Source organism: Enterobacter sp. C3_dUdeg (assembly GCF_057536195.1).
The window spans coordinates 1-57,671 of sequence record NZ_BAAKFX010000018.1; the positions used below are offsets into that span (position 1 = coordinate 1).

Sequence of the window (57,671 nt, forward strand, 5' to 3'; positions counted from 1 at the left end):
TCGCTGACCCTGAGCGCGCCGGGCGCCATCGTCAACACCGCGCTGCTGTACGCGGCGAATAACCTGGCGCTGTTTGCTGACAGCATCACCAACCGGCGCGGCGACATCATGGCGGGGAACAACCTGTGGATGCAGCGGGATGCGGCGGGGAATGCGAACAGCCAGGTGGTGAACACGTCGGGGAATATTGAGACGCAGGGTGGCGATATTGGGATCAGAACGGGGCATTTGCTGAACCAAAGGGATGGTCTGAAAGCAACAACTGTGCATACCTCAATGCCAACAGAAAGCTGGATGACAGGTGAATCGGTTATAAATGTCCCTGTCACAGCCTTAGCTGAAGGGAGTTATGGTTATTACTCCCAGTTACAAAGATGGCAAACGGGCACTTGCGCTGGGGGGCAAAACGGTGGGTGTAATTATCATGAGGCGATGTTTTATTACTATGCACCGTTTAAGGATGCTTCGACGCAAAAATTTGTAACGTCAAATACTGTTACAACGGTTACCGGAGGCAATAACCCTGCTGGTCGTATCAATTCAGGAAAAAATTTAGCTCTATACGCAACGTCTCTGGATAACCAGGCTAGCAATATTCTTGCAGAAGGAAACATCATTCTTGCTGGTGGGACGCTTAATAATCAAAGTTGGCAAGAGGGTATTCAGAACGAGTATTTGGTTTATGAATATTCATCTAAATATCAAAACGTTAAGCCTAAGTACGCTACGAATGAGCTGTCTTCAGCAAAAAATATTACCTTCAATAATGATTCGGTAATCTTCGCTTTAACTGGACATGATTCATCTTTTGAACCGGGTTCGTTATACCGCGCCGTCATCCAGGCGGGCGGCAACGTCACCGCAAACTTCACCAGCAACATCAGCAACACTAATACCACCGCCAACGCAGGCGGCGTCAGCAACGTTATCTCCACCCCGTCGCTGAACACCCTCAGCAACCAGACCATCGGCAGCGGTGTGCAAAAACAGGGCCTGAACGCTACCGGAACCGTGGCGGTGAACTCGCCGCAGTGGAACGATCGGCTTCAGGGGGCGCTGCAGCAGCTTAACGGCGGCGGCGCGCTGGAAAACGGCGGCGCGTCCGGCACGCCTCTCAGCAACGTTGCCACCACGCAGAAAGGCAACGCGAACCTCGGCCAGCTGGGCACGCTGGCGAACGCAGGGGTCACCACCGCCGATCTCCGCACCGCGCAGGGCGGCGCCGTCGGGCACTATCAGGGCCAGCGCGTCGACACCAGCGCTTACCCGCTGCCGTCGGGCAACAACGGCTATTTTGTCTTCTCCGACAACCCGAAAAGCCCGTACCTGATCGGCATCAACCCGAAACTGAACGGTCTCGGACAGCTTGATCCCGCCCTGTTTGCCGATCTGAACGCGATGCTCGGGATCAAACCGTCGTCCACGGCGCCGCAGGAGACGCGGCTGGCGTTTACCGACGAGAAGCAGTTCCTCGGCTCGTCCTATATGCTCGGCCGCCTCAACCTGAACCCGGACTACGATTACCGCTTCCTCGGCGATGCGGCGTTCGATACCCGCTACGTTTCCAACGTGGTACTCAACCAGACCGGTAACCGCTACCTGAACGGCATCGGCTCCGATCTGGATCAGATGCGCTATCTGATGGACAACGCCGCGGCGGCGCAGCAGTCGCTGGGCCTGCAGTTTGGCGTCTCGCTGACCGCCGATCAGATTGCCGCGCTCGACCACAGCCTGCTGTGGTGGGAGAAAGCCACCGTCAACGGCGAAACGGTGATGGTGCCGAAACTCTACCTGTCGCCGAAGGACGTCACCGTCAACAACGGCAGCGTGATCGCGGGCAACAACGTCACCCTGAAGGGCGGCAGCATCACCAACGGCGGCAGCTCGCTGCTGGCGAAAAACAGCCTGACGCTCGACAGCCAGAACAGCATCAGCAACCTCAGCAACGGCCTGATGAAAGCGGGCGGCGACCTGAACCTGAGCGCCATCGGCGATATCAATAACATCAGCTCCACCATCAGCGGCAAAACGGTCGCGCTGGAGAGCCTGGACGGCAGCATCAACAACCTGACGCAGGTTGAGCAGATTGATATCAACGCCGGCGGGAAGTACGGCAACATCGGCCTGAAGGACACCCTGCTGGGGAACACGGCGTCCATTACCGCGCAGGATGGCCTGTCGCTTGAGGCGGGTAAAAACATCACCGTTACCGGGGCGAACCTGGCCTCCGGCGGCGATATGCTGCTGAACGCGTGGGGCGATATTGCCGTCAACGCGAATCAGATCAACGACGCATTCAGCTCCAGCCGGGAGAAAACCAGCCGTTCCTCCGTCACGTATCAGGGAAGTAACGTCAGTGCGGGCGGCAACCTGCTGGTGAATGCCGGGCATAACCTTGACGTGACCGCCAGCGACCTGAAGGCGGGCGGCAGCGCGGGGCTGAGCGCGGGCAACGATCTGAACCTGAACGCGGCACAGACAAGCGAAAGCAGCCGGAAAGGGAAAAGCGAGTCCCACAGCACCGGGCTCGACCGCACCACGATTTCCGCAGGCGATAACCTGGTCCTGAAGGCCGGGCAGGATATCAACGCCCAGGCCGCCGCGCTGGCAGCGGAGAAAAGCGTCGGGCTGCAGGCGGGTCGCGACGTGAATCTGGCTGCTGCAGAGACCACGCAGGGCGACAGCTATAAATCAGGCCGTAAAAAAGTGATTAACGAGTCGGTTCGCCAGTCGGGAACCGACATCACTGCGGGCGGGAATGTGACTGTTATCGCCGGACGGGATGTAACGGCACAGGCTGCAGATGTCTATGCCGCAGGCAATACAGCCGTGGCCGCCGGGCGGGATATCACCCTTTCCACTGCGACGGAAAGTGACTATGCGTACCGGGAGGAGAAAAAGACGTCCGGTGGGTTCCTCAGCAAGAAAACCACTCACACCATCCACGAAGAGACGCATACGCGTGAGAAAGGTACGCAGCTTTCCGGCGACAACGTTGCTCTCCGGGCTGGTAACAACCTGACGGTGCAGGGCTCATCAGTTGCCGCTGAGCGCGATGTGGCCCTGAAGGCTGGAAATGATCTGACCGTGGAGGCAGCAACCAACACCGACACGCACTACGACATGAAGAAGACGAAGAAATCCGGCGTTTTCTCCAGCGGGTCGGGATTGGGTATCACCATCGGGTCGCAGTCTTCAAAAAGCACCCGACAGGGGGCAAATACAACGCAGAGCGATGCCCGCAGCACGGTGGGCACTGCTGGCGGTAATGTCATCATCAGCGCCGGAAATGACGTCCAGTTGAGTGCGGCAGATGTGGTTGCCGGAAGAGCGAAGGATGATTCCTCCCGCAAAACCGGCCATATCGATATCACTGGCGACAGCATCGCCATCCTTCCTGGACGGGATACGACCACTGAGTCCATGAAGCAGGAGTCCAAATCGTCTGGCGTTACGGTCAGTGTGAAAGCGCCATTTGAAGATACTGTGCGTAACGTGCGCGATATCGTTCGTGGTAAGGGCAACAGTGGCAACAGCACCGTCGATAAAGTGAAGGGGCTGGGGGCGGAAGGCGGTGCGCTCGCGCTTGACGGACCAGGCCAGATGATGGCTATTTCCGCAGGAAGCACCCGCTCTTCCTCTGAGTCGCACTACGAGGGCGAGTTTAACAGCGGCAGCCATCTTGCCGCCGCAGGCAATATCCAGATGACTGCCACCGGTAAACAGGGAGGCAGCAACAGCGGCAATATCCTGATTGCCGGGAGCCAGGCTAAGGCCGGTGAAACGGTGATCCTCGATGCGAAACGCGACGTTGATATCACCACCTCCACAGACAGCGAGAAATACGGCAGCAGCACTAAAAATAGCGGCTGGAATCTTTCGAGCGACCTGAGTGCCGGAAGTGCTGTTCGCGCCATCTCGGGTGGGGGTTCCCACGGCAATCAGCTCCTGCCGGGCGGGATGAGCAAGGCGGAGAGCAACAGTAGCGGCACCCGAACCACACAAAACGCGTCGGTCATTCAGGGCTCAGATATTTACGTTAACAGTCGTGACGGCAGCGTGAATATCAACGGCAGCCTGATGACCGCCACGGACGATCTTCTGCTGTCAGCCACACATGGGGATATATCCGTTTCTGCCGGACGCGATACATCGCGCAGTGAGAGCAGCGGCAGCAGAAAATTGCTGGGAACGCTGGACGGCGATGGTTATAGCGCCACGGCAGGCTACCGTCATGAAAAAAACAGCAGTCGGGAAGATAGCAGCCTCGAAAACGGATTGCGCAGCCAGCTAAGCAGCAAAAACGGTAACGTTGTCGCGCAGGCCGGTAACGATCTCTCCCTGTCAGGTACGGATATCCGTGCCGGTAAATCGGTCTCACTCAGTGGCGAAAATGTCCTCATGGGGGTGAGCCGGGATACCCGTGACGGTGAAAACCACAGCAGCAGCGCCCAGTATGGTGTGACGGCATCTGCTGGCGGCTGGGCTGTTGAGGCTGCTAAAGCCGCAGAGACGGCGGCCCGCAGCGCAGAAAACGGCGATGATCCACGGCTGACCGCCATCAGAACAGGCCAGTCGGCGGCAACCGCGGCGCAGGGCGCTATGTCGGACTCGTCGCTCATCAAGGCTAAAGTGTCTTTAACGGCGGGGACGTCATCTCAGGATAGTCGTTACCACAGTACCGACACGCAGGGCACCACCATTAATGCCGGCGAGAATGTCTCTGTTCGTGCCGGAAATGACATTGCCGGTATGGGGGTACAGATCGCGGGTAAACACGTGGCGCTGGATGCGGGGCGGGATATTCTGCTGTCTGCCTCCCAGAACACAACCCACTCTGAGAGTAAAAACAGCGGCAGCCAGTTCAGCGTCGGTGTCGGTGTGAGCCTGATTGGTGCGCAAAACGGCATCTCGGTGGAGCTGGGAGCGTCACAGCATAAGGGTAAGGAAAACAGCCAGTCGCAGCGCAATACGAACAGCGTTGTCCATGCTGATGAACAGCTTACGGTGAGCAGCGGACGCGACACCACCCTGAAAGGTGCGGAGCTGGAGGGTAACCGTGTGGTGGTCAACACCGGGCGCGATCTCACCATCAGCAGCGTGCAGGATACGGCCAGTTATAACAGCAAGCAGTCTTCGTCAGGCGCGTCCCTCAGCCTGTGCATACCGCCGCTGTGTTATGGTGCGTCTTCCGGTAGCGTCAGTGCATCGGGTGAGAATATCACCCAGAATGGTAAGAGCGTCGCTGAACAGAGCGGGATATTCGCAGGCAAGGGCGGCTTTGCTGTCACCACCGGAAATCATACCCAGCTTGACGGCGCGGTGATTGCATCCACGGCGTCTGCAGATAAAAATAGCCTCGACACGGGTACGCTGGGTTTCAGTAATCTCCACAACGAGAGCCAGACCAGCGGCAACGGCTACACGGTGGCGCTTTCCGGCAGCGCGGGTGGCAGCGGAAACGGTGAAAACCGCAACCTGGCACCGGCCATCGGTACGGGCCTGGCAGAAGAGAGCCACACCGGCACGACCTCATCAGCGGTGAGTGGCGGTAGCATTGTCATTCGCAACCCGGCGGGACAGAAACAGGATATTGCTGACCTGAGCCGTGATACGGCTGACGCCCACCACGGCGTGGACGTGAACGGTGATGTGCAGAAGGTCAGGGATAACCTGGCGGTCCAGAGCGAAGGCGCGGCGCTGGCCACTTCTGCGCTGGATGCTTACGGCAAGTATGCGGAGCAGAAAGCGCGTGAATCCAATGCGGCGCTGGGCGCGAAGCTGGCGTCAGAAGGAAAACTGCAGGGCGATACGCCTCAGGAGCAGGAAGCGTTCCTGAAGACGCAGCCCGGATATCAGAATACCGAGTACGGTCCGGGGAGTGCCTTCTGGACGAAGGGCAGCGCAGCGGCGGGATTACTGGCAGGTGCGCTTGGCGGTAACCTGAAGGCAGGCGCAGCAGCGGGTGCAGCCCCTCTGCTGGCGACCCTGGTCAAGGAGCAGAAAGACCCGACAGCCCGTGCCGCGCTGCACGGTATTGTGGCTGCGGCGCTGACGCAGCTGAGTGGCGGGAGCACTGCGGATGGCCTGAAGGCCGGTGCTATAGGGGCCATCACGGCCTCGGCGATGACCGACCATCTGGTCAGTGCGCTGTATGGAGATAAAAAATCCAGTGACCTGACGGCAGAGGAGAAACGGCTGGTCAGTAGCCTCGTGAGTATCGCGGGTGGGCTGGCAGGCGCTGCGGTGACGGATGGCAGTGTCTCCATGGCGGCGATGGCGTCTGAAACGGCGAAGGTGGAGGTTGAGAATAACTCGCTGAGTCCTGGCCATGACGAGGAAGAGCTTGAAAAAGAGCACGGCGACCGGTTGCCAAAAGTTCATAACATTGCCAGGCCCGGGGTGTTGTTTGACGAAGATGGCAAGCCGCTTCCTGGAACTGCTGGTCTTGGCATTGGGGCAGTTCCTATTAAAAATGGTGGTGGGGTCGGTAAAGATATTATCCCACTGGGTCGAGGTTCAACCGGAAGGACCACACCAAACTCTTTAGGGGAGAAATTGTCTATGGAGCAGGCTATGTCTAATCCTGCTGCAGGTCATCAATTGCCTGTAATTATGACGGACCCAAGATGGCCAAGAGCTGATGGTTGGGTAAAAATGGCTCAAAACGTCAATGGAGTTGAAGTTCATTATGTTCGTAATACAAAAACAGGACAGGTTGATGACTTCAAATTTAAATAGGACCTTATAAATGTTAGTTCTATGTCGCTCAATTTCAGGAAAAGCATTACCTGAAAATGTAAGAATTATGGGGGAAACGGATGAAACTGACTTCTCACCTTTGCAACCAGACCAGCAATATAAGGTTTATGGGTTGATGTTCTTCGCATCCAGAATAGATTTTTTAGTTTGCCCTCCATCAGGTGGTCCGATGTGGGTTCCATCAAACCTATTTGATGTTGTAGAAGATGAAATTCCTCTCGGGTGGGGATGTGTCCTTACTGAAAGAAGTGAAGGGTATGCCGATTTATCTGAGGCTTTTGGGATTCATTCAATCTGTGGATATCTTGAGCTGATAAGGTCGTACTCACATTACGTTGGGATACTTGAACGTGATCCGGAAGAGCTAAAGGTTTTTTATTCTCAATAGCAAAAAGATCCCGCCTTTCGAGCCGGGATCTTTTTACCTGTCAGCCCTTGGTCGGTTTGATCACCAGCCGTCCTTGCTCCACGCTGACCGTGACCGGCATGTCGGTGCTGAATCCCGCCTCTACCAGCCAGTTATCATTAAGGCGCAGGCTGGGATGCGGGAATAGTACGTGGTCGTTCGGCTTATTGGGAACAGTCTACAGGTACTGTTGTAATTCGTTATCAGAAAGCATCTGATGGCAGAACGTCTTTTAGACCGGTAAACGGTAGGACATACTTTGATAATTTGAGGTGATGAATGGATGTAATATCTATTGCAGGGAAACAAGCTCAATTAACTCTTGGTGAGAATGAGTTATTAATCCTGAATTCAGCTTTGAATGAGATTTGTAATGGTATCTCTGTTCCTGAGTTTGAAACCAGAATAGGGGCTTCGAAAGAAGAGGTCTGTACATTACTTAGTTAAATAGGCTGTATTTTAGACAATATGATCGCTTAAAAAGAATCCCGGCCATCGCACCGGGATCTTCTTTTAGCCGTCAGGCTCACCTAAAATGCCCGTCCCGGTGCTTCATCACCAGCACATCGCCGGTATCGTTCAGCACTCCCGGAAACCCTTCCAGCTACCGTAACATCTTTGGCCTATTAATACTGGCGACGCTCAGCCCCTCGAGCTGCACCACGCTGGGTTTCAGTAATCTCCACAACGAGAGCCAGACCAGCGGCAACGGCTACATGGTGGCGCTTTCCGGCAGCGCGGGCGGCAGCGGCAACGGTGAAAACCGCAACCTGGCACCGGCCATCGGTACGGGCCAGGCAGAAGAGAGCCACACCGGCACGACCTCATCAGCGGTGAGTGGCGGTAGCATTGTCATTCGCAACCCGGCGGGACAGAAACAGGATATTGCTGACCTGAGCCGTGATACGGCTGACGCCCACCACGGCGTGGACGTGAACGGTGATGTGCAGAAGGTCAGGGATAACCTGGCGGTCCAGAGCGAAGGCGCGGCGCTGGCTACCTCTGCGCTGGATGCTTACGGCAAGTATGCGGAGCAGAAAGCGCGTGAATCCAATGCGGCGCTGGGCGCGAAGCTGGCGTCAGAAGGAAAACTGCAGGGCGATACGCCGCAGGAGCAGGAAGCGTTCCTGAAGACGCAGCCCGGATATCAGAATACCGAATACGGTCCGGGGAGTGCCTTCTGGACGAAGGGCAGCGCAGCGGCAGGATTACTGGCAGGTGCGCTTGGCGGTAACCTGAAGGCAGGCGCGGCAGCAGGGGCGGCCCCTCTGCTGGCGACCCTGGTCAAGGAGCAGAAAGACCCGACAGCCCGTGCCGCGCTGCACGGTATTGTGGCGGCGGCGCTGACGCAGCTGAGTGGCGGGAGCAGTACGGATGGCCTGAAGGCCGGTGCTATAGGGGCCATCACGGCCTCGGCGATGACCGACCATCTGGTCAGTGCGCTGTATGGAGATAAAAAATCCAGTGACCTGACGGCAGAGGAGAAACGGCTGGTCAGTAGCCTCGTGAGTATCGCGGGTGGGCTGGCAGGCGCTGCGGTGACGGATGGCAGCGTCTCCATGGCGGCGACGGCTTCGGAAACGGCGAAGGTGGAGGTTGAGAATAACTCGCTGAACAGCGCAATGTGCGCACAGGAGCCGTGGGCATGCAGAAATCCATTGCTGGAAGGTGGTGGGTTTGTGCCAGGAGGCGGGACTGCTGCCGCCACTGGTGCAGGTGTAGCAATCGGTGAAGCGCTGACTAATGATAAAGAACAGCCAAATACTGGCGCAAATTGGACGGATGAAGAGAAGGCAGAACTGGGGGGGCGGGATCAGGCACGCCGGGAGGCTGGGGACCGCAGGATGAGGAGAATGCTCGGAGCGCCGAGTCTCAACCAAATAAATCCGATGTAAGTAACATATCTTCCCTACCTGTTGAAGAGCAAATAGGTATATTGAGAGATGCAGCAAAAGGGAATAAAGGTAATTTTGGTTTAGGTCAGGCGACTGCCAAAGATGCTAATGCATTGGGTGAAGCATGGGTAGGGCCGGGGTATCGAGTGTCTAGTGATGGCACGGCATGGGTAAGCTCTGACGGATTGAGAGTTTATCGACCACCTTCATCTAAACCAAATAGCCCTCATGCCACGACGGGAGTTCAGGCCAATTTTGAACAAAAACTGACACCAACAGGAAGACCTATTAGCAATGGGCATTTGGATATAACTAAATGAATATTGAATTGAAAGGACTGAGATCGCTAGAACTTGAAGACAGTTTGATAAACTATTGGCCAACTGATCCTGTCAATTTCGGTTGTTGGGTAAGAGCAATGATTGGACCGAATGATGAAGATGGTGCTGAAGCTTTTGATATGTTGGTATGCACGCCAACTTGGCTTCAAAACGAGCTAGCATCAAATAAAACTTTGTCTGGTAAGGGTATGATTATCGTAGAAGAATATGATTATGATGAGATCCTTTCTTATTTAGAAGAACAGATCGTTGCCTGCAATGATAGTGATTGGTCAAAAGCTGCCATAAAATTAAGTCGGTTGAGCTTTTGGGAATATGAAGATTATCACCCCTGACATAGCAAGCCAGATCCCGGCCACTTTGCCGGGATCGTTTAATTAGCCGTTAAGTTTACCCACAATACGGCACTGGGCGCGAAGCTGGCGTCAGAAGGAAAACTGCAGGGCGATACGCCGCAGGAGCAGGAAGCGTTCCTGAAGACGCAGCCCGGATATCAGAATACCGAGTACGGCCCGGGGAGTGCCTTCTGGACGAAGGGCAGCGCAGCGGCGGGATTACTGGCAGGCGCGCTTGGCGGTAACCTGAAGGCAGGCGCGGCAGCGGGGGCGGCCCCTCTGCTGGCGACCCTGGTCAAGGAGCAGAAAGACCCGACAGCCCGTGCCGCGCTGCACGGTATTGTGGCGGCGGCGCTGACGCAGCTGAGTGGCGGGAGCAGTACGGATGGCCTGAAGGCCGGTGCTATAGGGGCCATCACGGCCTCGGCGATGACCGACCATCTGGTCAGTGCGCTGTATGGAGATAAAAAATCCAGTGACCTGACGGCAGAGGAGAAACGGCTGGTCAGTAGCCTCGTGAGTATCGCGGGTGGGCTGGCGGGCGCTGCGGTGACGGATGGCAGTTTCTCCATGGCGGCGACGGCGTCGGAAACGGCGAAGGTGGAGGTTGAGAATAACTCTCTGAAGAGCATGATGTGCGCGGAAAGTCCTTGGGACTGCCGCGATAATCCGCTGATTGAAGGTGGAGGCTCCAGAGGTGCTTACAATCCTACAGGTAGAAGTGGTAATCCCATGAATACCAAAGGTTCTAATTCACCTGCGGTAATTGGTGAGCGAGCATATTCAGCTCATGCTGTTGATCGTATGCAGGGGCGTGGCGTCCCGCCTTCAGCAGTAGAAAATACAATAAAGACAGGAAACATTTATCCGACAAAACCTGGAACTACGGGATACTACGATGCAACCAACAATCTTCGGGTAATAATTAACACTAATACAGGCGATGTTGTAACTGTAATTCCGGGAGCACCTACGAAATGAATGATCGATTTTTATATGAGCAAGTTAGATCTGTTCTATTACAAGAATGGGATCCTATAGGTATCAATGATCTCATTGAGGCCAGTGATGAATATGATGCATATGTACAACCTATTTGTGAGATGTTATACGCGGGAAAAGAAATCGAAGATATTTATCAATATTTACATTGGGTTGCTACGGATCATATGTGTTTGAATGGAGATAGTGATTTGGATCGTATAATTGCTGAAAAGTTATTTTATTTGCCAAAAACTCACTAAGATAATAGATCCCGTCCACAGGGCCGGGATCTTCTTTTAGCCGTCAGGCTCACCTAAAATACCCGTCCCGGCCCCTAATCACCACCACATCGCCGATATCGTTCAGCACTCCCGCTGCACCAAGCTGGGTTTCAGTAATCTCCACAACGGTTGCCAGACCAGCGGCAACAGCTATACGGTGGCGCTTTCCGGCTGCGCGGATGGCAGAGGAAACGGTGAAAACTGCAACCTGGCACCGGCCATCGGTACGGGCCAGGCAGAAGACATTGCTACCTCCCCCGATACCCAATGGTTTGCTCAGACCGGAACTGGTGGGGCGTATACAAACGCAGGAAGGCCGGCAAGGTGGGTTGCTTGGGAAGAACGAGATGGTGTCAGAGTTCGTGTGCTATACGAGCCCGCTAGTGGGAAAATTGTAACAGCGTTTCCGGATAGTAATCCGACTCCTCCAACTTTAAAACCTATTAAAAAATAGTGTGGGTGAAATGGATATTAACGACGAAATTAGAGAATTTGGTGAAGGATTAAAAAGTCGTCTGGATCCTTCATTAGTTGACTTTGCCCTTGGTTATCTTGGGTTTTCAGAGAATGTATTAGCATTCGAAACGCTATGTGATCATATTGCTGATCATGATGTTGTGATCAGTAAAGATGAGTACACGCAAGTGCTTAAAATAGCTACTGATCTTGGTCTGGAAATTGATAGTAGGTATACATATATAAATCCAGAAAAATAACCGATAAAACGTACAAATGCTCCCAACACCAACGTCAGGAGCATTTTTAAAAAGAGTTAGAAATGCGCAAAGGAAAGATTTCGTGCCGCAAGAAAGCGGATGTAACTAACTTTATGCAGCGATACAGACGGGCTAAAAAGTCAAATGCAAAAGTATGGATAATTTACTGAGCAGGATCTACGTTTCCTGTAAGAATTTAGACGTTAATTTCCGATTAGACAGGCGATTCTACTTTAGGTAAATTCTTCTAGTGATCCCAGTTCTAGAGCCGAGAATTGTTTACCAGCCATCAAGGTGATTAAAAGTGGAAGATCTTTGTCGCGCTATTCGACAAAAATTATGTATTGATCAGTTGATACCGAAAGTGTTGGAAGTTCTGACTGAAAATCCGTTGGCGGGTGAATATTACGATGGCGAACTAATTGCTGCCTTATCAACGATAAAAGGAGAAGATCTAAAAGATCAGAAAAGTACTTTTATCCAAATAAGGAAGCTCATAAACCAGCTAGCACATTCAAGCGTTAACAATAAGTTAAGAAAAGATATATTAAGAATAAATCAAATAATCATATAACGAATCCCGGCCACTGTGCCTGGATCGCTTAATCAGCCGTTAAGTTTACCCGCAATGCGGCGCTGGGCGCGAAGCTGGCGACCCTTGTCAAGGAGCAGAAAGACCTGACAGCCCGTGCCGCGCTGCACGGTATTGTGGCGGCGGCGCTGACGCAGCTGAGTGGCGGGAGCACTGCGGATGGCCTGAAGGCTGGTGCCATTGGAGCCATTACGGCCTCGGCGATGACGGACCATCTGGTTAGCGCGCTGTATGGAGATAAAAAATCCAGTGACCTGACAGCAGAGGAGAAACGGCTGGTCAGTAGCCTCGTGAGTATAGCGGGTGGTCTGGCGGGCGCTGCGGTGACGGATGGCAGTGTCTCCATGGCGGCGACGGCGTCGGAAACGGCGAAGGTGGAGGTTGAGAATAACTCGCTGAGTAAGGACAAACCAAATATCTTCGATATTAATCCAATGCTGAAAATTGGAATTGAGGATGCAGACGGAGAGTTGCTGAAAGGTGGCGGTGGAATAGCAAAAGGTGGGGGGCGTGCAGTTAGTTCCCTGGAAGGAGCGAAGCTAAAAGAATACTATCGACAGGCTGAGAAATATGGGCAAGCTGGGGTTAAGGAACTGGAGAATGGAAATTATCGCTTTTATGGTGATATGACGCCTTCCAGAACAACTGGAGAAATGGCTGGAGCTCGACTGGTAAGAGAGTGGGATCCAAAAACAGGTCAAACCCGAACTTGGTATGAAACACTTGATCATGCTGGCAATATTCGTAGTGTGGCTCCGAAACCCGTTACTAATGATAAGAACCACCATATTTTTGATGCTGATGGGAATTATCAAGGAAGGAGATAAATATGAACGAACTTCCAACGCGTTACGAAATTTCTAGCGTAATTAATAAGTTGAAAGTGGGTGTGGTAGACAGAACCTACGTTGCTCAATGGGCTTTTTCAATTATTGATGCGGATGATATTAGAATCACTGATCAAGTTGCCTGGAAAGTGATTCAAAGCTTAGGTGCTGTCGATCTTCCTTCCTCAGATCGAGATTACTTGTATGGTATCGATGATTTTAATGATTGGTTGCGATTATTGGAATCATGATATTAGAGATCCCGGCCGCCAATCCGGGATCTTACTTTTATCGGTCAGGAAAAAGAGACAAGGGGGGTGAATGCCCATTACCTGCAACGACTAACGCTATCATCGATACCCTTTCTGATACCGGAGATTTTTCAATAGGCTCCGCAGACTATGCTGCTGATGGTGCATTGGCTCTGACAGCCTGGCGATAGGTGACAGTTACTGCAATAAAGCTCTAAACGCCCTGGAAGGTAAGCATCAGGGTGTTGCGAATACCATAAAAAACCTGATGAAAACTGAAGCCTGGTCAGCTATTGGGGGAGATGGCAAATCAGGCTCTGGACGGGAATTAGCTCGCAGTGGAAGGTATGGGTGCGCTGGCAGCATTGGCTCTACGCAGGATTGTCAAAGCAAAAAAGGCTGCATCCCGCAGCCTTTTCTCTCCCATTCACCCTTTCGGGAACACCCACACATACTTCTCAGGCAGCGAAAGATGGCAGTGCTGCGGATCCCGAACCTCATGCCCATACGCACGAATGACAAAATCATCTCCCACCGTGCGGAACAGGTACTCCCAGCGGTCGCCGAGATACATGCTGGTGAGCAGCGGCAGCTCAAGCTGATTTTCCCCTGGCCCCTCGACCACCGCCACGCGTTCGACGCGGATCACCGCCGTCGCTTCTTCACCGCTCTGCACCCCTTCACCGGCCTGGCCCCACAGCACCCAACCTTTTCCTTCGATACGCGCTTTGCCGTCGCGCACTTCGGTGACTTTGCCGTGCAGGCGGTTGTTGCTGCCCATAAACTCGGCGGTAAAAAGCGTTTTCGGCGAGCCGTACATCTCCTGCGGCGTGCCCTGTTGCTCAATTTTGCCGTTGTTAAGCAGCAGGATGCGGTCGGAAATCGACATCGCTTCGTTCTGGTCGTGCGTCACCATCAGCGCGGATAGCCCGAGCTTGATAATCAGCTCGCGCAGGAACACGCGGGCCTCTTCGCGCAGCTTGGCGTCGAGGTTAGAGAGCGGTTCGTCCAGCAAAATCACCGGCGGGTTGTACACCAGCGCCCGGCCAATCGCCACGCGCTGCTGCTGTCCGCCGGAGAGCTGGTGCGGGTGACGTTTGCCAAGATGGCCCAGACCAAGCTGGTCCAGCACGTCCTGCACGCGCTGCTGGATCTCTTTGGCCGGGACTTTGCGCAGCTTGAGCGGATAGGCCACGTTCTCAAACACGGTCTTGTGCGGCCACAGGGCATAGGACTGGAACACCAGCCCAAGGTTACGCTCTTCCGCCGGGACCTCGCTGCGCGGCGTGCCGTCGTAAACTTTATTATTGCCAATGACAATGGACCCCTGCGTCGGTTTTTCCAGACCCGCAACGGCGCGCAGGAGGGTGGTTTTACCGCTGCCGGAGGGGCCTAACAGGGAGACCACTTCGCCGCGCTTCAGGTTCATGGAGACACCTTTTAAAACAGGATTGTCGCCGTAGGTTAAGTGCAGATCGTCAACCGCTAATTCAATCATGTATTTTCACTCCGAAACGAAGGGCAATGCCCAGACCTACCACGACCAGCAGGATGTTAATGAAAGAGAGCGCCGCCACGATATCGATGGCACCCGCGGCCCAGAGGGAAACCAGCATCGAGCCGATGGTCTCCGTGCCGGGTGAAAGCAGGTACACACCCGTTGAATATTCGCGCTCAAAGATCAGGAACATCAGCAGCCACGAACCGATAAGACCGTAGCGGGAGAGCGGGATGGTGACGTGGCGGGTGATCTGCCCGCGCGTCGCCCCGGTGCTGCGCGCCGCTTCCTCAAGCTCTGGCCCTACCTGCAGCAGCGTGGAAGAGATCAGCCTCAGCCCGTAAGCCATCCACACCACGGTATAGGCCAGCCAGACGCTGAAAATGGTGCTGCGCAGCGAACGCAGCCAGACGATGACGTTTTCACGCATCCAGTCGGTCCAGGCGAACCCGGAAAGCCAGCCGGATTTCAGCGAGTTATCCAGCCACATCGGCAGGAACAGGAACACCCACAGGAACGCCAGACCCGCCAGCAGGCCAGGCACGGCGCGCGGCACCAGCACGCTGTAGTCCAGAAAACGCGTGGTGTTGTCCGGCTTGCGGTGCATGGCAATGCCGACAAACAGGTAGCACACCACGGCCAGCGCGCCGCCAATCACGCCAATCGCCATGGAGTTGACGATGGCGCGCAGCAGGTTGGGCTGCGCCCAGATGGTGCGGAAGGTGTTCAGAGAAAGCTCGTCCCACAGCGAAACGCCCACGCCCCAGTTGGAGATAAACGCGCGCAATACCACGCCGAGCAGCGGAACGCCGATGGTGACGGTGAGCCAGAAGGCAATCACTCCGCCAGCCACCCAGCGCCATTTACCCAGCGGCAGCGCGCGGGCCTGCGAAGCCTTGCCCTTCATGGTGACGAAGCGGTTGGCGGTGCGCATCAGGCGACGCTGGAGCATCACCAGCGGGATGGTGATGCAGATCAGCACCACGGCAACCGCCGCCATCAGGTTATAGGATGGGGTGCCCATCTTGTTCGTCAGCTTATAGAGATAGGTCGCCAGCACCATGTTGCCTTCCGGGTCGCCGAGGACCAGCATCAGGCCGAACACTTCCAGCCCGAGGAAGAACAGCAGCACGGTGGCGTACAGAATGGACGGGCGCACCATCGGCAGGCTGACGGAGGTCATCACCTGCCAGGGCGACGCGCCCGCGGTGCGTGCGGCTTCTTCCACATCGGAGCCCACGCTGCGCAGCGCAGACGAGATATACAGATAGGCGTGCGGGACGTGCGTCAGGCCGGCGATGACCACAATGCTCGACATGTCGTAGATATTCCACGGCACAAAGCCAATCAGCGCCTGAGCCCACTGGGAGAGAAAGCCCACCGGACCGGCGGCCACCACGTAGCCGAAGCCCAGCACCATCGGTGAAACGAAAATCGGGACCAGGATCAGCGGCTCAATCAGCCGGCGGCCGGGCAGGTCGGTACGCACCATCAGAAACGCCAGCACGCCGCCCAGCGGAATGGAGATAAAGACCAGCCCGAAAGCAAGAATAAAGCCGCTTTTCAGGGCCTTATAAAAATCAGGGTCGGTGAAAATAAATTCAAATGATTCAAAGCTCCACTCTTTTGACGGCGAAAAGAACGGGGCGGACAGGAAGCTCTGTATCACGATAAACGACAGCGGCGTATAGATAACCAGGGCGGTTATCAGCACGACGATGCCTCGCGGCAGGCTTTGCCACTTTCTGCGTAATGTATTCATGGGGTATCCCTGGTGTTGCGGCCCAGAAAAACGAACTCAGTCGATAAGGGAGCGCGGCGGCCTGCGCCGCGCTCAGACGCTTATTTACCGGCGGCGGTACGCCACTCTTTGATGTACTCCAGGCGTTTTTTCGGCTGCAGGTATTCCAGCAGCGTTTCATCAACCGGAATTGGCTTCAGCGCGTTGCCGAGGATTTTGGTCAGGCCGTCGATATCGTTTTTCCCTTCGATATCGTTACGAATGGAGGGAATATCCGCCTGATTGGCCAGAATGTTTTGCCCTTGTTCAGACAGCACATAGTCCAGCCACAGCTTCGCGGCGTTGCTGTTTTGCGATTGCTGGCTGATGAACGACACGCGCGACAGCACCAGGGTGTAATCTTTTGGATAGGAAATGCCGAGCGAAGGATCGTTCTTCGCGCGCGCTTCCGCGTAGGAACCGAGGATGTTGAAGCCGATCAGGTTTTCACCGGAGGAGACGCGCTCCATCATGGTGCCGGTAGACGACTGCACTGATAAGCCACCTTTGGCGACGTCGGCCAGGGTTTTGAAGTAATTAGGATCGGCGTTGTGATCCTGAACCGAGAGCATAAAGCCCAGACCCGATTTTTCGATGTCGTAGGTGGTGACTTTGCCCTTGAATTTGTCCGTCTGGCTGGCAATCAGTTTCGCCAGCGCGGCGTGAGAATCCGGCACGTCGCCAGCCGGGATCAGGCGCTTGTTGTAGATAAAGACCACCGGCTCATAGGTAGTGCCATAAGCCTTATCCTTCCAGACCGCCCATTTCGGCAGCTGGCTTTGCTCCGGCGATTTATACTCCATGGCGTAGTCGGTGGCGAGCTTCAGGCCGGTGTCCATAGAGGAGCTCCAGACCACGTCGCCGCTCACGCCACCGGAGGCCTGTTCGCTGATGAAGCGGTTGTACAGCTCGGTGCTGTTCATGTCGTTGTATTCGACTTTAATGCCCGGGTAGGTTTTTTCGAAGCCCTGGATCAGCGGTCCGGCGGCCTTGATGTCGGTGGTGGAGTAAATAACAACCTTGCCCTCTTTCGTTGCGGCATCAACAACTTTTTGATATTCAGCAGGATAGCCCTGCGGCAGGGCAGAGAGTGCAGAAGCAGAGAACAGTACAGTAGCGGTAAGCAGAGAAATTCGGAACGTGTTCGACATTATAGTTAACCTTTTAGTTACATTTGAGGAACTAATTGTCAACATAGCGTATCGGGCTCCACCCACAAGAGGGTGAAGCGGGCAATGATTCCGAAGTGTGATTGTCGCCGTCGTTTCAGCAATTAACACCATAAAATCCGCGAACGTTAGCCTGTGAACGGTTCTGGATTACGGTTTATCGGGCGCTTTGCGGTATAACCTTCGCGGATGACCAATATTGCCATACAGCATTTCGACGCTGATTAACCCGCTCTCCACGCAGTATTCAAGGTAGCGACGCCCCGTGGTTTTGCTGATCCCCACGTTTTCCACCACCTCTTCAACCGACATCGCGTTGTCGGGATGCTCGGCGAACAGGTTTTTAATCCGTTCCAGCGTCTGGGGTTCAATGCCCTTCGTCGACGGCGTAATGGAGGCTTCCGCGGCGGGAAGATTAAACAGGCGATCCAGCGCATGCTGGTCGACCACCTTCACCTGCTGCACGGTGTGGATGAAACGCATAAACCGCTCCAGCGAGGCGTGCAGGCGCTGGAAAAAGACGGGCTTAATCAGGTAGTCAAACGCGCCGCTGCGCATGGCGTGGCTGCAGGTCTGCATATCGCTGGCGGCGGTGATGAAAATCACCGAGCATTCGTAGCTTTTCAGTAGCGGATTATCAATTAACTCCACGCCTTTACCGTCCGGGAGATAGTTGTCCAGCAGGATAAGTCGCGGCTGGTGCTGACGAATCAGGCTGCATGCCTGCTCAATCGACGCGGCGATGCCCACCACGCGCAGATGGAAATTCTGCTCGATATACTCGCGATGCAGCTCCGCCAGGTGCGGCTCATCTTCAACTATCACAACGTCAAGTGGTCGGGTCATGCTGTTGCCCATTCGGAATAAACACAGAAAAAATAGTGCCCTGCGGCGTGTTGTCGGCAATCTCAATGCTGCCGCCGGCCTTGTCGATATATCCTGCCACCAGGAACAGGCCAATACCGTGCTCGGTACCCACAATGTCGTTTTCGCTGTCCGGCTTGCTGCTGAATCCCTGGCGGAAAATGTGCGGCTTCAACGCATCGTCCACCCCGCAGCCCCGGTCAGCCACCTCGATCAGCAGCTCCTGGTTACGGTCAGAAATGTAGAGTTCTACCGGCGCGTGGACCGGCGCGTTGAGTGTCGCCTCCACGGCGTTGTCCAGCAGATTACCAATAATGGACATCAGCTCCGTTTCACTCAGCGCGGCAGGCATGCGGGTGAGCTGGCAGGCGGGGTCAAACAGCAGCTCGATGCCTTTTTCGCGCGCGCTGACGTATTTTCCGAGCAGCAGCCCGCACAGCGCCGGGGAGACAAAATGGGCTGAGACAAAGTCCAGCACGCGCTGCGCGCCTTCTGACTGCACCTGGATGTAACGGATGGCCTCGTCATAATGTTTCATCTGCAGTAGCCCGACGAGAGTGGCGGTCCAGTTCAGCTGTTCGTGGCGCATAATGCGCAGGTTATCCGCATAGCGTTTGATCTGACTGAGCTGGCTGCTGAGCGTGTTGATGTCATTTTTGTCGCGAAAGCTGTATACCCAACCGCTTTCAACGCCCGGTTCGACCTCAATGGCTACCCGGTTGACGATCACCTCGCGCTGGTTCAGCACCGCAATCTGGTCGTGGCTGCCAGCGCTCACCGAGGCGTAGCGCTGGGATAAAAACCCCGGCGCCGTCTGCAGAATGTCTTCCAGCGGTTTACCGATAAGTTCTTTCTCACTTTGCCGAATATCCAGCATTTCGCGTGCCGCGCGGTTAATTAAAATCAGCTGCTTCTCGCCATTAACGGCAAATACCCCTTCGTACATGGCTTCTAATAGCGCGCGCTGCTGCAAAACCAGCTGAGCGATATCTTTCGGCTCCAGCCGGAACATCTGTTTTTTTAAATTGCGGGTAAACAGCCAGGAGAAAATAAACAGCAGCAGCAGAAGCGCAGCGCCGTATAGCCCGGACTGCCAGAGAATGCGGGCGTTAATATTGGCAATATACGACGTCAGATAGCCGACCGAGACAATACCAATCACCTGATGCTGCGCGTTGAAGATGGGCGCTTTGCTGCGTAGCGACACGCCAATTCCGCCCTGACGCACGGAAATAATGGTTTTGCCCTTTAACACCTCGGCATTATCCCCGCCGATCATCGGTAAATTAATACGCTCCGGGGATTCCGAATGATAAAGGTGCTGCTCCTCGGTATCGCCAATCACAATGTAGCTGGCATCGCTTTCGGCGCGCAGCGGCTGAATTAACCGGGCTATTCCCGGAATATCTCTGGCCGCTACCATTGCCGCCAGACCCGGCATCAGCGCGATCTGGCTGGCCTGAACCCGGGCGCGCTGGCCGAGATCGTGATGGAGCTGTCGGTCAATAAAATGGAACAGGATTGTTCCCAGCAGAACTAACAGCAGGCAGGAGAAGCACACCAGCGCTAAAAACAGCTTTACCTGAAAAGAGAGTCTGCGTTTCATTCAACCTGCGGAAGTTATGTAAAAGTGACATTTGCCGAGCCTGACATGGGCCAATAGCGGACGCAATCTGGCGAGAAAAGAGTTGTGACCTGGCTTTTCGTTTTCGGCGTTATAGCCATCAGGATCCCGTAAGGCTATGCTTCATTCAGCACGATAATAATTACAGAGGCAATGTCATGGACAAAGAACTACTGGATGCGGGTTACCGGGCCTATACCGGCGAGAAAATTGACGTTTACTTCAATACCGGGATCTGCAAACACTCAGGTAACTGCGTGCGTGGGAGCGCAAAGCTGTTTAATCTGAAACGTAAGCCGTGGATCATTCCCGATGAAGTGGACGTTGAAACGGTTGTACGCGTGATTGATACCTGCCCGAGCGGTGCGCTGAAGTATCGCCAAAAATAAGCGAGGAACCATGGATATTCTGGAAGGCCATAACAAGTTTTACGTCAATGATGCGAACGGCAACCAGGTTGCGGAGATTGTCTTTGTACCGACCGGCGAGCACCTGAGCATTATCGAGCACACCGATGTGGATGAGAGCCTGAAAGGGCAGGGCGTCGGTAAACAGCTGGTGGCGAAAGTGGTGGAGAAGATGCGCGGTGAGAACCGTAAAATTATCCCGCTGTGCCCGTTCGCGAAGCATGAGTTTGATAAAACGCGGGAATATGACGATATTCGGGCGTAAATAACACCGGCGATGGCCGGTGTTTTTTTATCTTACCTGCTCAAACAGCAATACCATCGCGATCAGCACCATTATCCCTCCTGACGCCATGCTCACCCTACGCGCCGCCTGTGGCCGGGTCGCCAGTACCGCTTTCGAACCATACCCCACCAGCAGATAGACCAGCGTACAGGTAATAAGGTGCATCACGCCAAGCGCGGACATTTGCATCGCTAGCGACCAGCTTCCGGTCGGGTCGGTAAACTGCGGAAGCAGCGCCAGGAAAAGTAAAAAAACTTTCGGGTTAAGGCCGCTAATGCAGAGTCCTTTCACCGCCCACTGTCTCCAGTTTCCCGCATGGTGGGTGGCCTTTTCCGGTGCGGCCGGGTGACGCAACAGCCCGATGCCAAGCCAGAGGAGATACACGGCCCCCGCAACGGTCAGCCCGGTTAACGCCAGCGGATGCTGAGCAATCACTACGCCCACGCCAGCCACCACAATCAGCGTAGCTAACAGATGCCCGGACATTAACCCCATCACCGCCGGTACCACGCGTCGCCCGTTAATCCCGGCGCTAATGGCGTAGGCCCAGTCGGCGCCCGGCGTCATGATGAGCAGAAAAGAAACCACCCAAAAGCCGGCCACAATACTCATTTCCATCGTTCTGAAAACTCCCGCAGTGCGTCAAACGTTGAGAAAAAGAATATCGCTAACCCTGCGAAATAGGCTTTCAATGTTATGCTCATAACACCGTGAAAATGAGAAAATCTTCCACATGGATAGCATCGATCGAAAAATTCTTGCTGAGCTACAGTCTGATGGCCGCTTATCCCTTACCGAGCTGGCGGAAAGAGTGAATCTGAGCCTCTCGCCGTGCCATCGTCGCGTGCGGGCGCTGGAGCAAAGCGGGGCCATAACGGGATACCGTGCCAGCCTCGACCCCGCCAAAATGGGATTCAACTTCCTGGCGATAGTGTTTGCGACGCTGAAGGAGGGTGACAGAAAGGCGGTTAGCGCGTTTGAAGCGGCGGTGGAGGAAATCCCGCAGATCGTGCTGGCTCAGCGTCTGTTTGGCGATCCCGATTATCTGATGCACGTCGTGACCCGCGACCTGTCCGCTTTCCAGAAACTCTACGACGAGAAGCTCTCCGCCATGCCCGGCGTGCAGCACCTTCGCTCTACGCTTGTGATGAAAACGGTCGTGCAGGACAGACCTTTTCCGCTGTAATCAGCAGGGCGAGACTGAGAGGCATGCCCGGCAGAACGCCGGGCATGCAGGGCGTTTAGCCGACAAACATCACCGACACGCACAGCACGCCGACGATCAGCGTCAGCAGGTTGCCAATGGAGCGGTACTGTTTCAGTGAGGGGATCAGATACATCGACAGCGTCGGCATGATAAACAGGATCATGGCGATAAGCGGGCCGCTGATGGCGTAAATCATCGAAATGGCGTTCGGGTTAATGCAGCAGACGGCAAAGGTGATTAACGACACCCCCATAATGGAAATCGCGCGGTTAAAGGCGCGGCTCTTTTTCACGCCCACCTGATTGAGCGACGACTTCACGATCTCCGTCGCCCCTTCAATCACCCCAAAATAGGTGCCGAGGAACGATTTCGACATCGCAATAATCGCCACGATAATCCCGGAAATGCCCAGCCACGCCGGAGAAGAAGGCATCATCGACAGCGCGGACAGGATCGTTACCCCTTGCTCTTTGGCGGCCACAATGTACGACGGCGGAATTGAGAGCAGGCAGCTGAAGACAAAAAACAGCACGCTCAGGCAGATGATCAGGTACGCCACCTTCATGATTTTCTTGCATTTATCCATGGCGCCGTTAGCAAATTTCTCGCGACGGTCAACGGCAAACGTTGAGATAATCGGGGTATGGCTGAAAGCAAACACCATCACCGGAATCGAAATCCATACCTGATGCAGCGTATGACGATCGACGGCCATCTGGCTGGTCAGCAGCGAAGGTTGCCAGCTTCCGGTCAGATAGAACGAGACAAACAGAAAATAGGCAATCAGCGGAAACACCAGGAAGCCCATCACTTTTATCGTGATATGGCGCCCCATCAGGAAGATCAGATTCAGAACCAGCACCACTCCCAGGCTGACCAGCACGCGAACGGCGGTATCCACCGTCAGGTGTTTCGCCAGCTGCTCCGTGAGCGAGTTGGTGATGGCCACCGCATAAATCTGCACCACCACAAAGAAGGCGATGAAATAGAGCGTGGTGATCAGGTTGCCAATCTTCCTGCCGTAATAGTGCGAGACGGCGCCGGTGATCCCTTCGTTGCCTTTTGTTTTCGACGACAGGATAAATTGCACCAGCGCCCGGTGCGGCCAGTAGGTTAAGGGATAGGCCACGAGGGCGGTAATAAACAGGACGATAGCGCCTGCGGAGCCCAGCTGAATGGGCAAGAACAGCGTTCCTGCGCCCACGGCCGTGCCATAGAGAGCGAAACTCCAGAGAGTCTCATCTTTTGACCAAATTTTCGACATTAGAGCAACGTATCAACTATCAAACCATCGGAATGGCGTGCAATTTACCATAGTTATGCCTGAAGAGCGCAGTTGCTTCGACGGAGTTTGGCCGGAACGGGCGTCCGGCCAAAGGCGGTTTAGCCTGCCAGGGCTCGCCGTTGCTGGCGACGCTTAAGAAATTTCTCGCGCAGGCAATCGTATGCCCAGTTATAGAACATGGTGTAGGGCAGGAAGAACAGGAAGAAACCTATTTCCAGCGTGAATGCCTGAAGCAGGGTAACGCCCAGCACGGCGGCGACAATCGACACACCAATCACAATAAACCCGCATTCGAACCCCAGCGCATGCAGCGCACGTACTTTTGCGGTACGTTTGACGCGCTGAACGGGCCAGAAACGGTCGAAGCCGAAGTTATAAAGAATGTTCCAGAGCATGGCGGTAGTGGCCAGGATAATGGTCAACCCCCCCATCTCCACCACGGAACGCTGCATGAGCCACGCCGCCGTAGGGGCGAGGATCGCCGTCGCAATCCCTTCGAAACAGACAGCATGAAAGATCCGCTCCAGCAGTTTACGTTGGAGTGCATCCTGATGTTGCATAGTCATAGACCTCATTAATTCGCCAGTATGGGCGTTGATGCAGCCTATTTTCATCGCTAAAGCTGATATATTAAAGATAGTATCCATCGCTAAAGTAGATAGGTTATGCGCTATTCACCCGAAGCCCTTAAGGCGTTTGTCGAGACCGTTGCGGCGGGCTCTTTTTCCGCTGCCGCGCGAAGGCTGCGTAAAAGCCAGTCGACGATCAGCACGTCAATTGCCAATCTTGAAGCCGATCTGGGTTTTGAGCTGTTTGACCGCTCGGCGCGCCAGCCGGTGTTAACGGTCCAGGGAGAACAGGTGCTGGGCTATGTGCAGGCGATCCTGGCCGCCAGCACGCGGCTGGATGAGCTGGCGGTATCGCTAACGGCGCAAACGGAGGCGCGTCTGACGTTTGTCCTTTCCGATACCCTCAACCCGGACGTGCTGGAAGAGATGATGAAGCAGTTTGACGCGCATTTTCCCCATACGGAATTCGAATGTCTGATTGGCGAGGAAGAGGACGTGATCGATCTGCTGCAAAAGGAGCGAGCGCAGATTGGCCTGACGGAAGCGCGCGACAGTTACCCTACGGATATTGGCGTCACCCGCCTGCCGATGCAGACCCGCATGGCGATCTACGTCGCGACCACGCATCCGCTGGCCGGACAACATGACGTTCAGCATGACGAGCTGCACGGCTGGCGAGAGCTGCGGCTCAGCACCTATCTTGAGCGCGAGGCTGAGATCGCGCGCGGGCCCGTCTGGTCAGCACCGAATTACCTGTTACTCTTGAGTATGGCGGTACAGGGATTTGGCTGGTGCGTGCTGCCGTGCGCTCTGGTGGATGAATTTGCCGCCGCGAAATCCCTGGTACAGCTCAGTGTTCCCGGCTGGCCGCGGGCGATCGGCATCGATCTGCTGTGGAATAAACGATCCCCTCCCGGCGTTGCCGGCAGCTGGCTGCGGCAGTATCTGCAGGATGCGCGCTGATCCTTGTGATTAAACTCACTATTTTTAAACAATTAAGATAATTGCCAGTAACAATCCTCTACTATCGTCATGTCATTTAACACAGAGGTCGTGATGAAAGATGTCGTAATAGTGGGTGCGTTGCGTACAGCTATCGGCTGTTTTCAGGGAGCGCTCGCGCGTCACTCGGCGGTTGACCTGGGCAGCGTGGTGGTAAAAGCGCTGGTGGAACGCAGCGGGATCGCAGCACATGAAGTTGATGAGGTGATCCTGGGACAGGTTCTCACGGCCGGTGCCGGGCAAAACCCTGCGCGTCAGGCGGCGCTGAAGGGCGGGCTGCCCAATACCGTTTCGGCCATCACCATCAACGACGTCTGTGGTTCAGGATTAAAAGCGCTGCATCTCGCGACGCAAGCCATTCAGTGTGGTGAAGCGGACGTGATCATAGCGGGCGGGCAGGAGAATATGAGCCGCGCGCCGCACGTGTTGACCGACAGCCGGACCGGCGCACAGCTTGGCAACAGTCAGCTGCTCGACAGCCTGGTGCATGACGGGCTTTGGGATGCGTTCAATGACTATCATATGGGCGTGACGGCGGAAAACCTGGCGCGCGAGTACGGCATCAGCCGTGAGGTGCAGGATGCCTATGCGCTAAGCTCGCAGCAAAAAGCGCGTGCGGCAATTGATTCCGGTCGCTTTCGCGACGAGATTGTTCCGGTCAGCACGCAGCGTCAGAGCGGCGAGCGTATCCTCGTGGATACCGATGAACAGCCGCGCACTGACGCCAGCGCAGAAGGCCTGGCGAGGCTGAACCCCGCGTTTGAAATGCAGGGCTCGGTGACGGCGGGAAATGCCTCTTCCATTAACGACGGCGCTGCCGCCGTCATGATGATGAGCGAAAGCAAAGCCCTTGAACTCGATCTTCCGGTCCTGGCCCGCATTAAAGCATTCGCCAGCGTAGGGGTTGATCCTGCGTTAATGGGGATCGCACCGGTCTACGCGACCCGCCGCTGCCTGGAGCGTGCGGGGTGGCAGCTTTCGGATGTGGATCTGATCGAGGTGAACGAAGCCTATGCCGCGCAGGCGATCTCCGTCGGAAAAATGCTGGAGTGGGATCCTCTGCGGGTCAACGTTAACGGCGGCGCGATCGCGCTGGGCCATCCTATCGGTGCGTCCGGCTGCCGGATCCTGGTTTCGCTGGTCCACGAAATGAAAAAGCGCAATGCCCGCAAAGGGATTGCCACACTCTGTATAGGCGGCGGGCAAGGGGTGGCGCTGGCCATCGAACGCTAACCTCTTCTCATTAAAAATGACCTCCTCCGGGAGGTTTTTTTTCGCGTCCTTTTTCTCCCGGCGGCTTAATTGTGATCCGAACATCATTTTCGCTATAAACAAAAATAAAAATGAAACGTTGTTTTAAATATAATTGAAAAGCCCGCTTTATGCCGATAGTATGTGCTCATTATGAAAAACGGAACGCTGTTTCGTTTATTTCCGCCTTCGGGCATGACCACATCTGGAGGTTACCGTGGACGTCAGAGAAAGCATCCACAGTGCGCACGCCAAAACGCTGGATACTCAGGGGCTGCGCAATGCATTTTTAGTCGAGCAGGTATTCGAGGCCGACAGGTACACCATGGTTTACAGCCATATCGACCGCATCATTGTGGGCGGGATTCTGCCGGTCACGAAAAGCGTCTCCGTGGGCGGTGAGGTCGGTAAGCAGCTGGGCGTGAGCTACTTCCTCGAGCGTCGCGAGCTGGGGGTGATTAACATCGGCGGGCCGGGCACCATCACCGTAGACGGAAAATGCTATGAGATTGGCCATCGCGAGGCATTGTATGTGGGTAAAGGGGCGAAATACGTGGTCTTTGCCAGCATCGACGGCAGCAGGCCTGCGAAGTTTTACTACAACTGCGCGCCGGCTCACTCCACCTACCCAACCAAAAAAGTGACCACCGCAGACGTCGCACCCGTGACGCTGGGCGACAACCTCACCAGCAACCGCCGCACCATCAATAAATACTTCGTGCCGGACGTGCTGGAGACCTGCCAGCTCAGCATGGGATTGACCGAGCTCGCGCCAGGCAACCTGTGGAACACCATGCCGTGCCATACCCACGAGCGCCGGATGGAAGTCTACTTCTACTTCAACATGGATGAGGACGCCTGCGTATTCCACATGATGGGACAGCCGCAGGAAACGCGCCATATCGTGATGCACAACGAGCAGGCGGTGATTTCACCGAGCTGGTCCATTCACTCCGGCGTAGGGACGAAAGCCTACACCTTTATCTGGGGAATGGTGGGGGAAAACCAGGTCTTTGATGATATGGACCACGTTGCGGTCAGCGATCTGCGCTAGTCGCGGGCGGTGAAGCATAAACCTGCCTGTGAGTGACAGGCTCTGAAAGAGTAAGGAATAAACATGATTCTGGATGCATTCTCTCTGCAGGGGAAAGTGGCTGTGGTTTCCGGGTGTGACACCGGGCTGGGTCAGGGAATGGCGTTAGGCCTGGCGGAAGCGGGCTGCGATATCGTCGGAATTAATATCGTTGAACCGACTGAGACCATCGAACGCGTGACGGCCCTGGGCCGCCGTTTCCTGAGCCTGACCGCTGACCTGCGTAAAATCGATGCCATTCCTGAACTGCTGGACCGCGCAGTGGCTGAATTCGGTCATATCGACATTTTGGTGAACAACGCCGGGCTGATCCGCCGCGAAGACGCGATCAGCTTCAGCGAGCGCGACTGGGATGACGTGATGGATTTGAACATCAAGAGCGTATTTTTCATGTCCCAGGCGGCGGCGAAGCATTTTATTGCGCAGGGGAAAGGCGGCAAAATCATCAATATTGCCTCTATGCTCTCGTTCCAGGGCGGCATCCGCGTGCCGTCTTACACCGCGTCCAAAAGCGCCGTGATGGGCGTGACCCGCCTGCTAGCAAACGAATGGGCGAAACATAACATCAACGTGAATGCGATTGCGCCGGGCTACATGGCGACGAACAACACGCAGCAGCTGCGTGCGGACGAGCAGCGTAGCGCGGAAATCCTCGACCGCATTCCGGCGGGACGCTGGGGTCTGCCGAGCGATCTGATGGGGCCGGTTGTCTTTCTGGCCTCCTCCGCATCGGATTACATCAACGGCTACACCGTGGCTGTAGACGGCGGCTGGCTGGCGCGTTAATTCCACCCGTATTAAGAACCTCTGCCCGTGGGCGGAGGTTTTTTTTGCGCAATAATTGGCTTAGTCCATATCGCTAAAGATGAAAAATCCATACTAAAAAATCACAAATGACGGCAATCACACTTTTATTGCTTAAATATTAACTGATTAGTAAAAATACGTGATTATTCGCCACGAGTTGAAATTGTAATGTCCATCACAGAACCGTATGCCGTAGCGGAATAATCCATAACTTCGCGATTTCCTGCCTGACACTTTTCCTCGCTTTCTCGTAATTTCAGTTAACGAATTTTGCTGTTGAGGCAGGAAAAATATGACATCGATAAATGACTCTACCCTAATGCCCGCTGCGCTGCGTGATACTCGCCGCATGAACCAGTTTGTCTCCATTGCCGCCGCCGTGGCGGGCCTGTTATTTGGACTGGATATCGGCGTCATTGCCGGCGCATTACCGTTTATTACCGATCACTTTACCCTCAGCAGTCGCCTGCAGGAGTGGGTGGTGAGCAGCATGATGCTCGGCGCGGCCATCGGCGCGCTGTTCAACGGCTGGCTGTCGTTCCGCCTGGGGCGCAAATACAGCCTGATGGTCGGGGCGATTCTGTTCGTTGCCGGCTCCATTGGCTCGGCGTTTGCCGCTAACGTTGAAATCCTCCTGCTCTCCCGCGTGCTGCTGGGCGTGGCGGTGGGGATTGCCTCCTACACCGCGCCGCTTTATCTCTCCGAAATGGCGAGCGAAAACGTGCGCGGCAAGATGATCAGCATGTATCAGCTGATGGTCACGCTGGGTATTGTGCTGGCGTTCCTGTCTGACACCTACTTCAGCTACAGCGGCAACTGGCGCGCGATGTTGGGCGTGCTGGCCTTACCGGCGCTGGTGCTGATCGTCCTGGTGATTTTCCTGCCAAACAGCCCGCGCTGGCTGGCGCAAAAAGGGCGTCACGTGGAGGCAGAAGAGGTTCTGCGCATGCTGCGCGATACCTCGGAAAAAGCGCGCGAAGAGCTGAACGAAATCCGCGAAAGCCTGAAGCTAAAGCAGGGCGGCTGGGCGCTGTTTAAGATCAACCGCAACGTGCGCCGCGCGGTCTTCCTCGGCATGTTGCTGCAGGCAATGCAGCAGTTCACCGGCATGAACATCATCATGTATTACGCGCCGCGCATTTTCAAAATGGCCGGATTCACCACCACGGAACAGCAGATGATTGCAACCCTGGTGGTCGGGCTGACCTTCATGTTCGCCACCTTTATTGCGGTATTCACCGTGGACAAAGCCGGGCGTAAACCGGCGCTGAAAATTGGCTTCAGCGTGATGGCGCTCGGTACGCTGATTCTGGGCTACTGCCTGATGCAATTTGATAACGGCACGGCCTCAAGCGGGCTTTCCTGGCTTTCTGTCGGTATGACCATGATGTGTATCGCAGGTTACGCGATGAGCGCCGCGCCGGTGGTGTGGATCCTGTGCTCCGAAATTCAGCCGCTCAAATGCCGTGACTTTGGCATCACCTGTTCCACTACCACCAACTGGGTGTCGAACATGATCATCGGTGCGACGTTCCTGACGCTGCTGGACGCGATTGGCGCAGCGGGAACGTTCTGGCTCTACACGGTGCTGAACGTAGCGTTTATTGGCGTTACGTTCTGGCTGATCCCGGAAACCAAAGGCGTGACGCTGGAACATATCGAGCGCAAGCTGATGGCAGGAGAGAAACTGCGGAACATCGGCGTGTGATTGTTTTGCCTGTTCGAAGGCTTCACTCTATGCCGTAACTGGAAAAGAAAAAGGTGGCTTAGCCACAATAATAATGTGACTAAGATCACTACTAACTCTGGTAGGGAGTAGACACAGAGAGGGAACAGGCATTAGGATTTTTCTTAGATTGTTGAATTGTCGGGCCACCGCTATCTTTTTGAGCAAAGACGCGTTGCAGCCGGAAAAAGAAGAATCACTATGTCAGAAATGGATTTAAGAAAAAGCACGGACCTCGACTTTCCCCGTTTTGCCGCCCCGGCTGTAAGCGCAAAAGAGATAGATCTTCTGGGATTGTTTGAGGTCCTTCTGGCGGCGAAAAAACGTATCGCCGCCATTATCTTTACTTTCGCGCTGGTGGGGCTGGCCGTTTCATTTTTACTGCCGCAGAAATGGACCAGTAAAGCGGTGATCACCCCGGCAGAACAGCTGCAGTGGAACCCACTGCGCCAGATGATGGTGGCGTTACAGGTGCTTGATGTGCACGTGAAGATTACCCGTCCGCAAATTTTTGACCTGTTTATTAAAAAGTTCCAGTCACAGTCATTGCTCGAAGAGTATATGACAACCTCTCCTTACGTAACATCGAAGCTGCAAGGCACCACGGTGGATCCGCTTGAGCTGCATCGCGCGATAGTCAACATTTCAGATCGAATGAAAGCGGTGAATAACGCTCAGGGAAAAGAGGCGGATAAAACGCCTTATGTTTCCTGGACATTGAGCTTCACTGCACCGACAGCTGACGATGCGCAAGCCGTCCTGGCGGGGTACATTGATTATATCGCGGCTATTGTAGAAAAAGAGACGGTGCAGAATATCCGCAACCTGATCGCCCTAAAAACGAACGTCGTTGAGCAGCAGCTGGAACTGGATCGAGTTCGTCTGACCAATATTCACAATACCAACCTGCAGCGACTGAATTATTCGCTGGAAGTGGCAAATGCCGCAGGCATCAAGAGGCCGGTTTACAGCAACGGGCAGGCCGTAAAAGATGACCCGGATTACTCTGTTGCGCTCGGTGCTGACGGTATCGCGCAAAAGCTGCAGATTGAGAAAAATTTGAAGGACGTGACCGAGCTGAATGCGGATTTCCAGAACAGGGAATACTACCTTGCACAGCTGAAAAAGCTCTCCTTCGCCGATGTTAAACTTGAGCCATTCAGGTACCAGCTTTCTCCCTCCATGCCGGTGAAAAAGGATGGCCCGGGCAAGGCTCTGATTGTTGTTCTGGCGGCGCTTCTGGGGGGGGGTGTTTGCCTGCGGTAGCGTTTTACTGCGCGAGGCGATGCTCACCCGTACTTCGCCGCCAGAGCCGGTGGGGAAATAAGCTCTGCAGTTTAAAAAGGCGCTGAATACAGCGCCTTTTTTTATGTACTTCGGTTGTGTTAAAAAAGAAACAAAGAAAAGGAGGGATGATGAAAACGATCGGCCTGTTAGGTGGAATGAGCTGGGAATCGACAATCCCTTACTACCGCCTGATTAATGAAGGGGTAAAGCAGCGTCTGGGGGGGCTGCACTCCGCAAGCCTGCTGCTGCACAGCGTTGATTTCCATGAAATTGAAGCCTGCCAGTCGAGCGGGGAGTGGGATAAAGCCGGAGAGATCCTGGCCCAGGCGGCGCTGGGACTGGAGCGTGCCGGCGCCGAGGGTATCGTGCTTTGTACCAATACCATGCACAAAGTGGCGTCGCATATTGAGGACCGCTGCTCGCTGCCGTTTCTGCATATCGCGGACGCGACCGGTCGTGCGATTGCCGCATCCGGTATGCGCCGCGTAGCGCTTTTGGGCACACGCTACACCATGGAACAGGATTTTTATCGCGGGCGTTTGCACAGTGAATTTGGGATCGAGAGCCTTATCCCGGATGAAGACGATCGGGCGCGCATCAATCAGATTATCTTTGACGAGCTCTGCCTTGGCACCTTCAGCGAATCTTCCCGGGCGTATTACGTCAGCGTGATTGAAAAGCTGGCGCAGCAGGGGGCAGAAGGGGTGATCTTCGGCTGCACCGAGATCGGCCTGCTGGTGCCGGCCGATCGAAGCCCCGTCCCGGTATTTGATACCACCGCCATTCACGCGGCAGATGCCGTGGCGTTTATGCTGTCATAACGAGTTTTGCAGGTCAGGTAAACGAAGCGCCACCTGACGCGCGTGCTCCATTAAGTGTTCGGTGAAAGCGTCCACCAGCGCGGAAGCCGGACGGTGCAGCGGGCGGATCAGGCTCACGGTGAACGGGACGGACACGCTAAAGCGGCGGATGACGATCCCGCTTCCGGCATAATCCAGCGCCGTGAGCGGATTCACCACCGCGACGCCGACGCCCGCCCGCACCATCGCGCAAATCGAAGCCGCACTGTGCGTTTCCACCACCATTCGCCGTTTGACCTGATGCTCGGCAAACAGCGTATCCAGCAGCTGTCTGTAACTGTCTGTCTGCGAAAGGCTAATGTAGTTTTCCCCGTGGAAATCCTCCGGCGTGAGCACTGCCTTACCGGCAAACCGATGTCCGGCGGGCAGAACGCACACTTCATCTAACGAGATCAGCTCCGTGCGTGCCGTTCCCGCTGGCGTGGAAAGGGTTTCGGTTAGCCCTAAATCATGGCGCTGGGCCGAAAGCCACTCTTCAAGCAGAGGAGATTCCTGAGGCACAATAGTGAGGCTGACCTCCGGGTATCGGGCCAGAAAGGGCTGCAGCAGCATCGGCAAAAAGGATTGCGAAAAGACGGGCAGGCAGACGATCGACAGCTCGCCCTGGCGAAACTCGCGCAGGCTTTCCGCAGCACTCACTATTCTGTCCAGTCCGTACCAGGAGCGCTGAACTTCCTCGAACAGGCGTAACCCCTGCACCGTCGGGTGAAGCCTGCCCCGGGTACGCTCGAACAGCTTCAGCCCCAGCACTTTCTCGAAGCGGGCCAGCTCGCGGCTCACCGTCGGCTGCGAGGTATGCAGCATCTGTGCGGCTTCGGTGAGGTTGCCGGTGGTCATCACGGCGTGAAAAATCTCGATGTGGCGTAAATTGACGGCGGGCATAGGGCACCTGAAAGCAGATAACTGTCCATATCATTTTTGCATAGACTCGCGATAAAACGATATTTTTTATTCTGCTCGTGCTGTGGCGTAATCTTCAAAACGCATATACCCGGAGAAGACCATGCCACGCCCGCTGAACCAGACTGAGACCGATTTGAACGCCGACAACCTGCTGCGCCTGCCTGCCGAGTTTGGCTGCCCGGTGTGGGTCTACGACGCGCAGATCGTTCGCGAGAAGATCGCCGCCCTGCATCAGTTTGACGTGGTGCGTTTTGCCCAGAAGGCGTGCTCCAATATTCATATTCTGCGCCTGATGCGTGAGCAGGGCGTGAAGGTCGACTCCGTTTCGCTTGGCGAAATCGAGCGCGCGCTGGCGGCCGGATTCGATCCGAAAGCCGACGGCGACGCGATCGTCTTCACCGCAGACGTGATCGACGATGCGACGCTTGCGCGCGTCCACGAACTGCAGATCCCGGTGAATGCCGGTTCTGTAGATATGCTGGAGCAGCTGGGTCAGGTTTCTCCCGGCCATCGCGTCTGGCTGCGCGTGAATCCAGGCTTTGGTCATGGTCACAGCCAAAAAACCAATACCGGCGGTGAAAACAGCAAGCACGGGATCTGGTATGCCGATATGCCTGCCGCGCTGGAGGTATTACAGCGCTATGGCCTGAAGCTGGTGGGGATTCATATGCACATTGGCTCTGGCGTCGATTACGGCCACCTGGAGCAGGTGTGCGGTGCGATGGTGCGCCAGGTTGTCGACTTCGGTCAGGATCTGGAGGCGATCTCCGCCGGTGGCGGTCTCTCCATTCCTTATCGCGAAGGCGAAGAGGCGATCGATACCGATCACTATTACGGTCTGTGGAGCGCCGCGCGTGACCAAATCGCCGCGCATCTTGGTCACGCGGTGAAGCTGGAAATTGAGCCGGGTCGTTTCCTGGTGGCGGAAGCCGGCGTGCTGGTTTCGCAGGTGCGCAGCGTCAAAGAGATGGGGTCTCGCCACTTCGTCTTGATTGATGCAGGCTTTAACGATCTGATGCGTCCGTCCATGTACGGCAGCTATCACCACATTACCGCCCTGGCTGCCGACGGCCGTGATTTAACGCAGGCGCCGCGCGTTGAGACGGTCGTTGCGGGCCCGCTGTGCGAATCGGGTGACGTATTTACCCAGCAGGAAGGTGGCAAAGTGGAGACTCGCGCGCTGCCAGAGGTCAAACCGGGTGATTATCTTGTGCTGCATGATACCGGTGCCTACGGGGCGTCGATGTCATCTAACTACAACAGCCGCCCGCTGCTGCCGGAAGTGCTGTTTGATAACGGCAAGGCACGGCTGATCCGTCGTCGTCAGACCATTCAGGAACTGCTGGCTTTAGAACTCATCTGATGAAAGTACGGCCCCGTTGTGACCGAATCGCGTAACACCAGCGTGCCGGTAAACGGCGGGATAGCATCGACCGGCTGGTTTTTTGCCAGCCGGATCGCCTGATCGATGGCCGTGACAATCATATTGTCGATGGGCAGATAAACCGATGAGAGTGCAGGCTCCAGCCATTTCGCGCTTGGGGCATCGTCAAAGCCGAACAGTGAAATATCATGCGGAATTTTAAGCCCCGCCTGGTGTAACGCTTTGGATGCACCCAGGGCCATATCGTCGTTACAGGCAAACAGGGCGCTAAACGGCACTCCGTCGGCAATCAACTCCTTGCACAGCTCGTATCCCCGCGTCATTCCCGCATCGCCGTACTTTATCCGACGCTCGTCCAGACGAATGCCGTGCTTTTCCAGCGCTTTACGGTAGCCCATCAGCCGCGCTTTCCCGGTTGGGGTATGGATCGGAACGGTGATACAGGCGATCTCCCGATGGCCCTGGGCGATCAGGTAATCCACGGCCTTAAATGCGGCATCCTGCTGTTCGAAAAACACGCAGCGATCCGGCGCCTGGCTCACTTCACGGTTAATGACCACCAGCGGCGTTTTCACGGTGTTCATCAGTTTGACGATCGCTTTTTCGCTCATGTAGCGCGTGTAAAGCACGATGGCATCGCACTGGCGATCGGCCAGCATCTGCACCGCCTGTTCTTCCTGTTCCGGCGCGTCGTGACCGTCGGTGACGATCAGCTGTTTCCCGTGAGTTTCCGTCTGCCGCGACGCCTGCTGGAGAAGACGACCAAAGTAAAAGCCGTCGAAGGTCGAGACGACCAGGCCAATGCTGTTGCTGGTCTGGTTAGCCAGCGAACGCGCGAGGAAGTTCGGGCGATATCCCAGCTCTTCCATCGCAGCAAAGACCTGCTGACGCGTACTCTCTTTAACCTGACCTGTGCCGTTCAGCACGCGCGAGACGGTAGCCTTCGACACGCCCGCACGCAGTGAGACATCCAGCATTGTTGCCATTCTACATTCCTGCTTCCACGTAATGATTTGCAGTTTAACACAGACCTCACGGCGTATAAGCGATGCGGGAAGCGCAAAACTTCTGCCACGATCACGCTTTTTGGTCACGATTCGTCTGGCCTGCGTGAAGTAAAACTAAATAGTCTGACTCTGGTAAAATAATTGCCGAACCGAGCTGGGGCGACAGGCCAGCAAATACATGAGAAAACGCAGGTGAAACGTGAAAAAGATAGCCATCCTCCCGCTTTACCAGGCACCGCACTATGCGGAGCAGGTCACCGACTGGCTCTGGCAGGCCTTTGGCGAAGGGCTTTCTCGGGAATTTTTCCACAGCATTGTTGAGCACAGCCAGACGCCGGGAGCATTACCGCTGACCTTTATCGCCGTAGAAGACGAACAGCTTGTTGGTACGGTAGGGCTCTGGCGCTGCGATTTGATCACCCGTCAGGATCTCTTTCCGTGGCTGGCGGCGCTCTACGTTGACGACGCGGCGCGAGGCAAGGGGCTGGCAGGAAAGCTACAGCAGCACGTTATTACCTGGGCCGCGCAGGCGGGATATGAAGAACTGCACCTCTGGTCTGCCTGCCGCGACTTCTACGAACGTTACGGCTGGCAGTATATCGGTGATGGGCTGGAATACCCCAACACGCGGGTTCACCTCTATCGCTATTCGCTCTGCGCTTCCGCAGGTGAAGCAACGGAGTGACGGCGAACCAGCGTCGGGCTAAACAGATGCGTAATATCCGGCGGCTGGCGCTGTTCAGCCAGCGCTAGCGCCAGCTCGGCGGCCTGCGTTGCCATGGTGATAATCGGGTAGCGCACGGTGGTCAGACGCGGGCGCACGTAGCGAGAGACCAGCACGTCATCGAAGCCAATCAGCGAAATTTCTGCCGGTACCTCAATCCCGTTGTCATTCAGCACCCCCATTGCCCCTGCGGCCATCGAGTCGTTATAGCTGGCAACCGCCGTGAAATTTCGTCCGCGACCGAGCAGCTCGGTCATGGCCTGTTCACCGCCGCTCTCATCCGGTTCACCGTAGGCCACCAGACGGTCATTACACGGCAGGCCGTTTTCGCGCAGAGCGTCGTAGTAGCCCTGCAGGCGGTCTTCCGCATCAGAAATCGGGTGATTGGAACAGAGATAGCCAATCCGGGTATGGCCCTGTTGAATCAGATGACGGGTCGCAAGCCAGGCACCGTAGCGGTCGTCGAGGGCCACACAGCGTTTTTCAAACCCGGGAATAATGCGGTTGATGATCACCATTCCGGGCATCTGCTTCATCAGGTGAATCAGTTCGGCATCCGGGATCATTTTGGCGTGAACCACCAGCGCCGCGCAGCGGTGGCGGATCAGCTGCTCGATGGCCTGGCGTTCTTTTTGCTCATTATGATAGCCGTTGCCGATCAGCAAAAAATTGCCTGTCTGATAAGAGACCTGTTCAACCGCTTTCACCATGGCGCCGAAAAAGGGGTCGGAAACATCACCCACTACCAGCCCAATGGTTTCGGTGGACTGCTGGGCGAGCGCGCGGGCATTAGCATTGGGATGATAATTCAGGGATTCCATGGCGGTTTGTACCGCCTGGCGCGATGCGTCACTGGCTTTTGGGGAGTCGTTAATCACACGAGAGACGGTTGCCACCGACACACCTGCCAGACGGGCCACATCCTTTATTGTCGCCATTCATTACCTTCTTATTGGGGGTAAGCGTTTACACACCAAATAGTGTTGCGGAAAAGCGGCGCGCATTCAAGGGGAGCGGATTTCCGCGCTCCACAAACGTGACGCAGGACAACCCTGGTAGTGTAATCGTTACACGCGCATTCATGTCTGAAGAATGTCAATCTGAACCTTTGGTTACACTTTGCGTCAGGCTGTTGCGATTGGCCGATGGCGAGGTGGTCAAAGAGGTTGATACAGTCAAAGTCCCAGAGGTATTGATAGGTGGAATCAACTCCGGTTGATTAACACGCTTTACACCAACCTGCGTTTTTACGCAGGTTTTTTTTGCCTGATAGTTCAATCTGTAACAGCAACAGAGAATATTCACACCTGGTTGCACTTAGGCTCATTCCCTTGCGTTTTCCTGCTGGCGAAGCGCAGGACGAACGGCCACAATCAAGATCCCAGAGGTATTGATTGGTGAGAATTCTTAGTACGGTTTCGTACTCATCTCTTGCACCAACCTGCGCGGATGCGCAGGTTTTTTTTCGCCTCCACTTTTGCTGTCGCTCCCGTATCACTTCTCGTGTAATCTGCCACCATTTACTATCAACCCTCCACACTGGCTGGCAAAGGGAGTTGAGATGCTATTTGGGTTCTTCCGTACACTGTTCCGTATTCTTTTTCGCATCCGCGTCACTGGCGATGCCCGGGCGCTTCGCGGTGAACGCGTTCTTATCACACCAAATCATGTTTCCTTTATAGACGGCATTCTGCTGGCGCTATTTTTACCCGTGCGCCCGGTGTTTGCGGTCTATACCTCTATCAGCCAGCAGTGGTACATGCGCTGGCTCACGCCGCTGATTGATTTTGTGCCGCTCGACCCGACAAAGCCGATGATGATTAAGCATCTGGTGCGTCTGGTTGAGCAGGGGCGTCCGGTGGTTATTTTCCCGGAAGGGCGTATTTCAGTGACCGGTTCGCTGATGAAAATCTACGACGGGGCGGGGTTTGTTGCCGCGAAATCAAAAGCGACCGTGGTGCCGCTGCGCATTGAAGGCGCAGAACTGACCCATTTCAGCCGCCTGAAGGGGCTGGTGAAGCAGCGTCTGTTCCCAAAAATCACGCTGCATATTCTGCCGCCCACGTCGTTACCGATGCCGGACGCGCCGCGTGCCCGCGATCGCCGTAAAATCGCCGGGGAAATGCTGCACCAGATTATGATGGAAGCGCGCATGGCCGTGCGCCCGCGCGAAACGCTGTACGAGTCCCTGCTTTCCGCGCAGCACCGCTATGGCGCGAAGAAAAACTGCATCGAAGACATCAACTTTACCCCGGATACCTATCGCAAGCTGCTGACCAAAACCCTGTTTGTGGGCCGCATTCTGGAGAAGTACAGCAAAAAGGGCGAAAAGATTGGCCTGATGCTGCCTAACGCGGGCATCAGCGCGGCGGTGATTTTTGGTGCGGTTTCCCGGGGGCGCATCCCGGCAATGATGAACTACACGGCGGGGGTGAAAGGACTGACCAGCGCCATCACCGCTGCCCAGATTAATACCGTCTTTACCTCTCGTCAGTTCCTGGACAAAGGCAAGCTCTGGCATCTTCCCGAGCAGCTCACCCAGGTGCGCTGGGTCTTCCTGGAGGATCTGAAAGCGGACGTAACCACCGGCGACAAGCTGTGGATTTTTGCTCACCTGATGATGCCGCGTCTGGCGCAGGTCAAACAGCAGCCGGAAGATGACGCGATTATCCTCTTCACGTCGGGTTCGGAGGGCAACCCGAAAGGCGTCGTCCACAGCCACAAGAGCATTCTGGCGAACGTTGAGCAGATCAAAAGCATTGCTGACTTTACCGCGAATGATCGTTTTATGTCGGCGCTGCCGCTGTTCCACTCCTTTGGCCTGACGGTGGGGCTGTTTACGCCGCTGCTGACCGGCGCAGAAGTGTTCCTCTACCCAAGTCCGCTGCATTATCGCATTGTGCCGGAGCTGGTGTATGACCGTAACTGCACCGTCCTGTTCGGCACTTCAATCTTCCTCGGCAACTACGCGCGCTTCGCCAATCCGTATGACTTCTATCGCGTGCGGTATGTGGTGGCCGGTGCGGAAAAACTGCAGGAGAGCACGCGTCAGATCTGGCAGGACAAGTTTGGCCTGCGCATTCTCGAAGGCTATGGCGTTACCGAGTGTGCTCCCGTGGTCTCGATTAACGTACCGATGGCGGCGAAGCCGGGTACGGTGGGCCGAATTCTGCCGGGGATGGACGCGCGTCTGCTGGCCGTGCCGGGCATTGAAGACGGTGGCCGTCTGCAGCTGAAAGGGCCAAACGTGATGAACGGTTATCTGCGCGTGGAAAACCCAGGCGTGCTTGAGGTGCCGACGGCTGAAAATGTCAACGGCGAGGTTGAAACAGGCTGGTACGACACCGGTGATATTGTCCGTTTTGATGAACAAGGCTTTGTACAGATTCAGGGACGTGCGAAGCGCTTCGCCAAAATCGCCGGTGAAATGGTCTCGCTGGAAATGGTTGAGCAACTGGCGACGGCCGTGTCCGCGGATAAGATGCATGCGACGGTGGTGAAGAGCGATGCTAGCAAAGGCGAGGCGCTGGTGCTGTTTACGACCGACGCTGAGCTTAAGCGCGACAGGTTACTGAGCTATGCGCGTGAACACGGTATTCCTGAACTGGCAGTGCCGCGCGATATTCGCTACCTGAAGCAGCTCCCGGTGCTGGGTAGCGGGAAGCCCGATTTCGTGACCCTGAAAGGCATGGTTGAAGAGGCGGAACAGCAAAATGCGTGAGTCAGTACACACTAACACATCGCTCAGGTCGAAAGGCATGATGGCCGTTATCGCCGCACAGTTTCTCTCTGCGTTCGGTGATAACGCGCTGCTGTTTGCCACGCTGGCGCTGCTGAAGACCGAGTTTTACCCCGACTGGAGCCAGCCGATCCTGCAGATGGTGTTTGTGGGCGCTTACATTATCTTTGCTCCGTTCGTCGGGCAGGTGGCGGACAGTTTCCCGAAAGGCCGGGTGATGATGTTTGCCAACGGCCTCAAGCTGCTGGGTGCCGCCAGCATTTGCTTTGGCTTCAACCCGTTTATTGGCTACACGCTGGTGGGCATCGGCGCTGCCGCCTACTCTCCGGCGAAGTATGGCATTCTCGGAGAGCTGACCACGGGCGATAAGCTGGTGAAAGCCAACGGCCTGATGGAGTCGTCAACCATTGCCGCAATCCTGCTCGGATCCGTCGCGGGCGGCGTACTGGCCGACTGGCATGTCCTGGCGGCACTGGGCATCTGCGCGGTGGTGTATGGCGGGGCGGTTGTGGCGAACCTGTTTATTCCCAAACTGCCGGTGGCTCGCCCGGGGCAATCCTGGCGCTTTAAACCAATGACCGGCAGTTTCTTTACCGCCTGTCGCGTGCTGTGGCGTAACGGAGAAACGCGTTTTTCCCTGATGGGAACCAGCATGTTCTGGGGCGCGGGCGTCACGCTGCGCTTCCTGCTGGTGCTGTGGGTGCCGGTAGCTCTGGGGATTACCGACAACGCGACGCCGACCTATCTTAACGCGATGGTGGCTATCGGCATTGTGGTGGGGGCAGGTGCGGCGGCGAAGCTGGTGACGCTCGAGACGGTAGCACGCTGCATGCCCGCAGGGATCCTGATTGGCGTCGTGGTACTTATTTTCTCGCTGCAACATGCATTATTGCCTGCGTATGTCCTCCTCATCCTGATTGGTATTCTGGGCGGTTTCTTCGTGGTGCCGCTGAACGCGTTACTGCAGGAACGTGGCAAGCAGACCGTCGGGGCGGGGAACGCCATCGCGGTACAAAACCTAGGTGAAAACCTGGCAATGTTATTAATGCTGGGGCTCTACTCGCTGGCGGTAAAAGTGGGTGTGCCGGTGGTGGGGATTGGCGTCGGGTTTGGTGGGCTGTTCGCGCTGGCGATTGTGGGATTGTGGGTTTGGCAGCGTCGGCGCTGATAAGTGCGGCCTGATGCCCTCACCCCGGCCCTCTCCCACAGGGAGAGGGAGCAAACCCTAAAAACGGCAACCTGCGTTGCCGTTTTGCTTTTATTACGGCGCAGGATACGTATAAACCTGATGCACCGCTTCAATCTCCGCTAACACCTCTTCACTCAGGTTCAGATGGAAGCTCTCAATATTGGTTTTCAACTGTTCCATCGTGGTTGCGCCCAGCAGGGTGCTGGCAACAAACGGCTGACGACGCACGAAGGCCAGAGCCATCTGTGCAGGGTCAAGACCGTGACGCTTTGCGATATCCACATAGGCTGCAACGGCTTTCTGCGTCTGCTCGCCGCTGTAGCGGGTAAAGCGGCTAAAGAGGGTATTTCTCGCCCCGGCCGGTTTCGCGCCGTTCAGGTATTTCCCCGTCAGCGTGCCAAAGCCGAGACAGGAATAGGCGAGCAGTTCCACTTCTTCATATTGCGTCACTTCGGCCAAACCAACCTCATAGCTACGGTTAAGCAGGCTGTACGGGTTCTGGATGGTGACGATACGCGGCAGATCGTGTTTATCTGCCAGGTGCAGATAGCGCATTACGCCAAAGGCCGTTTCGTTAGAGACGCCAATGTAGCGGATTTTTCCCGCGCGCTGGCACTCGGTCAGCGCTTCCAGCGTTTCCAGCAGCGTTACGGCGGGGGCGCTCTCATTCCAGCTGTAGCCGAGCTTACCAAAGCAGTTGGTTGGCCGCTGCGGCCAGTGCACCTGATACAGGTCGAGATAGTCGGTTTGCAGGCGCTTCAGGCTGGCGTCCAGTGCGGCGCGGATATTTTTGCGATCGAGGATCTGATTCGGGCGGATCCCGGTATCGTTGTTGCGCGCGGGGCCACTGACTTTTGAGGCAATCACCAGCTTTTCACGGTTGCCGCGTTTTGCCAGCCAGTTACCGACGTAGGTTTCGGTAAGTCCCTGCGTTTCAGGACGTGGCGGAACAGGGTACATCTCCGCGACATCAATCAGGTTAATCCCCTGGCTGACGGCGTAATCGAGTTGTGCATGGGCATCGGCTTCGCTGTTTTGTTCACCAAATGTCATCGTGCCCAACCCCAGTTGGCTTATTTCCAGAGCGCTGTGGGGGATACGGTGATAATGCATAGCCGGCTTCCTCAGTAGACTTATAGACCGCGTCAGGGCGTGCCCGACAAAGGAATATAAACATGGCAGAGGGGAAGCAAAAGGGGAAGAAAAAAATCAAAAAGGCCAGCAAGCTACTGACCTTTATCTGTTTATCGCTCGATAATTTGCGATACTTCGTCGCGATTGATCTGCATTTTATTGCCTTCCTGGTCGCGGTAGCTGACCAGACCGGTATCATCGTCGACTTCGGGTTTGCCGTCGGTCAGGATCATTCGACCATCTTTTGTCGCCATGACGTAATCGCTGCTACAGCCCGATACGGCAAACGCTAAACCGACTGCTGAAACTAACACTGCCCATTTTTTCATCGTTATCGTCCTCATCTGGCGCGTATCAAATCATAATCTAGTATTAACCCGATATGGCGACTTGAGGAAGCGGTAAAATCTTAAAAAGCAGTCGATTATGTTTGAGAGCTCGCAAAATAAGTAAAAAACTATGTTTTTAACAGGAAATGACGGGCAAGGAGTGCGCCGGTGAAATTCTTTTTGAGATAAAAACCGCGCGGTAACGTCAGTATCGGCTCACCCTTCGCGCCGATTGCCTCGGTAAGCGCTTTGCTGTTGGCCGCTTTCGGGCGCAATTGTAAAACTTCTCCGTGTCGGGCGGTGATGCGCTCTACCTGCCCAAGCACAATCATGTCCATCAGCTCCTCCCAGTCCAGACGCAGCTGTTGCTCCTCATCGTCGTTCGGGCTCCAGAGCAGCGGCGCGCCAACGCGACGGTCAGCCAGGGGGATCTGACGTTCACCTTCGACCGGTACCCACAACACGCGCTTCAGCTTGTGGCGAACGTGGCTGGTTTCCCACGTTACGCCGGTGTTGCCGGTTAATGGCGCAACGCAGACGAAGGTGGTCTCAAGTGGCTTGCCCTGGCTGTCTATAGGGATGGTTTTTAACTCCACGCCAAGCGCTGCAAAATCCTGCTCGGGTTTGCTTCCTGCGCTGGCACCCAGCCACAGCTCAAGCAGCATGCCGATCCAGCCTTTATCCCGTTTCAGATCCTTCGGGATCTGAAGCCCTGCCATTGCCGCCAGCTCGCCAAGCGAAAAGCCTGCAAGACGCCGTGCCTGCTGTAGCAACTGACCTTCGCTGGATGGCGGTGAGAGCAAGGGTGTAAGCGGATGCATGAAGGTAACCTTTTGATTAAAAAATAAACTAAGAAATTGTCCCCTGTGGATAGAGTTTAACTATTTCTGTGCCAATATTCCATGTCTATGATTTATATGTTTTTTTATTGGTTTGAAATCGTTTTGCCAGACTCAGAAAACCGGTTGTTCAAATCTGGTCACTGACAATGAACAGGATCTTACACCATGTTATCCACAGAAAAATGGGATAACTGGGCATAACCCTGACTACTGTTTCAATTTACAGCCTTGACGTGCGATGAAAATCGAATTTTCAAACAAATTGTGACTAACTTATTGGCACAATCTGTGGATAAAACCGACGCTGTTCGATCTTTCATCAGCACGACGATCCCTGATGTGACGATCGTCACGATATTCTGTTTTGTGCTCATGGAAATACATTTAACTATTTGAAAATAATTGCATTATCTAATTAAGGTGAAAAAGGGGAGACTGCATCGTTTGAGGTTGTTCATCGGTAATCAGACACTTCTTCACAACTATATCCACAGAAAAGGTGAATAAAATTCCCTTCACCACCGCTCATCTGTTTATAACTCAGCACTTATTTGTGAGTTATTCAAATGTTATTAGGTTGCAGCCCTGTAAGAGAGTGGTTTACCGCCTCCCTGTAGTGTGAAACAATCATTCATATATAAGGTTTAGTTTGGGGTAGTCCGGTGATTGATGACGATGGCTACCGCCCGAACGTAGGAATAGTAATTTGTAATCGTCAGGGCCAGGTAATGTGGGCCCGGCGATATGGTCAGCACTCCTGGCAGTTCCCTCAAGGCGGGATCAATCCGGGAGAGTCCCCAGAACAAGCGATGTACCGGGAGCTTTTTGAAGAGGTCGGTTTAAGCCGAAAAGATGTTCGCATCCTGGCTTCGACCCGCAACTGGTTGCGTTACAAGTTACCGAAACGTTTGGTGCGTTGGGACACAAAGCCGGTTTGTATCGGCCAGAAACAGAAGTGGTTTCTGTTGCAGTTGGTGGGCAACGATTCAGACATCAATATGCAAACCAGCAGTACGCCGGAGTTCGATGGCTGGCGCTGGGTGAGCTATTGGTATCCTGTTCGTCAGGTCGTGTCGTTTAAACGCGATGTTTACCGTAGGGTGATGAAAGAGTTTGCAAGTGTGGTAATGCAGCTTCAGGAGATCCCGCCTAAGCCGCAGAGCGCACCTGCCTGGCGACGTAAAAGAGGTTAAGCTACGCAAATCATGCTCACCCGCTTGCGAGAAATAGTCGAGAAGGTGGCCAGTGCTCCGCGTCTGAACGAGGCGCTGAATATTCTGGTCACTGACATCTGTCTTGCGATGGAGACCGAGGTCTGTTCGGTGTATCTGGCCGACCACGATCGGCGCTGCTATTACCTGATGGCGACCCGTGGTTTAAAAAAACCACGTGGACGCACCGTCACGCTCGCATTTGATGAAGGTATCGTGGGCCTGGTTGGGCGGCTGGCTGAACCCATCAACCTTGCTGACGCGCAAAAACACCCCAGCTTTAAATACATCCCTTCCGTAAAAGAAGAGCGCTTCCGCGCTTTTCTTGGCGTGCCGATTATCCAGCGTCGCCAGCTGCTCGGCGTGCTGGTTGTCCAGCAGCGCGAGCTACGTCAGTACGATGAAAGCGAAGAGTCTTTCCTCGTCACGCTGGCCACTCAGATGGCGGCGATCCTCTCCCAGTCCCAGCTTGCCGCGCTCTTTGGTCAGTATCGCCATACGCGCATTCGTGCCCTTCCGGCATCACCAGGCGTAGCGATTGCGGAAGGCTGGATGGACGCCACGCTGCCGCTGATGGAGCAGGTTTACGAAGCCTCAACGCTTGATGAAGCGCTTGAGCGAGAGCGTCTTACCGCCGCGCTGGAAGAGGCGGCGAATGAATTTCGTCGTTACAGCAAGCGCTTTGCCGCAGGCGCACAGAAAGAGACGGCGGCCATCTTCGACCTCTATTCGCACCTGCTCTCCGACGCGCGTCTGCGTCGTGAGCTGTTTGCGGAAGTGGATAAAGGCTCGGTCGCAGAGTGGGCGGTTAAGAAGGTCATCGAAAAATTTGCCGACCAATTTGCGGCACTGACCGACGGTTACCTGAAAGAACGGGCTGGCGATCTCCGCGCCCTGGGACAGCGTCTGCTGTTCCATCTCGATGACACCATTCAGGGGCCGAATGCCTGGCCAAAACGGTTTGTTCTGGTCGCCGATGAGCTCTCGGCAACGACGCTGGCTGAACTGCCTCAGGACAGGCTGGCCGGTGTGGTGGTGCGCGATGGCGCAGCCAACTCGCATGCCGCCATTATGGTGCGCGCGCTGGGTATTCCAACCGTTATGGGCGCGGATATCCAGCCGTCGGTACTGCACCGCCGTACGCTGGTAGTGGACGGCTATCGCGGTGAGCTGCTGGTCGATCCTGAGCCGGTTCTGCTCCAGGAATACCAGCGTCTTATCAGCGAAGAGAATGAATTAAGCAAGCTGGCGGAAGATGACGTTAACCTGCCCGCACAGCTTAAGAGCGGTGAGCGGATCAAAGTCATGCTCAACGCCGGTTTAAGCCCTGAGCATGAAGAAAAGCTTGGCAGCCGCATCGACGGTATTGGCCTGTACCGTACTGAAATCCCGTTCATGCTGCAGAGCGGTTTCCCCTCCGAAGAGGAGCAGGTGGCGCAGTATCAGGGGATGCTGCAGATGTTTAACGACAAACCTGTCACCCTGCGAACCCTGGATGTCGGCGCGGATAAACAGCTGCCCTATATGCCGATCAGCGAAGAAAACCCGTGCCTGGGCTGGCGTGGGATCCGCATTACGCTCGATCAGCCGGAGATCTTCCTGATCCAGGTGCGTGCGATGCTGCGCGCCAACGCGGCGACGGGCAATCTCAGCATCTTACTCCCGATGGTCACCAGCATTGATGAGATCGACGAGTCCCGGCGACTGATCGAACGTGCAGGCCGTGAAGTGGAAGAGATGATCGGCTATGCGATCCCGAAACCGCGGATCGGGGTGATGCTTGAAGTGCCGTCTATGGTCTTTATGCTGCCGCAGCTGGCAAACCGTGTTGATTTTATCTCTGTCGGCACGAACGACCTGACGCAATATATTCTGGCCGTCGACCGTAACAACACCCGCGTCGCCAGTATCTACGACAGCCTGCATCCTGCGATCATTCGCGCGTTAGCGATGATTGCCCGTGAAGCGGAACAGTACGGCATTGATTTACGCCTGTGCGGTGAAATGGCCGGGGATTCAATGTGCGTTGCGATCCTGATTGGTCTGGGATACCGCCATCTGTCGATGAACGGTCGCGCTGTTGCTCGCGTGAAGTACCTGCTGCGACATATCGACATCAATGATGCCCGCGAGCTGGCTGAACGCAGCCTTGACGCGCAGCTGGCCGCTGAGGTTCGTCATCAGGTCGCGGCGTTTATGGAACGACGCGGTATGGGCGGCCTGATCCGCGGCGGCCGCTAATCATCTTTCGCCCTCTCCCTGTGGGGGAGGGCTCCAGCGCGCATAAAACCCTATACACATCTTTTACATCTCTGGCGCATCCTCCGCGCCCGCCTTGTGCTATGATTCGCAACTTTGGAGCCTCTGCTTACGGCAGAATCGCATTTCTACCGCTGTCCACTTTCAGCGGAATAACAACATCTTGTGGTGACAGATGAACAGTGGTTATCTGCATTTTCCGGAATTTGATCCGGTCATTTTCTCAGTAGGACCTGTTTCGCTTCACTGGTACGGTCTGATGTACCTGGTGGGCTTCATTTTTGCCATGTGGCTCGCTGGCCGTCGCGCCAGTCGTCCGGGCAGCGGCTGGACGAAAAACGAAGTTGAAAACCTGCTCTATGCGGGCTTCCTCGGCGTGTTCCTCGGTGGCCGTATTGGGTATGTGCTGTTCTATAACTTCCCGGTATTCCTGAACGATCCGCTCTATCTGTTCCGCGTGTGGGACGGCGGCATGTCCTTCCACGGCGGCCTGATTGGGGTGATCCTGGTGATGGTGATTTTTGCCAAACGCACCAAACGCAACTTCTTCCAGGTTTCAGATTTTATCGCACCGCTGATCCCGTTTGGGCTGGGCGCTGGCCGTCTGGGTAACTTTATCAACGGTGAGCTGTGGGGCCGCGTCGACCCGAGCGTGCCGTACACGATGCTCTTCCCGGGCTCTCGCGCAGAAGATATCGCGTTGCTGCCATCACACCCGGAGTGGCAGTCCATTTTCGATACCTACGGCGTTCTGCCGCGCCATATGTCTCAGCTTTATGAGCTGGCGCTGGAAGGCGTGGTGCTGTTTATCATCCTCAACCTGTTTATCCGCAAACCGCGCCCGATGGGTGCTGTCTCCGGCCTGTTCCTGATTGGCTACGGCGCATTCCGTATTATCGTCGAGTTCTTCCGTCAGCCAGACGCACAGTTTACCGGCGAATGGGTACAGTACATCAGCATGGGGCAGATCCTCTCCATTCCGATGATTGTCGCGGGTGCCATTATGATGATTTGGGCGTATCGTCGTCGTCCACAGCAACAAATTTCCTGAGGAACCATGAAACAGTATCTTGAATTGATGAAAAAAGTGCTCGACGAGGGCACGCCGAAAAACGACCGCACCGGCACCGGTACGCTCTCCATTTTTGGCCACCAGATGCGCTTCAACCTGCAAGAAGGCTTCCCACTGGTGACGACAAAGCGCTGCCATCTGCGCTCGATCATTCATGAACTGCTCTGGTTCCTGCAAGGCGATACCAACGTTGCGTATCTGCACGAAAATAACGTCTCAATCTGGGACGAATGGGCAGATGAAAATGGCAACCTGGGCCCGGTTTACGGCAAGCAGTGGCGCGCCTGGCCAACGCCTGATGGCCGCCATATTGACCAGATCACCACCGTGATGAACCAGCTGAAAAACGATCCGGACTCGCGCCGAATCATCGTTTCCGCCTGGAACGTCGGCGAACTGGATAAAATGGCGCTGGCACCTTGCCACGCGTTCTTCCAGTTCTATGTCGCTGACGGCAAGCTCTCCTGCCAGCTCTACCAGCGCTCCTGTGACGTGTTCCTCGGCCTGCCGTTTAACATTGCCAGCTATGCGCTGTTGGTCCACATGATGGCGCAGCAGTGCGACCTGGAAGTGGGTGATTTTGTCTGGACCGGTGGGGACACCCATCTTTACAGCAACCATATGGAACAGACGCATCTCCAGCTGACTCGCGAACCGCGTGCTCTGCCGAAGCTGATTATCAAACGCAAACCGGCATCAATCTTCGACTATCGCTTTGATGATTTCGAGATTGAGGGCTATGACCCGCATCCGGGCATCAAAGCGCCTGTCGCTATCTGATGCGATAAAGCGTGACACAACCGGTGCTGTTTAGCGCCGGTTTTTTTTCGCCTTTATCCCGTTTCCCGAAGCGCTATCCAGAAAGCGTGCAACGCGCTGCAACACTCCTGATTCTCCGGATAACGCCTCGTAAAACGAGGATCCGTCGCTCGTCATGTTCACCGCGCTTCGCCACACTCCCGATATGAAAAAAGAGAACGGTTTTACGCTTATCGAAACGCTGGTCGCGATTTCGCTTGTCGTTATCCTCAGCGCCTCAGGTCTTTACGGCTGGGACAGCTGGCAGCGGCAGCAGCGGCTGTGGCAAACCGCCAGTCAGGTACGAGATTACCTGCTGTTTCTGCGCAATCATGCCAACCGCTACAACCGCGACCATCAAATTATCCATCAGCGGGTGGGAGGCATGGATTGTCTGCTGAGCTCTGCCGTGCAAGGCTGTGAGAAGGGCAATCCCTTTGTGCTGATACCAACAGTAACGGCAGCTGGGATAACAGCGCATCAGAAAATGACAGCACCGGTTTTCGACTGGAGTCTGGTGCGCTTGAAACCCAGCGTGGAGCGACCTCATGTGAAGGAAAAGGATGGGAAAAGCTCACGGACCCGGACAGGCTTACTATCGCGCATTTTGTGGTGAGGACAGTGGAACATGCCAGTTTTGCGCCAGAGGTGAATATCGAACTGGCGGCGATTCGTAAAGGCGAGCAGGGGGAGCCCTGGCAGGCGTTGTATACGGTCACGGGGTACAACCTGTGAATCGTCAACGCGGCATGTCTTCGCTGGCGATGGTTCTGCTTTTACTGGTGCTCGGTACCCTGATCCTCACCGGTCTCAATCAGCAGCTCACAACCTTTAGCGCGCTCGTCGGCGGGGAGAAGCGTTCGCTTCAGCAGCAGGCGGCGGTGCAGTCCGCGCTTGAATGGGGACGGGTTCAGAGCTGGTCGTCAGAGCCACAGGTTCAGTGCAAGAAGACTCCTGCGTGGCGAGCGTGTTTGCGCCAGCTGAGTGGGGCGCGTGTGCTGCTGATTGCCGGAGACAGCGACCTGCTGCTCTGGCGCTCAGGAGAGATTGTCGACGGGAACGTTCGCTTTTCGCCTCACGGCTGGAGTGATTTTTGTCCCCTTAAGGAGAGCGCGTTATGCCAGCTGCCGTGAACAGAGAAAAAGGGTTTAGCATGGTTGAGGTACTGCTGGCGATGATGCTGCTGGTGATCGTCGTGACGGCTTTGTCCGGTTATCATCGGGCGCTGGCGGCTCGGTTTACCCTGTTTAACCAGTATCGACAGCTCTGGCATCATGCCTGGAATCAGTCTCAGCTCTCAACAAATGTTCTCCCGGCTGGCTGGCTGGCCAGTCGGGGGCAGACAACGCACGCAGGATGTGTCAGCATCACGGTCACACTTATTTCTCCTCTGGGGCGGCGCGGTGAGATAACGCGCCTGCATTGCCCGGTTAGCCAGTAGTCGGGAGCGTCTATGTTAAGGGTCTACCACTCAAATCGTCTGGATGTGCTGGAAGCGCTGATGGAATTTATCGTTGAGCGCGAGCGGCTTGACGATCCTTTTGAGCCTGAAATGGTGCTGGTGCAGAGCACCGGTATGGCACAGTGGCTGCAAATGTCGCTTTCCCGTAAATTTGGCATAGCCGCAAATATTGATTTCCCGCTGCCCGCGAGCTTTATCTGGGAGATGTTTGTGCGCGTGTTGCCGGACATTCCGGAGCAGAGCGCCTTCAACAAGCAAGGCATGAGCTGGAAGCTCATGGCGCTGCTGCCGGAAATGCTGCAGCACGATGAATTCGCCATGCTGCGCCACTACCTCAATGATGATACCGATAAGCGCAAGCTGTTCCAGCTGGCGTCGCGCACCGCCGATCTCTACGACCAATACCTTGTTTACCGTTCTGACTGGTTAATTCGTTGGGAAGCGGGCGAGTTGGTTGAAGGGCTACCGGAGGCGCAAATATGGCAGGCACCGCTGTGGAAAGCGCTGGTAGAGCATACGGAGAAACTTGGGCAGCCTAAGTGGCACCGTGCCAACCTGTACGATCGGTTTATCTCCATACTCGATAATGCGTCGGAGCGCCCGGCCCGACTGCCGTCACGCGTTTTTATCTGCGGGATATCCGCATTACCGCCTGTTTATCTGAAGGCGTTGAACGCGCTGGGTAAACATATTGATATTCATATTTTGTTCACCAACCCTTGCCGACAGTATTGGGGGGATATCCTCGACGAACGTTGGCTTGCGCGGCTGGTGACTCGCCAACGAAAGCGCCTTTTTGAAGAACGTTCCGTCCCGCTGTTTAAAGACGGCTCGACTGCCGGGCAGCTTTTTGATGAAGACGGTATCCAGAACCTGCCCAATCCACTGCTTGCCTCGTGGGGGAAGCTGGGGCGTGACTACATTCACATGCTTTCAGACATCACTTCATCAGGCGAAGGTGACGTGGATGCCTTTGTCGATATTGCCCCGGATAGCCTGCTGCATCATATTCAGCTGGATATCCTCGATCTGGAAAACCGTGCCGTGATGGGCGTGACGGCGAAAGAATTCGAACGCAGCGACAGCAAGCGCAAGCTGGATGCTGACGATCGCAGCGTCACGATCCATGTTTGCCATAGCCCTCAGCGTGAGGTCGAAGTGCTTCACGACCAGCTGCTGGCGATGCTGCAGGACGATCCCGAACTCACCCCGCGCGATATCGTGGTGATGGTGGCGGATATCGACAGCTACAGTCCCTTCATTCAGGCCGTTTTTGGCAGTGCGACGGGCGAGCGATATCTGCCTTACGCTATCTCTGACCGTCGTGCCCGTCAGTCGCATCCGGCATTGCAGGCCTTTATCACTCTGCTTTCACTGCCGGATAGCCGCTTTATCTCCGAAGATGTCCTGGCGTTACTGGATGTTCCCGTGCTGGCTGCACGCTTCAACATCAATGAAGAGGGGCTGCGCTACCTTCGCCAGTGGGTGAATGAATCTGGCGTACGCTGGGGGATCGATGACGATAACGTTCAGGAGTTCGAACTTCCTCCAACCGGGCAGCACACGTGGCGTTTTGGCCTGACGCGTATGCTGCTGGGCTACGCCATGGAGAGCAGCCAGGGCGAGTGGAATGAGGTGCTGCCTTACGATGAGTCCAGCGGGTTAATTGCTGAACTGGTGGGGCATTTAGCGTCACTCCTGATGCAGCTTAACCGCTGGCGACACGAACTGATGCAGCCGCGTCCGCTTGAAGCGTGGCTCCCGGTTTGCAGGGCATTGCTTAATGATTTCTTCCTGCCAGACAGTGACACAGAAGCGGCAATGGCACTGATTGAAACGCAGTGGCAGGCGATCGTCGATGAAGGCGTGAATTCCCATTATCAGGATGCAATCCCACTGTCGCTGTTGAGGGATGAGCTAACGCAGCGGCTTGACCAGGAGCGAATCAGCCAGCGTTTCCTGGCTGGCCCCATCAATATCTGCACCCTGATGCCAATGCGTTCTATCCCGTTTAAAGTGGTCTGTCTGCTTGGCATGAACGACGGCGTTTATCCGCGCGCGCTGGCGCCGCTGGGGTTCGATTTGATGAGCGCAAATCCAAAGCGGGGAGACCGTAGCCGCCGCGATGATGACCGCTACCTCTTCCTTGAGGCGCTCATTTCCGCCCAGAGTAAGCTCTATATCAGCTATATCGGCCGTTCCATTCAGGACAACAGCGAGCGTTTTCCCTCCGTTCTGGTGCAGGAGCTGGTGGACTATATCGGCCAGAGTCACTATCTGACGGGGGATGAAGAGCGCAACTGCGATGAAAGCGAGAAGAGGGTGAAAGCCCATATCACCTGTTTCCACAGCCGCATGCCGTTTGACCCGGTGAACTACACGCCCAGCGAGCGCCAGAGCTATGCCCAGGAGTGGCTACCGGCGGCGAAAAAGGAGGGGAGTGCGCATACCGATTTCATTCAGGAGCTTGACCCGCGCCCTGTCGACACCCTGACCTTCGAACAGCTTCAGCGGTTTTGGGCGCATCCGGTGCGCGCCTTCTTCCAGCAGCGATTGCAGGTCAACTTCCGTTCTGAAGAGAGTGAAATTCCTGATGCAGAGCCTTTTACGCTGGAAGGGCTGGAGCGCTACCAGTTAAACCTGCAGCTATTGAATGCGCTGGTTGACGAGGAAGATGCGGACAAACTTTACCGCCGCTACCGTGCTGCAGGACAGTTGCCCTATGGGGCGTTCGGAGAAATTGTGTGGGAGGCGCAGTGTCAGGAGATGACCGCCCTGGCAGAGCGCGTAAGAGAGTGCCGACAGCCAGGGAAAAGCATTGAAATCGATCTCAACTGCAATGGTGTACAGCTTACGGGCTGGTTAACCCAGGTTCAGCCGGACGGGCTGCTGCGCTGGCGGCCCTCTATGCTTAGCGTTTCACAGGGTTTGCAACTCTGGCTGGAACATCTTGTCTACAGTGCGGATGGTCATAAAGGTGAAAGTCGGATTTTCGTGCGCAAAGAGGGTGAATGGCGCTTCCCGCCGATGGAGTCTGAGCAGGCGTTACGGTATCTGTCGTTGTACATTGAGGGCTACCGTCAGGGAATGAACAAACCGCTCCAGGTACTGCCGGAAAGTGGCGGGGCCTGGATAAAAGCCTGTTATGACGCACAGAATGATGCGATGTTAACGGATGAGGCGTCACTGCAGAAAGCGCGCAGTAAATTTATGCAGGCCTACGAAGGTAACATGATGGTGCGGGGCGAAGGTGAAGATGTCTGGTATCAGCGCTTATGGCGAACGCTTGAGCCAGAGTACTTTGAGGCCATCACGGAAGAGGCGCAGCGCTACCTGCTGCCGTTGTTTAAATTTAATCAGTCCTGAGCGCTGTATAAAAATTGCGCAGTATGGGGTGTTCATTTATGATGCACTTCTTATCACGGACTGATGTACCCAATAAAGAGATGTTGGCGTGTCCAGCACGCAATGTGTTAATGATGTAGCCGTGATAAAGAGGTAGCACCTTGTTTAAAGCGTTTGTTTTGTTTTTCGCCCTCTGGGTACCTGTCACTCAGGCAGACTCCGGTTGGCAACCCGTTCAGGAAACTATTCGTAAAAGCGAAAAAGATACCCGTCAATATCAGGCTATTCGTCTTGATAACGGCATGACCGTGCTGCTGGTTTCCGATCCGCAGGCGGTGAAGTCCCTCTCGGCATTAGTGGTGCCGGTTGGATCGCTGGAAGATCCTGACGCGCATCCTGGGCTTGCACACTATCTGGAACATATGACGCTGATGGGGTCAAAAAAATACCCGCAGCCGGATAGCCTGTCCGAATTTTTGAAAATGCATGGCGGCAGCCACAATGCCAGTACGGCACCGTACCGCACGGCCTTTTATCTTGAAGTCGAAAATGATGCGCTGGAAGGCGCGGTCGATCGCCTTGCTGATTCCATCGCCGCCCCCCTGCTGGATAAAAAATATGCCGACCGTGAACGCAATGCCGTCAATGCTGAGTTGACCCTTGCCCGCACGCGAGACGGTATGCGCATGGCCCAGGTCAGCGCCGAAACCATCAACCCTGCGCACCCGGGTTCGCGCTTCTCCGGCGGTAACCTTGAGACGTTAAGCGACAAACCGAACAGCCCGGTGCTTGATGCCCTGCACGCGTTTCGCGATAAATACTACTCCGCCAACCTGATGAAAGCGGTCATCTATAGCAATAAACCGTTGCCAGAACTGGCAGGCATGGCGGCTAAAACGTTTGGCCGGGTGCCGAATAAAAATATCGACCTGCCGCAGATAGACGTACCGGTGGTCACGGACGCGCAAAAGGGCATCGTGATCCACTACGTGCCTGCGCTGCCGCGCAAAGTGCTGCGCGTGGAATTCCGCATCGATAACAACACCGCACAGTTTCGCAGTAAAACCGATGAGCTGGTGACCTATCTGATAGGTAACCGTAGCCCGGGTACGCTTTCTGACTGGCTGCAAAAACAGGGGCTGGTGGAAGGTATTCGCGCCGACTCCGATCCGGTTGTGAACGGCAATAGCGGCGTGCTGGCGATCTCCGCCACCCTGACCGACAAGGGCCTGGCAAACCGTGACGAAGTGGTGGCGGCGATCTTCAGCTACCTCTCTTTACTGCGTGAGAAAGGCGTCGATAAGCGCTACTTTGATGAGCTCGCCCACGTGCTGGATCTCGATTTCCGTTACCCGTCCATTACCCGCGATATGGATTACGTTGAGTGGCTGGCGGATACCATGATCCGCGTGCCGGTGGAACACACCCTCGATGCGGTCAATATTGCCGACCGCTATGATGCCGATGCGGTAAAAGCCCGCCTGGCGATGATGACGCCGGAGAATGCCCGCATCTGGTACATCAGCCCGAACGAACCGCATAACAAGACGGCGTATTTTGTCGATGCTCCTTATCAGGTGGACAAAATCAGCGCGCAGACCTTCGCCGACTGGCAGAAGAAGGCCGGGGAGATTGCGTTAAAGCTGCCGGAGCTGAACCCCTATATTCCGGATGACTTCTCGCTGACCAAAACGACTAAAGATTACCCGCACCCGGCGCTCATCGTTGATGAACCGACGCTGCGCGTGGTGTACACCCCCAGCCGCTACTTCGCAAGCGAGCCAAAGGCCGATGTCAGCGTGGTGCTGCGTAACCCGAAAGCGATGAACAGCGCCAAAAATCAGGTGATGTTCGCGCTCAATGACTATCTCGCCGGGATTGCGCTCGATCAGCTCAGCAACCAGGCGGCCGTGGGCGGGATCAGCTTCTCCACCAACGCCAACAATGGTTTGATGCTCAATGCAAACGGCTATACCCAGCGTTTGCCTCAGCTGTTCCAGGCACTGCTGGAGGGCTATTTCAGCTATACGCCGACGGAAGAGCAGCTTGAACAGGCTAAATCGTGGTATGCGCAGATGATGGATTCTGCGGAGAAGGGCAAAGCTTACGATATGGCGCTTATGCCGGCGCAAATGCTGTCGCAAGTTCCTTATTTCCAGCGAGAGGATCGCCGCGCGCTGTTGCCTTCGATCACCTTAAAAGACGTGCTGGCTTACCGTGACGCGCTGAAAACCAACACGCGTCCGGAGTTCCTGATCGTCGGCAACATGAGTGAGGATCAGGCCAAAACCCTGGCAGAGAATGTACGCACTCAGCTCGGTTCGAAAGGCGACGAGTGGTGCCGCAACCAGGACGTGCTGGTTGAGAAAAAACAGAATGTGATTTTTGAAAAGGCGGGTAACAGCACGGATTCCGCGCTGGCCGCGGTATTTGTGCCAACGGGCTACGATGAATTCGCCAGCTCAGCGCAGAGTGCCGTTCTGGGGCAAATTATTCAGCCGTGGTTCTACAACCAGTTACGCACAGAGGAGCAGCTTGGCTACGCGGTGTTTGCCTTCTCCATGAACGTAGGCCGACAGTGGGGGCTGGGTTTCCTGCTGCAAAGCAGCGATAAACAGCCGGCGTATCTCTGGCAGCGTTACAAGGCCTTCTTCCCGCAGGTGGAAGCAAAACTGCGCGCCATGAAGCCGGAAGAGTTTGCGCAAATCCAGCAGGCCGTCATCGCACAGGTGATGCAGCCGCCGCAGACGCTGGGTGAAGAAGCCTCGCAGCTGAGCAAAGATTTCGATCGCGGTAATCTGAAATTTGATTCGCGTGATAAAGTAGTGGCCGAGATAAAACAGCTGACGCCGCAGAAGGTTGCAGACTTCTTCCATCAGGCGGTCATTAAGCCGCAGGGAATCACCATCCTGTCTCAGGTTTCCGGTAGCCAGAACGGGAAAACGGAGTACGTGAACCCGAAAGGCTGGAAAGTCTGGAAGAGCGTCAGCGCGCTGCAGCAATCTATGCCCTGGAGTAAGAAAGAATGACCGATACCGCTGAGTCCCTTGATCCCTTACGTTTACCTCTGCAGGGTGAACGATTGATTGAAGCCTCAGCGGGAACGGGAAAAACCTTCACCATTGCCGCGCTGTACCTGCGTCTGCTGCTGGGGCTTGGCGGCAACGCCGCTTTTCCACGTCCTTTGAGCGTGGAGGAACTGCTGGTGGTGACCTTCACCGAGGCTGCCACCGCTGAGCTGCGGGGCCGTATTCGCAGCAATATCCACGAGCTGCGCATCGCCTGTCTGCGTCAGAGCACGGATAACCCTCTCTACGCGAGCCTTCTGGAAGAAATTGCCGATAAGCAACAGGCAGCCCAGTGGCTATTGCTCGCTGAACGGCAGATGGATGAAGCGTCCGTCTTCACCATTCACGGTTTTTGCCAGCGTATGCTGAGCCTGAATGCGTTTGAATCCGGGATGCTGTTTGAACAGCAGCTCATTGAAGATGAATCCGTGCTTCGCTATCAGGCCTGCGCGGATTTCTGGCGTCGCCACTGCTACCCGTTACAGCGCGATATCGCCGAAGCGGTACATGCGCTGTGGAAGGGCCCGGAGGCGCTGCTGCGCGCTATCGATCGTTATCTGCAGGGTGAAGCACCGGTCATCAAATCCCCGCCGCCTGCGGATGAAACCCTGGCCTCACGCCATGAAAAAATCATCGCGAGAATTACGGATATTAAGCAAAAATGGATTGAGTCCGTTGGCGAGATTGACGCAATCATCGAAAATTCCGGGATTGACCGACGCAAGTTTAACCGTGGCAATCAGGGGAAATGGATCGACAAGATCAGCGCCTGGGCGCAGGAGGAGACGCGAGGCTACCAGCTCCCGGATGCGCTGGAGAAATTCTCCCAACGTTTCCTGGCTGAGCGGACCAAAGCCGACGGCATTGTGCCTGAGCATCCTCTGTTTGTGGCGATTGAAACCCTGCTGGCTGAGCCCTTAACGCTCAACGATCTGATGATTACCCGCGCCATGACGGAAATTCGCGACGCCGTCGCGCGTGAGAAACGCCGCCGGGGTGAGCTGGGGTTTGACGATATGCTGAGCCGACTCGATGGGGCGCTGTGCAGTGAAAATGGCGAAGCGCTTGCCGCCGCGATCCGCACCCGCTTCCCGGTGGCG

The 57,671-nt window shown here is 55.4% G+C and carries 49 protein-coding genes and 3 pseudogenes (1 of these 52 running past the window's edge); 36 read left to right on the forward strand and 16 right to left on the reverse strand.

Going from position 1 to position 57,671, the window contains the following annotated elements; translation table 11 throughout:
• The 3 genes and pseudogenes from AC27FC_RS22485 to AC27FC_RS22495 all read left to right on the forward strand — a co-directional run.
• Window positions 1-3,921 (forward strand): annotated as a pseudogene (locus tag AC27FC_RS22485) (hemagglutinin repeat-containing protein); the annotation flags it as partial.
• A gap of 48 nt (window positions 3,922-3,969) precedes the next feature.
• A pseudogene (locus AC27FC_RS22490) lies at window positions 3,970-6,741 on the forward strand (hemagglutinin repeat-containing protein); the annotation flags it as partial.
• 10 nt (window positions 6,742-6,751) lie between these two features.
• A complete protein-coding gene (locus tag AC27FC_RS22495) occupies window positions 6,752-7,150 on the forward strand; it encodes a hypothetical protein (RefSeq protein WP_126327813.1) in 399 nt (132 codons plus the stop codon).
• Between the two features lie 40 nt (window positions 7,151-7,190).
• On the opposite strand, the gene AC27FC_RS22500 is transcribed toward AC27FC_RS22495, so the two are convergent.
• A complete protein-coding gene (locus tag AC27FC_RS22500; protein ID WP_176690134.1) occupies window positions 7,191-7,298 on the reverse strand; it encodes a SymE family type I addiction module toxin in 108 nt (35 codons plus the stop codon).
• Window positions 7,299-7,447: 149 nt separating this feature from the next.
• Between AC27FC_RS22500 and AC27FC_RS22505 the strand changes: the two genes are divergently transcribed.
• The 7 genes from AC27FC_RS22505 (at window position 7,448) to AC27FC_RS22535 (ending at window position 12,294) form a co-directional block, all read left to right on the forward strand.
• The gene (locus AC27FC_RS22505) at window positions 7,448-7,615 is read left to right on the forward strand and encodes a hypothetical protein (protein ID WP_165356709.1); all 168 of its coding nucleotides are present in this window, start codon (window positions 7,448-7,450) and stop codon (window positions 7,613-7,615) included.
• Between the two features lie 269 nt (window positions 7,616-7,884).
• A complete protein-coding gene (locus AC27FC_RS22510; RefSeq protein ID WP_233095365.1) occupies window positions 7,885-9,063 on the forward strand; it encodes a VENN motif pre-toxin domain-containing protein in 1,179 nt (392 codons plus the stop codon).
• 316 nt (window positions 9,064-9,379) lie between these two features.
• Window positions 9,380-9,739: an immunity 8 family protein gene (locus AC27FC_RS22515; protein ID WP_094935375.1), complete on the forward strand. Its 360-nt coding sequence runs from the start codon at window positions 9,380-9,382 to the stop codon at window positions 9,737-9,739.
• A gap of 429 nt (window positions 9,740-10,168) precedes the next feature.
• Entirely contained in the window at window positions 10,169-10,720 is a 552-nt protein-coding gene (locus tag AC27FC_RS22520; RefSeq protein WP_198922204.1) for a VENN motif pre-toxin domain-containing protein, read from the forward strand.
• Window positions 10,717-10,983, forward strand: coding sequence for a hypothetical protein (locus AC27FC_RS22525; protein WP_094935933.1), 267 nt, complete (start codon window positions 10,717-10,719; stop codon window positions 10,981-10,983). The genes AC27FC_RS22520 and AC27FC_RS22525 overlap by 4 nt, the downstream gene beginning before the upstream one ends.
• A 485-nt stretch (window positions 10,984-11,468) precedes the next feature.
• A complete protein-coding gene (locus tag AC27FC_RS22530) occupies window positions 11,469-11,720 on the forward strand; it encodes a MafI family immunity protein (protein ID WP_096150344.1) in 252 nt (83 codons plus the stop codon).
• A 304-nt stretch (window positions 11,721-12,024) separates the two neighbouring features.
• On the forward strand, window positions 12,025-12,294 hold the full coding sequence (locus tag AC27FC_RS22535) for a contact-dependent growth inhibition system immunity protein (protein ID WP_290098969.1): 270 nt from the start codon (window positions 12,025-12,027) through the stop codon (window positions 12,292-12,294).
• 32 nt (window positions 12,295-12,326) lie between these two features.
• Here AC27FC_RS22535 and AC27FC_RS22540 read toward each other — a convergent pair whose 3' ends face one another.
• Window positions 12,327-12,527, reverse strand: coding sequence for a hypothetical protein (locus tag AC27FC_RS22540; RefSeq protein WP_039263302.1), 201 nt, complete (start codon window positions 12,525-12,527; stop codon window positions 12,327-12,329).
• Between AC27FC_RS22540 and AC27FC_RS22545 the strand changes: the two genes are divergently transcribed.
• Together AC27FC_RS22545 and AC27FC_RS22550 are read left to right on the forward strand one after the other, a co-directional pair.
• A complete protein-coding gene (locus AC27FC_RS22545) occupies window positions 12,516-13,139 on the forward strand; it encodes a VENN motif pre-toxin domain-containing protein (RefSeq protein WP_224435135.1) in 624 nt (207 codons plus the stop codon). The genes AC27FC_RS22540 and AC27FC_RS22545 overlap by 12 nt on opposite strands.
• A 2-nt stretch (window positions 13,140-13,141) precedes the next feature.
• Window positions 13,142-13,390 (forward strand): hypothetical protein, encoded by a 249-nt coding sequence (locus AC27FC_RS22550; RefSeq protein ID WP_058841043.1) that lies wholly within the window; start codon window positions 13,142-13,144, stop codon window positions 13,388-13,390.
• Between the two features lie 427 nt (window positions 13,391-13,817).
• Here the strand turns inward: AC27FC_RS22550 and AC27FC_RS22555 are convergent, their stop codons facing one another.
• The 5 genes from AC27FC_RS22555 to AC27FC_RS22575 form a co-directional block, all read right to left on the reverse strand.
• On the reverse strand, window positions 13,818-14,888 hold the full coding sequence (locus tag AC27FC_RS22555; RefSeq protein ID WP_094934848.1) for an ABC transporter ATP-binding protein: 1,071 nt from the start codon (window positions 14,886-14,888) through the stop codon (window positions 13,818-13,820).
• On the reverse strand, window positions 14,881-16,650 hold the full coding sequence (locus AC27FC_RS22560) for an ABC transporter permease (protein ID WP_023309073.1): 1,770 nt from the start codon (window positions 16,648-16,650) through the stop codon (window positions 14,881-14,883). Before AC27FC_RS22560 ends, AC27FC_RS22555 begins: the two co-directional genes overlap by 8 nt.
• An 80-nt stretch (window positions 16,651-16,730) precedes the next feature.
• On the reverse strand, window positions 16,731-17,819 hold the full coding sequence (locus tag AC27FC_RS22565; protein WP_023309072.1) for an ABC transporter substrate-binding protein: 1,089 nt from the start codon (window positions 17,817-17,819) through the stop codon (window positions 16,731-16,733).
• Between the two features lie 168 nt (window positions 17,820-17,987).
• Window positions 17,988-18,683, reverse strand: a complete 696-nt coding sequence (locus AC27FC_RS22570) for a response regulator (RefSeq protein ID WP_143346521.1) — start codon at window positions 18,681-18,683, stop codon at window positions 17,988-17,990.
• Window positions 18,667-20,307 carry an ATP-binding protein gene (locus AC27FC_RS22575; protein ID WP_048975230.1) on the reverse strand — a complete coding sequence of 547 codons (1,641 nt, stop codon included), beginning with the start codon at window positions 20,305-20,307 and terminating at the stop codon, window positions 18,667-18,669. The genes AC27FC_RS22570 and AC27FC_RS22575 overlap by 17 nt, the downstream gene beginning before the upstream one ends.
• A 176-nt stretch (window positions 20,308-20,483) precedes the next feature.
• Between AC27FC_RS22575 and yjdI the strand changes: the two genes are divergently transcribed.
• Both yjdI and AC27FC_RS22585 read left to right on the forward strand, forming a co-directional pair.
• Window positions 20,484-20,714, forward strand: a complete 231-nt coding sequence (gene yjdI, locus AC27FC_RS22580; protein ID WP_008499689.1) for a 4Fe-4S mono-cluster protein YjdI — start codon at window positions 20,484-20,486, stop codon at window positions 20,712-20,714.
• 10 nt (window positions 20,715-20,724) lie between these two features.
• A complete protein-coding gene (locus tag AC27FC_RS22585; RefSeq protein WP_008499687.1) occupies window positions 20,725-20,997 on the forward strand; it encodes a GNAT family N-acetyltransferase in 273 nt (90 codons plus the stop codon).
• A gap of 27 nt (window positions 20,998-21,024) precedes the next feature.
• Here AC27FC_RS22585 and AC27FC_RS22590 read toward each other — a convergent pair whose 3' ends face one another.
• On the reverse strand, window positions 21,025-21,636 hold the full coding sequence (locus tag AC27FC_RS22590) for a LysE family translocator (RefSeq protein WP_039263308.1): 612 nt from the start codon (window positions 21,634-21,636) through the stop codon (window positions 21,025-21,027).
• A gap of 115 nt (window positions 21,637-21,751) precedes the next feature.
• Between AC27FC_RS22590 and AC27FC_RS22595 the strand changes: the two genes are divergently transcribed.
• Complete coding sequence (locus tag AC27FC_RS22595) at window positions 21,752-22,204, forward strand: Lrp/AsnC family transcriptional regulator (RefSeq protein WP_029742214.1); 453 nt, start codon at window positions 21,752-21,754, stop codon at window positions 22,202-22,204.
• 55 nt (window positions 22,205-22,259) lie between these two features.
• Here the strand turns inward: AC27FC_RS22595 and AC27FC_RS22600 are convergent, their stop codons facing one another.
• Both AC27FC_RS22600 and AC27FC_RS22605 read right to left on the reverse strand, forming a co-directional pair.
• Entirely contained in the window at window positions 22,260-23,489 is a 1,230-nt protein-coding gene (locus AC27FC_RS22600) for an amino acid permease (RefSeq protein WP_094934846.1), read from the reverse strand.
• Between the two features lie 119 nt (window positions 23,490-23,608).
• Window positions 23,609-24,070 (reverse strand): multidrug/biocide efflux PACE transporter, encoded by a 462-nt coding sequence (locus AC27FC_RS22605; protein ID WP_487160411.1) that lies wholly within the window; start codon window positions 24,068-24,070, stop codon window positions 23,609-23,611.
• A 105-nt stretch (window positions 24,071-24,175) separates the two neighbouring features.
• On the opposite strand from AC27FC_RS22605, the gene AC27FC_RS22610 reads away from it, so the two are divergent.
• The 7 genes and pseudogenes from AC27FC_RS22610 to AC27FC_RS22640 all read left to right on the forward strand — a co-directional run bounded on the left by AC27FC_RS22610 (window position 24,176) and on the right by AC27FC_RS22640 (window position 32,066).
• Window positions 24,176-25,042, forward strand: a complete 867-nt coding sequence (locus AC27FC_RS22610; RefSeq protein ID WP_033146457.1) for a LysR family transcriptional regulator — start codon at window positions 24,176-24,178, stop codon at window positions 25,040-25,042.
• A 93-nt stretch (window positions 25,043-25,135) separates the two neighbouring features.
• Complete coding sequence (locus AC27FC_RS22615) at window positions 25,136-26,314, forward strand: acetyl-CoA C-acetyltransferase (protein ID WP_038417283.1); 1,179 nt, start codon at window positions 25,136-25,138, stop codon at window positions 26,312-26,314.
• 235 nt (window positions 26,315-26,549) lie between these two features.
• The gene (gene kduI, locus AC27FC_RS22620) at window positions 26,550-27,386 is read left to right on the forward strand and encodes a 5-dehydro-4-deoxy-D-glucuronate isomerase (protein ID WP_094934845.1); all 837 of its coding nucleotides are present in this window, start codon (window positions 26,550-26,552) and stop codon (window positions 27,384-27,386) included.
• Between the two features lie 63 nt (window positions 27,387-27,449).
• On the forward strand, window positions 27,450-28,211 hold the full coding sequence (gene kduD / locus AC27FC_RS22625; RefSeq protein WP_196354986.1) for a 2-dehydro-3-deoxy-D-gluconate 5-dehydrogenase KduD: 762 nt from the start codon (window positions 27,450-27,452) through the stop codon (window positions 28,209-28,211).
• A gap of 313 nt (window positions 28,212-28,524) precedes the next feature.
• Entirely contained in the window at window positions 28,525-29,940 is a 1,416-nt protein-coding gene (gene araE, locus AC27FC_RS22630) for an arabinose-proton symporter AraE (protein ID WP_032660200.1), read from the forward strand.
• Between the two features lie 219 nt (window positions 29,941-30,159).
• A pseudogene (gene wzz(fepE) / locus AC27FC_RS22635) lies at window positions 30,160-31,285 on the forward strand (LPS O-antigen length regulator Wzz(fepE)).
• An 88-nt stretch (window positions 31,286-31,373) separates the two neighbouring features.
• Window positions 31,374-32,066, forward strand: coding sequence for an aspartate/glutamate racemase (locus AC27FC_RS22640; protein ID WP_096150338.1), 693 nt, complete (start codon window positions 31,374-31,376; stop codon window positions 32,064-32,066).
• Here the strand turns inward: AC27FC_RS22640 and AC27FC_RS22645 are convergent.
• On the reverse strand, window positions 32,061-32,987 hold the full coding sequence (locus AC27FC_RS22645; RefSeq protein WP_196354987.1) for a LysR family transcriptional regulator: 927 nt from the start codon (window positions 32,985-32,987) through the stop codon (window positions 32,061-32,063). The two genes, AC27FC_RS22640 and AC27FC_RS22645, sit on opposite strands and share 6 nt — an antisense overlap.
• A gap of 121 nt (window positions 32,988-33,108) precedes the next feature.
• Between AC27FC_RS22645 and lysA the strand changes: the two genes are divergently transcribed.
• The gene (gene lysA / locus AC27FC_RS22650; RefSeq protein ID WP_047060034.1) at window positions 33,109-34,371 is read left to right on the forward strand and encodes a diaminopimelate decarboxylase; all 1,263 of its coding nucleotides are present in this window, start codon (window positions 33,109-33,111) and stop codon (window positions 34,369-34,371) included.
• Here lysA and AC27FC_RS22655 read toward each other — a convergent pair.
• A complete protein-coding gene (locus AC27FC_RS22655) occupies window positions 34,341-35,378 on the reverse strand; it encodes a LacI family DNA-binding transcriptional regulator (RefSeq protein ID WP_045888659.1) in 1,038 nt (345 codons plus the stop codon). The two genes, lysA and AC27FC_RS22655, sit on opposite strands and share 31 nt — an antisense overlap.
• Before the next feature lie 229 nt (window positions 35,379-35,607).
• On the opposite strand from AC27FC_RS22655, the gene AC27FC_RS22660 reads away from it, so the two are divergent.
• Complete coding sequence (locus AC27FC_RS22660) at window positions 35,608-36,084, forward strand: GNAT family N-acetyltransferase (RefSeq protein ID WP_069303922.1); 477 nt, start codon at window positions 35,608-35,610, stop codon at window positions 36,082-36,084.
• Here the strand turns inward: AC27FC_RS22660 and galR are convergent.
• Entirely contained in the window at window positions 36,045-37,061 is a 1,017-nt protein-coding gene (gene galR / locus AC27FC_RS22665; protein ID WP_023309052.1) for an HTH-type transcriptional regulator GalR, read from the reverse strand. The genes AC27FC_RS22660 and galR overlap by 40 nt on opposite strands.
• Window positions 37,062-37,684: 623 nt before the next feature.
• Here galR and aas point away from each other — a divergent pair.
• Complete coding sequence (gene aas, locus AC27FC_RS22670; RefSeq protein WP_196354988.1) at window positions 37,685-39,844, forward strand: bifunctional acyl-ACP--phospholipid O-acyltransferase/long-chain-fatty-acid--ACP ligase; 2,160 nt, start codon at window positions 37,685-37,687, stop codon at window positions 39,842-39,844.
• Entirely contained in the window at window positions 39,837-41,030 is a 1,194-nt protein-coding gene (gene lplT, locus AC27FC_RS22675) for a lysophospholipid transporter LplT (RefSeq protein WP_196354989.1), read from the forward strand. Before aas ends, lplT begins: the two co-directional genes overlap by 8 nt.
• Before the next feature lie 93 nt (window positions 41,031-41,123).
• On the opposite strand, the gene AC27FC_RS22680 is transcribed toward lplT, so the two are convergent.
• The 3 genes from AC27FC_RS22680 to mutH form a co-directional block, all read right to left on the reverse strand.
• A complete protein-coding gene (locus AC27FC_RS22680) occupies window positions 41,124-42,164 on the reverse strand; it encodes an NADP(H)-dependent aldo-keto reductase (protein ID WP_023309049.1) in 1,041 nt (346 codons plus the stop codon).
• A 131-nt stretch (window positions 42,165-42,295) separates the two neighbouring features.
• Window positions 42,296-42,514 carry a YgdI/YgdR family lipoprotein gene (locus AC27FC_RS22685; protein WP_008499668.1) on the reverse strand — a complete coding sequence of 73 codons (219 nt, stop codon included), beginning with the start codon at window positions 42,512-42,514 and terminating at the stop codon, window positions 42,296-42,298.
• A 128-nt stretch (window positions 42,515-42,642) separates the two neighbouring features.
• The gene (gene mutH, locus AC27FC_RS22690; RefSeq protein ID WP_033146444.1) at window positions 42,643-43,335 is read right to left on the reverse strand and encodes a DNA mismatch repair endonuclease MutH; all 693 of its coding nucleotides are present in this window, start codon (window positions 43,333-43,335) and stop codon (window positions 42,643-42,645) included.
• A gap of 683 nt (window positions 43,336-44,018) precedes the next feature.
• On the opposite strand from mutH, the gene rppH reads away from it, so the two are divergent.
• The 10 genes from rppH to recB form a co-directional block, all read left to right on the forward strand.
• Window positions 44,019-44,549, forward strand: a complete 531-nt coding sequence (gene rppH, locus AC27FC_RS22695) for an RNA pyrophosphohydrolase (RefSeq protein WP_013098553.1) — start codon at window positions 44,019-44,021, stop codon at window positions 44,547-44,549.
• 12 nt (window positions 44,550-44,561) lie between these two features.
• Window positions 44,562-46,808, forward strand: coding sequence for a phosphoenolpyruvate--protein phosphotransferase (ptsP, locus tag AC27FC_RS22700; RefSeq protein WP_023309047.1), 2,247 nt, complete (start codon window positions 44,562-44,564; stop codon window positions 46,806-46,808).
• Between the two features lie 193 nt (window positions 46,809-47,001).
• Window positions 47,002-47,877, forward strand: a complete 876-nt coding sequence (gene lgt / locus AC27FC_RS22705; RefSeq protein ID WP_023309046.1) for a prolipoprotein diacylglyceryl transferase — start codon at window positions 47,002-47,004, stop codon at window positions 47,875-47,877.
• A gap of 6 nt (window positions 47,878-47,883) precedes the next feature.
• Entirely contained in the window at window positions 47,884-48,678 is a 795-nt protein-coding gene (thyA, locus tag AC27FC_RS22710; RefSeq protein WP_014885081.1) for a thymidylate synthase, read from the forward strand.
• Window positions 48,679-48,862: 184 nt separating this feature from the next.
• Window positions 48,863-49,312, forward strand: coding sequence for a prepilin-type N-terminal cleavage/methylation domain-containing protein (locus AC27FC_RS22715; protein ID WP_487160412.1), 450 nt, complete (start codon window positions 48,863-48,865; stop codon window positions 49,310-49,312).
• Between the two features lie 115 nt (window positions 49,313-49,427).
• Window positions 49,428-49,829: a DUF2509 family protein gene (locus AC27FC_RS22720; protein WP_094934835.1), complete on the forward strand. Its 402-nt coding sequence runs from the start codon at window positions 49,428-49,430 to the stop codon at window positions 49,827-49,829.
• Window positions 49,814-50,137 carry a prepilin-type N-terminal cleavage/methylation domain-containing protein gene (locus tag AC27FC_RS22725; protein WP_094934834.1) on the forward strand — a complete coding sequence of 108 codons (324 nt, stop codon included), beginning with the start codon at window positions 49,814-49,816 and terminating at the stop codon, window positions 50,135-50,137. Before AC27FC_RS22720 ends, AC27FC_RS22725 begins: the two co-directional genes overlap by 16 nt.
• A 12-nt stretch (window positions 50,138-50,149) precedes the next feature.
• A complete protein-coding gene (recC, locus tag AC27FC_RS22730; protein WP_196354991.1) occupies window positions 50,150-53,524 on the forward strand; it encodes an exodeoxyribonuclease V subunit gamma in 3,375 nt (1,124 codons plus the stop codon).
• A 140-nt stretch (window positions 53,525-53,664) separates the two neighbouring features.
• Entirely contained in the window at window positions 53,665-56,532 is a 2,868-nt protein-coding gene (ptrA, locus tag AC27FC_RS22735) for a pitrilysin (protein WP_069303263.1), read from the forward strand.
• Window positions 56,529-57,671, forward strand: the beginning of a protein-coding gene (gene recB, locus AC27FC_RS22740; RefSeq protein WP_094934831.1) for an exodeoxyribonuclease V subunit beta. 2,400 nt of this gene lie beyond the right edge of the window; the window shows 1,143 of its 3,543 coding nt (coding positions 1-1,143); the start codon lies at window positions 56,529-56,531; its stop codon lies off the right edge, out of view. Before ptrA ends, recB begins: the two co-directional genes overlap by 4 nt.

Bases quoted from the DNA above. Each gene is read 5' to 3' on its own strand.
- lplT (WP_196354989.1), top strand. From the start codon at position 39,837: ATGCGTGAGTCAGTACACACTAACACATCGCTCAGGTCGAAAGGCATG.
- AC27FC_RS22545 (WP_224435135.1), top strand. From the start codon at position 12,516: ATGACGGACCATCTGGTTAGCGCGCTGTATGGAGATAAAAAATCCAGT.
- AC27FC_RS22655 (WP_045888659.1), bottom strand. From the start codon at position 35,378: ATGGCAACAATGCTGGATGTCTCACTGCGTGCGGGCGTGTCGAAGGCT.
- AC27FC_RS22510 (WP_233095365.1), top strand. From the start codon at position 7,885: ATGGTGGCGCTTTCCGGCAGCGCGGGCGGCAGCGGCAACGGTGAAAAC.
- AC27FC_RS22615 (WP_038417283.1), top strand. From the start codon at position 25,136: ATGAAAGATGTCGTAATAGTGGGTGCGTTGCGTACAGCTATCGGCTGT.
- AC27FC_RS22515 (WP_094935375.1), top strand. From the start codon at position 9,380: ATGAATATTGAATTGAAAGGACTGAGATCGCTAGAACTTGAAGACAGT.
- AC27FC_RS22685 (WP_008499668.1), bottom strand. From the start codon at position 42,514: ATGAAAAAATGGGCAGTGTTAGTTTCAGCAGTCGGTTTAGCGTTTGCC.
- recC (WP_196354991.1), top strand. From the start codon at position 50,150: ATGTTAAGGGTCTACCACTCAAATCGTCTGGATGTGCTGGAAGCGCTG.
- AC27FC_RS22725 (WP_094934834.1), top strand. From the start codon at position 49,814: ATGCCAGCTGCCGTGAACAGAGAAAAAGGGTTTAGCATGGTTGAGGTA.
- AC27FC_RS22595 (WP_029742214.1), top strand. From the start codon at position 21,752: ATGGATAGCATCGATCGAAAAATTCTTGCTGAGCTACAGTCTGATGGC.
- AC27FC_RS22575 (WP_048975230.1), bottom strand. From the start codon at position 20,307: ATGAAACGCAGACTCTCTTTTCAGGTAAAGCTGTTTTTAGCGCTGGTG.
- AC27FC_RS22570 (WP_143346521.1), bottom strand. From the start codon at position 18,683: ATGACCCGACCACTTGACGTTGTGATAGTTGAAGATGAGCCGCACCTG.
- AC27FC_RS22585 (WP_008499687.1), top strand. From the start codon at position 20,725: ATGGATATTCTGGAAGGCCATAACAAGTTTTACGTCAATGATGCGAAC.
- araE (WP_032660200.1), top strand. From the start codon at position 28,525: ATGACATCGATAAATGACTCTACCCTAATGCCCGCTGCGCTGCGTGAT.
- yjdI (WP_008499689.1), top strand. From the start codon at position 20,484: ATGGACAAAGAACTACTGGATGCGGGTTACCGGGCCTATACCGGCGAG.
- AC27FC_RS22640 (WP_096150338.1), top strand. From the start codon at position 31,374: ATGAAAACGATCGGCCTGTTAGGTGGAATGAGCTGGGAATCGACAATC.
- thyA (WP_014885081.1), top strand. From the start codon at position 47,884: ATGAAACAGTATCTTGAATTGATGAAAAAAGTGCTCGACGAGGGCACG.
- AC27FC_RS22550 (WP_058841043.1), top strand. From the start codon at position 13,142: ATGAACGAACTTCCAACGCGTTACGAAATTTCTAGCGTAATTAATAAG.
- ptsP (WP_023309047.1), top strand. From the start codon at position 44,562: ATGCTCACCCGCTTGCGAGAAATAGTCGAGAAGGTGGCCAGTGCTCCG.
- AC27FC_RS22530 (WP_096150344.1), top strand. From the start codon at position 11,469: ATGGATATTAACGACGAAATTAGAGAATTTGGTGAAGGATTAAAAAGT.
- lgt (WP_023309046.1), top strand. From the start codon at position 47,002: ATGAACAGTGGTTATCTGCATTTTCCGGAATTTGATCCGGTCATTTTC.
- AC27FC_RS22555 (WP_094934848.1), bottom strand. From the start codon at position 14,888: ATGATTGAATTAGCGGTTGACGATCTGCACTTAACCTACGGCGACAAT.
- kduD (WP_196354986.1), top strand. From the start codon at position 27,450: ATGATTCTGGATGCATTCTCTCTGCAGGGGAAAGTGGCTGTGGTTTCC.
- AC27FC_RS22560 (WP_023309073.1), bottom strand. From the start codon at position 16,650: ATGAATACATTACGCAGAAAGTGGCAAAGCCTGCCGCGAGGCATCGTC.
- AC27FC_RS22610 (WP_033146457.1), top strand. From the start codon at position 24,176: ATGCGCTATTCACCCGAAGCCCTTAAGGCGTTTGTCGAGACCGTTGCG.
- AC27FC_RS22715 (WP_487160412.1), top strand. From the start codon at position 48,863: ATGAAAAAAGAGAACGGTTTTACGCTTATCGAAACGCTGGTCGCGATT.
- galR (WP_023309052.1), bottom strand. From the start codon at position 37,061: ATGGCGACAATAAAGGATGTGGCCCGTCTGGCAGGTGTGTCGGTGGCA.
- aas (WP_196354988.1), top strand. From the start codon at position 37,685: ATGCTATTTGGGTTCTTCCGTACACTGTTCCGTATTCTTTTTCGCATC.
- AC27FC_RS22540 (WP_039263302.1), bottom strand. From the start codon at position 12,527: ATGGTCCGTCATCGCCGAGGCCGTAATGGCTCCAATGGCACCAGCCTT.
- AC27FC_RS22565 (WP_023309072.1), bottom strand. From the start codon at position 17,819: ATGTCGAACACGTTCCGAATTTCTCTGCTTACCGCTACTGTACTGTTC.
- AC27FC_RS22605 (WP_487160411.1), bottom strand. From the start codon at position 24,070: ATGCAACATCAGGATGCACTCCAACGTAAACTGCTGGAGCGGATCTTT.
- AC27FC_RS22680 (WP_023309049.1), bottom strand. From the start codon at position 42,164: ATGCATTATCACCGTATCCCCCACAGCGCTCTGGAAATAAGCCAACTG.
- AC27FC_RS22495 (WP_126327813.1), top strand. From the start codon at position 6,752: ATGTTAGTTCTATGTCGCTCAATTTCAGGAAAAGCATTACCTGAAAAT.
- AC27FC_RS22525 (WP_094935933.1), top strand. From the start codon at position 10,717: ATGAATGATCGATTTTTATATGAGCAAGTTAGATCTGTTCTATTACAA.
- AC27FC_RS22600 (WP_094934846.1), bottom strand. From the start codon at position 23,489: ATGTCGAAAATTTGGTCAAAAGATGAGACTCTCTGGAGTTTCGCTCTC.
- lysA (WP_047060034.1), top strand. From the start codon at position 33,109: ATGCCACGCCCGCTGAACCAGACTGAGACCGATTTGAACGCCGACAAC.
- AC27FC_RS22520 (WP_198922204.1), top strand. From the start codon at position 10,169: ATGACCGACCATCTGGTCAGTGCGCTGTATGGAGATAAAAAATCCAGT.
- AC27FC_RS22645 (WP_196354987.1), bottom strand. From the start codon at position 32,987: ATGCCCGCCGTCAATTTACGCCACATCGAGATTTTTCACGCCGTGATG.
- AC27FC_RS22505 (WP_165356709.1), top strand. From the start codon at position 7,448: ATGGATGTAATATCTATTGCAGGGAAACAAGCTCAATTAACTCTTGGT.
- AC27FC_RS22590 (WP_039263308.1), bottom strand. From the start codon at position 21,636: ATGGAAATGAGTATTGTGGCCGGCTTTTGGGTGGTTTCTTTTCTGCTC.
- mutH (WP_033146444.1), bottom strand. From the start codon at position 43,335: ATGCATCCGCTTACACCCTTGCTCTCACCGCCATCCAGCGAAGGTCAG.